This is a genomic window from Flavobacterium sp. FlaQc-47, assembly GCF_044006475.1.
GTDB lineage: Bacteria > Bacteroidota > Bacteroidia > Flavobacteriales > Flavobacteriaceae > Flavobacterium.
On record NZ_JBIPCQ010000005.1, the window covers coordinates 288,358 to 346,028 of the forward strand.

A 57,671-nucleotide genomic window follows, 5' to 3' on the forward strand; every position below is an offset into this window, starting at 1 on the left:
ACAATCGGCGAAGTCGATACATCGGTTTTGCAATTGTAAGCCGTAATGTTTTCGACAGTATTTTTAAGAATCGTTTTACAAGGATCGTCTAATTTTAAAACCGTTTCTTTTAGCAGTTTATTTCGCATAAAATCTTCCGGCGTATTCAAAAGCAAATCATCGCAAAAAAGGTTTTTATTCGAATCAAAATAATTGTCCGTAAACTTAATATATACAAAACGGGTTCTTTTTTTAATATCAAAATAATGATAATCCTCAGGAGAAATTACAAATAAATCGCCTGTTTTATAAGGAAGTAAATTATTATTTAGATGATGAATTCCGCTTCCTTTTTTAATATAAATGATTTCATAATACGTATGTGTGTGCGGAACATGAGGAAAGACGTCATCTTCAAATTCATGAATGACAAGTTTTTCAAACTGATTAAATTTTGTCATAACTTAAATGTACAAGTTTATATCGCAAATATACAACTATTTTCACGTGCTATTGTGTTAAATTTGCAGCATAGAAAGTCTAATCCTTTCTTGTAAAACAAATGAAAAAAAGTCTTATTGCACTCTCATTAGGAGGTTTAACTATCGGTATTACCGAATTTGTTATGATGGGTTTGTTGCCGGATATTGCCTTAGATATGAAAGTTTCAATTCCGGTTGCCGGATATTTAATTTCTGCTTACGCATTAGGCGTAGTTATTGGAGCTCCTTTATTAGTTATTTTAGGCAGGAATCTTGCGCCAAAAAAGATGCTTTTGATTTTAGCCTTGATGCTAACTATTTTTAATGCACTTTCTATTATTGCACCAAACTATAATTTTTTATTCGCTTCCAGATTTCTTTCCGGTTTACCACACGGAGCCTTCTTTGGAGTTGGAGCTGTAGTGGCGAGCCGATTGGCTGATAAAGGCAAGGAAGCCCAGGCGATTTCGATTATGTTTTCGGGTTTAACCCTGGCTAATTTAATAGGAGTTCCCATTGGTACCTATATAGGTCACAATTTTATATGGCGTTATACTTTTATATTAATTGCGATTGTTGGTTTGCTTACATTTTTGTTCATCTCTTTATGGATGCCGAATCTTGAAAAAAGTGGAAACGTAAATATGAAAACCCAATTGCAATTTTTTAAGAAAACAGAAGCCTGGTTAATTATTGGCATTACCGCAATAGGATTTGCAGGGTTATTTGCGTGGATTAGTTATATCGCGCCTTTATTAACCAATGTATCTCAGTTTTCTCCTGAAGATGTTTCATATATTTTAATTCTTGCAGGTTTAGGAATGGTGGTTGGAAATTTTTTAGGTGGCAAACTTGCTGATAAGTATTCTCCTGCACCTACCGTTTTAGCATTGCTTTTTGTGCTGTCAATTGATTTGATTTTAGTTTACCTGTTCTCGTATAATCAATATGTTTCATTATTTCTGACTTTCTTAACCGGAGCAATTTCTTTTTCGGTTATCGCACCCATTCAAATGTTGATGATTCGTACTGCAAAAGATGCTGAAATGATAGCTTCGGCTGCACTTCAGGGAAGTTTTAATATTGGGAATGCTTTAGGCGCTTTTTTAGGAGGTTTACCTTTAGCTGCCGGATATAGTTATGCGTCGCCAAATCTTATTGGTGTTGCAATGGCTGTGATAGGAATGGTTATTACTTTTATTTTAATGCAAAAACATAAAAGTAATTTGCAATTGCAGCGCGCTTAAATGTAGTTTGCTTTAAAATAATTATAGACCCTTAAACAAAATCGTTTAAGGGTTTTTTTATGCCCGTTTGTCATCTATTGTATTTGCAAAGTACTAGTACATAGTAAATAAAGTTTGTATTAGTAAGAATCGCTTTTCTTTCCAGAGTGTAAAGCTTTTCTAAAATAATGAATACAATTAAAAATATGGAGTTTAATTATTACAAAATTCTGCGCTTTTAAATTAATTTAAATGTTAAAAACACATTTATAATACTGCAATCACTCTTAGTGTAATCGATTGTTTTTTTTAGAAAATCGCAACAAATTCACAAATATTAAAAATATATTTAATATTTATAACCAACTTAAATTACACATGTCATATAAAAAAGGGAGTTTATTTTTGATATATTATTTTTTTTAGGAAATTTTTATGAATTTTAATTTTTTATATGAAAAAAATATTTATGTTTGTGTAATCGATTACAACTTTTTAAATGAGGTATAAAACCTACTTTACTTTTTATTTAAATTGACATCAAACCCAAGTTATTGGGGAATAAAATCTCTAACGCCAGAAGAAGAAGTTGAAAAGATTAAATTAAAATGACCACAAAAAACCACAAAACAAGAATCTAATTAATAACTTAAACAATCAACCATGAATTTTAAAGATTTATTTAACAAAGGAGCACATTGTTACTTTGCAGTTGTTTTTTTATTGTGTTTACTCACGAGCAATCAAATGAATGCTCAGACAGGAACACTTGAAGGAACCGTTAAAGATGCTGCAGGGCTAACATTGCCGGGAGTTAATATTTTAGAAAAAGGAACAAAAAATGGAACCTCAACGGATTTTGACGGACGTTATAAACTAAAGCTTTCAAATCCGAAAGCGGTTATAACGTATTCCTTTATTGGTTTTAAAACCAAAGAAGTAGCCGTAGAGGGAAAAACTAAAATTGATGTTGCTTTATCTGAAGATTCTAACAGCCTGAATGAAGTTGTTGTTATTGGATATGGAACGGCTAAAAAGTCTGATTTGACCGGAGCAGTTTCTACTATTTCGGGTAACGATTTGAAAAAAGTGCCGGTAGCAAACGTTGCTGAAGCCTTAACAGGTCGAATTGCCGGTGTTCAGGTAACTTCATCTGAAGGTTCTCCGGATGCAGATATAAAAATTAGAGTTCGTGGAGGTGGTTCTCTTACTCAGGATTCTTCTCCTTTAATTATAGTAGATGGATTTCCAATAAATAGTATGAATGATATTTCATCATCTGATATTGACTCCATGACGGTTTTAAAAGATGCTGCTTCAACTGCAATATATGGATCACGTGGTGCAAACGGGGTAATTATTATTACAACTAAAAGTGGAAAAGATGGTAAAATTGCAGTCAATTTCAATATGTTTTATGGTATGAAAAAGATGGCTAATCAAATTGATGTTTTGTCGCCGGACGATTATACTAAATGGCAATACGAATATGCTATGCTTTCCCAAACAGGTACAAAAGTAGCATCTGATCCATCTTCATATACTAAGTATTTTGGAAATTGGCAAGATCAGGATATGTACAAGGGTTTAAAAGGAGATAATTGGCAAAAGCAAATCTTTGGACGTACAGGTGAGGTTCAAAGCCGTGATTTAGGAATTAGAGGCGGAACGGATAAGCTTAATTATAATTTTAATTATGCTCATTATGATGAAAAGGCTATTATGATAGGTTCAGATTATAAACGTAATAACCTTTCCATGGCTTTAAAAAGCAAACTAAGTGATAAAATTGATGTTAGTTTTACCATGCGTTATTCAGATACTGAAATTGATGGTGGAGGTGTTAATGAACAAAATGAAAAATCTTCAACAGATTCGCGTATGCGTACAATTGTTGGTTATGCGCCACTTCCTGTACCAGGTTTAACTTCAGAAGATGTAACCGGAGATGGTTCAGATGTATTGATAAATCCTTTAATATCTGTTTCTGACAATGATCGTCAGCAGTTTCGTAAAAACTATAATATGTTAGGTAGTTTTGGATGGGAGCTTGCAGAAAATTTAAAATTGAAAGTAGATTTAGGTTTGGATAATTATAACAATCTGGATTATCGTTTTTACGGACAAACTACTTATTATGTGGCTAATGCCCCATTAGGTCCATTACAGGGTATGCCTGCAATGATTATGTCTGATACTAAAGACAGACGTTTTAGAAATGCTAATACACTGAATTATGATTTCAAAAAAATAATGGGTGAAAACCATCATTTGAGCGCTCTTTTAGGAGAAGAAAGTATTTCATATAATTCAAATAGTGTTACCAGTACTATTCATGGATATCCTACATTTTTTGATTTTGATCAGGCAAAAAAATTAACAACTCAGGGAACACCACAATCAGTAGATAATTATTACAGCCCTGATGATAAATTATTATCGTTTTTTGGACGTGCTAATTATGATTACAAAAATCGTTACTTATTAACAGCTACATTTCGTGCAGATGGTTCAAGTAAATTTTTAAAAGAAAATCGTTGGGGATATTTCCCGGCTTTTGCAGCAGGATGGAAAATTTCTGAAGAGAGTTTCCTGAAAGATCAAACCTGGATCAATCTTTTAAAAGTGAGAGCCAGTTATGGTGAAGCAGGAAATAATAACATACCGGTTGGACAGCAAATTCAAATTTTTCAATCTACTCCAACGCCATGGATTAATGGAGTTACGAGTGTTTGGGCGCCGTCAAAAACAATGCCTAATCCTGATTTGAAATGGGAAACAACAGTGACTCAAAATGCTGGTTTGGATTTTGGATTTTTCAAAAATCGCTTAAATGGTAATTTTGATGTTTATAAAAATGTTACCAGTGACTTATTAATTAATTTCCCGGTTCCGGGATCCGGATACGATTATCAATATCGTAATATGGGTGAAACACAAAATACAGGTTTCGAGGCTACTATAAATATTGTTGCAATTGAAAAAGCCAAATACGGGTTGAGTTTTTCATTCAATATGGGAATAAACAAAAACCGTATTAACTCATTAGGTGTTATGAATAATTTTGGACAGGCTACAGGATGGGCTTCTTCACAAATTGGAGATGATTATCTGATAGAAGTAGGTTCTTCATTAGGAACTATGTATGGTTATAAAAACGATGGCAGATACGAAGTTTCAGACTTTGATTATGCTGGAGGAAAATATACTTTAAAAAGTGGTGTAGTTAGTACTGCTGCTACTTTAGTGGGAGACGGAAGCGCTCTTAAACCCGGAGATATGAAATTGAAAGATGTTAACGGAGACGGTAAAGTAGATATAAATGACAAAACAGTTATTGGTAATGTTAATCCTAAAAGTTCCGGTGGTTTTGTAATTAATGGAAATGCTTATGGATTCGATTTAATGGCAGCTTTTAACTGGAGTATTGGCAATGATGTATATAATGCGGATAAAATTGAATTTTCAACGGCTAATGCTTCAGGGCAGTACAAAAATTTAAATTCAACTATGGCTGACGGAAAGAGATGGACGAATTTAGATCCTGTTTCTGGCCAGTTAGTAACAGATCCTGCTGCATTAACAGAACTTAATGCTACTACTACAATGTGGTCTCCATATATGAGAAGCGCAATATTTACTGATTGGGCAGTTGAAGATGCATCGTTTTTAAGATTGAATACTTTAACATTAGGTTATACAGCGCCTGAGATGTTTACATCTAAACTTGGAGTTTCTAAATTGAGATTCTATCTAACAGCAACCAATGTTTTTGTTTGGACTAACTACTCAGGTTCTGATCCGGAAGTTTCAACAAGAAGAAAAAATCCGCTTACACCTGGGGTTGATTCAAGTCCTTATCCAAGAAGCAGACAAATGGTTTTTGGGATGAATCTTAATTTCTAATTTTAAATTACTACAAAATGAAACATAAAATAATAATAGCAGGATTGATTATTTCTGGTTTATTCAGTTCTTGTCAACAATTTGAAGAGGACTATTTAGAGGCACCTGCACAATCAACATTAGATGCTTCTGTAATTTTTTCTACAGCCGGACTTGCAAAAGGAGCTATTGACGGAATAAAAGTACCATTTGCCGAGACTAACTCTTACAGAGGACGTTTCTTACCCTATTATGGATTAAATACTGACGTAGAATGGTATAATGCTTCGCAAACTGCAGGAGATAAGTCGGATTTATGTGTTTACGATACAAAGCCTGGTAATACAGAAATGAATACGACTACCAATGCTTATGCCATGATGTTTTCAGGTATTGAGCGTGCCAATGTTTGTATCAAAGGTTTACGTCAATATGGAAACCCTTTGCCGGGAACAGAAATGGGTCAGTTATTAGGAGAAGCTTTAACATTAAGAGCGATTTACTATGCTGATTTAATCAAAGCGTGGGGAGATGTTCCTGCTCGTTTTGAACCTATTACTTCTGAAACTTTATACTTGCCTAAATCAAGCAGAGATATTCTTTATAAACAATTAATTGCAGACTTGGGAGAAGCATCAACATTAGTTGCTTGGCCTAACGAAACGGCATACACAAATACTGTAGAACATATCAATAAAGCTTTTGTAAAAGCATTCAGAGCACGTTTGGCTTTGGCAGCAAGTGGCTATCAACAATATCCTGATGGAGTAAGAAGAAGCACTGATCCGGAACTTTCAGTTGCTAGTATGTATGCATTGGCATTAAAAGAATCTCGTGAAGTAATTCAAAGTGGTTCTGCTCATTTAGAATCTACTTTTGAAGGATTATGGAGAAAATACAATGAGGAAAATACTACTGCCGGAGGAGAATCTCTTTGGGAAATTCCTTTTGGTGACGGACGTGGCAGAATGCTATTTACTTTTGCTGTAAAACATACTGCGGCTAGCGATCAATTTCAGGCAAATGGAGCGAATCGTGGCGGTGTAGCAGGTCCATTACCATTTGTATTTTATGATTATGATCAGGTTGATACCCGTAGAGATGTTACATGTGTACCTTACAAATATGGTGCAGCAGTCAATAATGTTGCTAAACAAGAATTAAATACGCTGGATACATGGTACTTTGGTAAATACCGTTACGAATGGATGAAACGTTATGTTACTTCAACTAATGACGATGGAGTTAATAAAATGTACATGCGTTATGCTGAGGTGCTACTTATTGCTGCTGAAACAGCTAACGAGTTAGAAGGTCCCGGAGCAGCTGCGCCTTATTTAAAAGAAATTCGCAGAAGAGCATTCGCTACAGTGGCACAAGCTGTTAAAGTAGATGTGTATGTAAATGGCTTGACTAGTAAAGAAGCAATGTTCAATGCTATTGTTGAAGAAAATAAATTTGAGTTTACCGGAGAAATGGAGCGTAAACAAGCACTTATTAGATGGAATTTACTAAAAGTAAAATTAGATCAGGCAAAACAAAAAATGACAAATTTAGCAGCACGTACAGGCGAATATGCTGATGTACCGGCAACTTTGTACTATAAATATAAAGCAGATAATGTATCTCTTGACATCTACGGATTAAACAGAGGTGAAATTACTAATCCTGGTGTGACCTATACTGCAACTCCCTGGACATGGACAGGAACAGCAGCAGATACTAAAATAAATTCATTGTACAAACCAGGTGTTAATCCTGATAGCAGACAATTTTGGCCAATATGGCAAGTATTTATTGATGGAAGCAATAATCAATTAAAAAATGATTACGGTTATTAAGATCTTAGAAAAAATTAATAAAGTTATTACGATGAAAACAAAATATATTTTAAAAGGATTAATAGCCACATTGTTAATGGTATTTGCAGTTTCAGGATGCGACAGTTATAATGAGGAACTGTTAGACGGAATTGGAAATACAAGAGAATTTTCTCCAATTGGGCTTACAGCAAAAGTTAGAAATCAAACAACAGTTGAGTTAAACTGGACCACAAAGGAAGATACAAATGCAGATCATTATGTTGTAGAATTTAGCGCAGATGATGCAGAATTCAAAACAATCTACAAAACCGTTGAGGTAACTCCTGCACAGTTACCCGTTTCAGTAGCATTAGAAGGTGAAACCACTTATTCAATTAGAATAAAATCAGTTAGTGCTTCGGGATTAGCAGATTCTAAATGGTCAGTAACTACAGCAACAACATTATCAGAACAGCTTTTTTTACCTGTACAGCCAGTTGATATTGAGGCTAAACAAGTTACTTTAAGATGGACGCCTAACAGTAATGTAACACAAATTACAGTTGCTCCCGGTGGTATTACACATGCAGTAACTCCGGCAGAAAAAACGGCAGGAGTTGCAATAGTAACAGGATTAACTGCAGAAACTGCTTATACAGCTACTTTGCTTAATGGTGCAAAAAAGAGAGGAGTTGTTACTTTTACAACCGGAATCGATATTGGAACGGGTATTTTAGTTAAAAATACAGATGACTTAATGCAAAAAATTGCTGATGCAGCATCTGGAGCAATATTAGTTTTAGAACCGGGTGATTATACAGCTGCAAATCAAACAGGAGCAATTACACTAAATAAACCAATTACATTAAGAGGTTTACGCAGCTATGATATGCCAAAACTTCATGTAAACTTTGTACTTACAAATGGATCTGCAAATGTTAGTTTAATAGATCTTGACTTAAAAGGAGACAAAGGAGCTGCCGGTGCTGCAGTTTCGGTTATTAAATACAATGATAACAGTGTAACATATGGTGCCCTTTTAATAAGCGGTTGTAATATACATGATTATGGTGTCTCATTAATCAGTGCAAGTTTAGCTGCTGCCAAAATTACTTCAATAATAGTAGATAATAGCATCGTTACAAATGTACTAACAACTGGTGGAGAGTTTATAGATGTAAGAGGTTCTCATGTAGGACAGCTTACACTTAAAAACAGCACTTTTAATAATTGTGCCACAGCAAGATATTTTATCCGTATGGATGCTGGTCTTACAGGATTGACGACAAATATATTAATTGATTCATGTACAATCTCTAACCCAAATATGTTAGGCACTGCTGCTAACTCAATTTTATACACACGTTTTGTTACTAATGTGATAGCGGTTAGAAACACATTGTTTGCAAATACACCAGCACCATATACAAGAGAGGCTGTTACAGCAAATCCAACTTTTGTAAGTAACAATTATTATAATTCGCCAAACCTGATTGGTAATCCTAATGCACTTGCTAATAACAGACCAGATACATCTGGAACTGCATTAGATCCGCAATTTGTGGGTGCGGCAACAGGTAATTTTACAATCAAGAACCAGACATTAATTGATAACAAAGTGGGAGATCCACGTTGGAGACAATAGTTCATTTTTTAAGTTTTTAATTAGAAAAAGGGATGCAATTTTTGCATCCCTTTTTGTTATACATAAGTCACGAACTGAGACTGAAAACCGCAACTGAAAACTTCTCTGACTTATTCAATATCCAAATCAAATTTTTCAAGCAAACCCGCAAGTGCAGCATGCGATACTTTTGTTCCTTTTATTTTATTGTCTGATGGATCAAAAGCGTAATTTCTTGAAGAACGAAAATCAGTTTTCTCTAAAATACAATCCTGAAAAGTGGCATTGGCAAGATCACAATTTTTAAAAAGTGAAAGAGATAAATCAGTATTCGAAAAATCAACATCTTTTAAGGAGCAATCAATGAAGTTTGTTTTCTTTAGTTTTTTATAAATAAAAGTGGAGTAATCAAGAAGGCAATCCTGAAAAGACATTGAAAATAAAAAGCTGTTACTGGCGCTAAAATCAAGTCCCATTAATTTGCAGCCAATAAATTGAATGTTTTTTAATCCTGTACTTTTAAGCGTAGAAAGCGAGAGATTACAATTTTTAAACGTACAATCTAAAAAATCAATATAACTAAAATCACTTTTCGAGAAGTTGCAATTGATAAATTCACAGTTGATAAATTCGTTATCAGATAGTTTTTGATCCGAATAATCTATAGTGTCAAAAGTTTTGTTTTGATGCAATGCAGTATCCATAATAATATGTTGAGGTTGAAAGGAATATTTTAAAAAGCAATTTATTCTAATTCGATACAATCGAAAATTTCATTTTGAAGAGACATTTCGTTTATATCCTCTTCACTTTCAATTCTTAAAATATTATCACAATCCTCAAGATCAAAATTCCAGATGGCATTTGGCAGCACTTTCCCAATTAAGACATTTGCGAACTCTAATTTCGATTTTGAATCAACAGAAGTTTTAAAAACATAAATCATAATTTGCTTTTTTTACGGCACAAATTTCAACAAATGCTTTTGGAGTTACTAGGATTCTTTAATCCATAATTAGGACTTATCAATCAATTTTCGATATTGAACAGGACTAATTCCTTCATGCTTTTTAAAGAAACGACTGAAATACGAATGATCTTCATGCCCAACCTGCATCGCTATTTCACTGATAGAAAGAGTAGTTTGAAACAGTAAATATTTTGCTTCAAGTATAATGGTTTCATCAATCCATTTTGTAGCAGGCTTTCCTGTAGTCGATTTTATAGATTTGTTTAAATGATTAGGAGTAACATTCAACAAAGAGGCATAGTAATTTACCTGATGATTTGTTTTAATATTAGCAAAAATAAGTTCCTTAAACTTCGATGAAAGAACAGCCGAAGCATTTCCTGTTTTAGGAATTTTGACGTTGTTTTTATTCATCTCAAAAAACAAAGCCATCAAATAAGATTGTACAATATTGAAATTGGTAATTCCCGGTTCAATATAGGCAGCTTGTAACCGAATAAAAAGGTTGGTTATAAAAACAGCATTACTTTCAGAAAGGCTAATCTTCGGATTTCCTCCAATCTTCAGGAAATCAAAATCATTCAGCATTTCAGTATTGCCGTATTTTCCAATTAAAACATCAGGATGAAATTGGCAGATAAAACCAACATGTTTTGTATTGATATGTTCTATTGCAAAAATCTGACCTGCAGGCACTATAATCATTTCATTTGCTTTGCTTTGGTATTCTTCAAAGCCTATTTTTATGATATGTGTTCCCGAAGTTAAAAAAAGAATAGTATGACAACTGTGTTTTGAAGGCGGAACAGCATATTGAAGCTGCATCATTTCTTCCATCTTCAAACAAAAAAAATGATCAGAATTTGATTTGAAAAGTAAATGCATAGGGTTTTCCAAACCAAGAAATTTTTCACGAAATCCCTTAGCTTCATATGTTTTTACTTTTTCAATTGTTTTTGCCTTCATGATTAATAATACAATCTAAAATCGAGTAATTGGCATAAGGCATAATGTTTTTGGTACAACTCTTCTACGACTTCTGTAATATTGTCATTATCCTGATAAAGGCTAAAAAAAGCTTTGTCAATTGTGCTGGAACTGGCAATTTTATTATAAGTTGAGCCATAACCGGAAATGGCACGCGCACCGGTAATATCTAAAAAATATTGTGCTTCATCATTGTTTAAATCCAAAACTTTAAGATTGGCAAAATGAATAATTTTCCCTTTCATTTTCCCTTCAAAAAGTTCTGCTATTTCTTCAAGGCTGTAATAATAATCGTGAAGGCAAATATTGTTCGCTTCGCCGGGCATTACCAGATAAATAATTTCATAATCTTTAAAGTTATGATCTTCATAAAGTAATACATTAAGGCTTTCTTCAAGACCTTCGATAGTATCGCAAGTTTTGTAAATACTCGAAATTCCCTGATCAATTGCAATTTCTTCTAAGTTTTTCACCACTAAAGTTGCCCTGTCGTCGTCTACGTCCGGAACACCTTCGAGGCAGAAGATGAATTTTTCGTAATCCATACCATTATATTTTCAGATTGTAGTAAGCCTTTGTTTTTCCTTTCTAACAAAAGTATTTTTTATTGTCGAAAAACAACTATCCTAAAAGTATTTTAACGCATTTTTGACATTAGAGAAATCAACAGTAGTTTTTTGAAATAAAAAATCCACTTTTAGTTTTTTTCTAAAAGTGGATTTTCAAGAATTAATAATTTATAAATTTTTGAAATTTTCAATTCGTTTAGAATATAAATTACTTTCAAAAATTATTATTCAGCTCTGTTTACGACCAATAATTTCTGCCACCATTTTGGTGCCGCCTGTTGTAAAGTATCTGCATAATTAATTATTTTAGATTCTCTTTTATTTCCGCAAGCGGCACAAAAAGAAGCTTTTGGAGTTCTGTAAGGTTTAGAACAACTTTCGCATTCAGAACCGTAAAGTTCGATACGATGATGCATAATTGCATTAGGATTGTTTATTTCAAATCCTGTAAGATCTTTATAATAGTCCAGTAAATCTTTGAAACGTGTTTTTCTGGTCATACTGCATTTACCCTTTTCAAAACCTTCACGATAGAGTTTAGATGCAATTTTATATTCCTCTTCATCAAGCATAGGAACTTCCATTTTACAACGCCAACACCAAAGGTTTTTCATGATTTTAAATTTTCAGGTTTAAATGTAATGATTTGTGATTTTAAGCTTAATGTTCTGCTAAATTATGATACTTTATTAAGAATAGTTTACGGTTTCTCGTAATCTGAAACAAAAATCGTTATTTTAACATTTAAATCACTACGTATAAATACCTGATTTTTTAGAATCAAATTCCAGACCTAAAAAATAAAAGCCGTTGAGGAATAGGCTAATTATTTTAACACATAGAAACTTAGATTATTTAAAACTTAAAAAAGTCGTTTCAGTTTGCAGTAATTTACACAGTTATGTGAAAGAAATGTGTTCTTTTTTCTGTAATATCTATATTTCAATTTGTTTATTAAGCTTTTAAATTATAATCTCAGCAAGCGACTGGCGTAAAATTTCCACGGCATTTTCCATTTCGTTTTCATTCAAATGTCCAAAACCCAAACGTGTAGCAGTAAGATTTTTGGTTTGATATAAAACCGTTTTAGGTAAAAACAAACCATTTACGGCACATTGTTTTTGGAACTTTATTAAATTGAAATTATCGATCCATTCGATCCAAATTGCCAAACCCCGAAGCGGAACCTGAAATTTAATTTTCCCGTCAAGTTTCTCCTTCAGTAACAAAACAAAATAATCCCTGCGCTCTTTGTAAATCTTCTTGTTTTTTTTAGAAAGACGATGTACTTCGCCTTCCTTAATCCATTCAGTTAAAACCTGTTCCTTGATAACATCAATTCCCGGTTCAAGAATATTTTGATGTTTTTCAAGTTCTTTAATAAATGCCGAAGGCGCAGCAATAAAACCATAACCAAAACCCGCCGGCAAAGACCTGCCAAACGAACCTATATAAACCACCCTTTCATTTGAGTCTAAAGCGGCAAGGGGTAATACAGGATTATTGTCATAATGAAAATCAAAATCATAATCATCCTCAATAATCACAAACCCATATTCATTGGCTAATTCCAGAACTTCCATTCGCCTTTTAGCGCTTAAAGAAGTTGTTGTAGGATAATGATAATTTGAAGTAAGATATAAAATCCTGATGTGATGTTGCTCGCAAATTTGTTTAAGATTTTCCGTATTGATTCCGTCCTTATCAACCGGTATTGTGATAATTTGTGCACCACTATCAGATAATGTCATGTTTGAAATATAATAACCCGGAGAAGCAACCACCACTTTATCACCAGATGAAATCAATAATTTGGTCACCAGATACAAACTAATTTCGTGACTATTTGTAGTAAGTAAATTGGATGTTGAAATGCGAATTCCCCTCGTTACATTTAAAAAATTAGAAAATTGGGTTTTAAAATTCAAATGAGATTCGGTTTGAATTTGTTCACCTGTTTTGGTACTTTTTTGGCTTTTAAGTTTTGAAACATAAAGCCTTGCCAAAACATCAGTTTGTACCAAACGCAAATCAGGCAAACCGTCATTAAATTGATAGGGTAAAGTGCTTATTTCCTTTGGATCTTCAAGAATAGTCGAATGTTTAAAAGTAAAAGCAGCACTTTTTGAACTGTTTTTTTCGGTGGAAATATAATCTGTTTTCTTTTTTTCTTTTTTTTCTGATAAGATAAAAGTGCCTTTATTAGGCAATATCTCAATCCAGCCTTGCAGTTCTAAGTCCTGAAAAGCTTTAATCAAAGTGTTTCTGTTAACCGCTAATAATTTACATAAAATACGGGTTCCCGGAAGTTTCGTGCCTTCAGGAAGTAAACCTGTTTGAATTGCTTTGATAAACTCAAAAACAATTTGAAGGTATAATGCAGTTGCATCTTCAGGCTTAAGCTGAATGAAACTTTTAAAAGGAATTTGAACCGGACTATCCATTTTTATAAAACTGGTATACATTAGTAGTACGGCAAGATACTACTTTTGCAAAAAATTAAAAAAAATGACAAAACTTTATTTTGCTATACTGATTCTGTTAAGTCTTGGTTTACAAGCTCAGATTCAAAAAGACACCATTAATATTGATGAAGTAATTATTCATGAAAATAGATTTAGCACGCCAATTTCTAAGAAAAACCGTAACGTTTATGTAATCGATAAAGCAACAATTGCAAAATTACCGGGACGATCTGTTCAGGAAATTCTACAATATGCAAATGGCGTTGATTTAAGACAAAGAGGACCTTTTGGGAGTCAGGCCGATGTAAGTATTGACGGCGGAAGCTTTGAGCAAACCGTGGTCCTTTTAAACGGAAGTAAAATCATCGATTCTCAAACGGCGCACAATATGCTGAACCTTCCTATTCCGGTTGAGGTAATCGAGAGGATTGAGATAATTCGTGGTCCGGCAGCGATGACTTACGGAATCAATAGTTTAACCGGAGCAATTAATATCATTACTAAAAAACCAATGAAATCCGGAATTTTAGTAAATACTTATGCAGGTTCAAACTTTGAAAAAGATACACAAGATACCGGAGATACATTTTACGGCAGCGGAATTCAGGTTGGCGGAGTTTTAAGCAAAGAAAAACAGCAGCATTCGCTTTTTGCATCTCACGATAAAAGCAATGGATATCGTTACAATACGGCTTTTGAAAACAATAAAATATTTTATCAGGGAAATTACCAGTTGAATGATAAAAATGAAATTTTAAGTTCATTTGGTTACATCAATAATGGTTTTGGTGCAAACGGATTTTATGCTGCGCCAGGTGATAAAAACTCAAGCGAAGTTGTGCAGACTACTTTTGCAAATGTGCAATCGAAACATCAATTGTCTGAAAACTGGACGTTAATGCCCAGATTGAGTTACAGATATAATTATGATGATTACCGTTATTACGGAATTGCCAATTTAAAAGCCGGAAGAAGCCAGCATTACACTAATTCGTTTGCTGCCGAAGTAAATACATCTTATAAAATGGAAAACGGCGAACTTGGTTTTGGAGCCGAAGCAAGAAGCGAGGATATAAATTCGTCAAATATTGGCGATCATAATCGGGAGAATTACGGACTTTATATGCAATACAGAACCACTTTTATCGAGAAACTTGATGTGAATTTTGGAGCCTACTTAAATTATAATTCAGATTATAAATGGCAGGTTTATCCGGGATTTGATGCAAGTTATGCCATTACAGATGCTTTTAAAATCATTGGTAATATTGGCACAAGTCAGCGTATTCCGTCGTTTACAGATTTATATTTAAACCAGCGTCCGGGAAACATTGGGAATCCAAATCTTGAAACAGAAAACGCTTTCCAGAGTGAAATAGGTTTCAAATACATCAAAAACAACTTTAATTTTAATGCGAATTATTTCTATAGAAAAATCAATAATTTTATAGACTGGACCAGAAATGTAACCACAGAACCGTATCAAAGTAATAATTACGGAAACCTGAATACAAACGGTTTTAACCTGCGTACTAATTACAGTGCTAATTTATCCAGCGAGTCTAAACTGAATATTAGTCTGGCATATTCGTATTTAGATTTTAAGTTTGAAGATGTTATTCCGGTAGTTTATTCTAAATATCTGGTTTCATCTTTAGAACATCAAATAACGAATACAATCGATTTTCAGCATAAAAATTTCACGGCTTTATTCGCGACTCGTTTCAATCAAAGAGTAACCGGACCATCATATTGGGTGAATGATTTTAGAGTAAGCCAGTCTATTAATAAATTTACAGTTTATGTTGATGCACAAAATATTTTCAATACAACATATTATGAAGTTGGTGCAGTTCCCCTTCCTTCAAGATGGTTTAGTTTAGGAGTGAAATTTGTAACTTTTTAGAGTATAAACCTGAAAGTGCAAAGAATTTAAAAAGCTGGTAATGCATAAAATTATTTATCAGTTTGTTTATTGATAAGCGCTACATCCATAAAAGAATAAAAATACTGTATCAAAAATTAATAATTATATGTAGTCCCTACGGGACAAATTAACTGTGGGGTTATTTCTTTCTACCACTATATAATCTCTACGAGATATACTTTACAGTTAATTGCTTGGAATAAAATAAAGTAATACTTCTTTATAGTTGCATAAATGGTGAAAAACTCTCAATATATAATCTCTACGAAATATAACTGAAACAATAAATATTTGATATAAACAAATGAATACTCAGTTGGGAGTTACATTTTGGTAAAAAAACTACCAATATATATAAACAAAAGAATACTCCGTTAGGAGTTACATGTTGGTAAAAAAACATAAAAACCAGTACAAAAATGTCCCGTAGGGACTACACTACTATAATGTAATTTCTAATAATTAATATAAAGACCTATATAAGTTTTTTACACTCTTAGTTTAAATTCTTCATCATAAAATAAAAAAATGCCTTTAATCAGTTTGAGATTAAAGGCATTTTGTTTTAGAATAATTCTCTAAGTTTGTATGATTTCGTCATTAATCATAATTTCAAAAAGATAAGTTTGAAAATTCCTATTTACAATCAGAGTTCAGAAGCAGTTGGTGGTATTTTTATCGCCGAGTCTTCTACGATGAGAAAAGATTCTGAAGTTATTGATAAACTAGGAACACATCGCGATGATTTTTATATTTTTTTTGTCCTTACAAAAGGAAAAGTCATCATGAAATGTGATATGATCGATGTAAAAATTAATGCTCCGGGAATTGCTATAATTAAACCGTTTCAAATTCATTCGCCTCAATTTGTTTCGCCTGATGCCGCTGGATATTACATTAGCGTAGCTCCGTTTTTAGTGCCTAATAATTGTACTTCGGTTTTTGAGAATTTGAAAATTGTTGATCAGGTAAATAAACTTGATAAACTTCAAAAGAAAGAAATTCTCGAAACAGTTTCAGTATTGTATTATTCCTTTCAAAATACAGCTTCAAACAAAACTCAAATTGTTAATGGACTTTTTAGTGCATTAGTTTATCGTTTTGTAAACATATATTCAGATGTAAACCAATCATCATCAGAGATTAAAAATCAATCAGCATTGATATATTCTAAATTTAAAAAATTAATTGCTGATACCACATTTTTGGAAACGCCTTCTTTTTTTGCCAAAAAATTAAACATCACTACTTCGCATTTGAATTATTGTGTGAATATTTCCACAGGAAAATCAGTTACATATTGGCTTCAAAATGCGATGATTTTAGAGGCGCAACGATTGCTTTATTATACAGAAAATGATGTTAGGGAAATTGCATTTACATTAGGTTTTGAAGATCATACTTACTTTTCGAGATTATTCAAAAAAATAACAGGTGAAACTCCGTTAACGTTTCGGTTAAAATTCCGCGAATAGTCCAATCATCCCTATTTCTTGTTCAATTTACTTTTATTGTTTTAGCTTCAATTTTGCATTGAAATTAAAAAGATAATATTATGAATTCGATGCCCAAGATTATTGGAGATTTTATGGAAATGGCTTTTAGCAGTAAAATCTGCAAAATAAATGTTGCAGCAACCACAATGCTCAGCGATAATGTAAAAATGATCAGGTTCAAAGGTCATTTTCCTCATGTGAAATTTAAAATTGGACAAGCTATAGTGATCAGAATCGACGATACAAATTATCGCAACTATACGCCCAGTAAATGGAATAGCGAGAAAGGCTGGTTTGAAGTCATTTTTCATATTCATAAAAACGGTCCCGGAAGTTATTTTATTGAAAATTTAAAACCAGATGATCAATTAACCGTTGGTTTGCCCAGAGGTTTTGATTTTTTTAAAAAAGAAGAAAAGTACCAGTTCTTTTTTGGAGACGAAACCTGTATCAGCGTTTTTAAAAGTTTTCAGGATGAAATTAATGCCAGTGAAAACAATTATTTAGGAATTATGGAACTGGATGCTGATTCAACTGAAGTACCAAACAAATTAGGATTCGCTGTAGATATCGCGCCAAAATCAACCAATAAAGCGGAGTTTGCCATTGATATTTTAAATAAACTCGACCATAAAATTTGGGAATTATGGAAAGACGGATATTTTTATTTAATGGGAAATGCAAAGTCAATTCAGGCGTTTAGAAAAGCTTTGAAAGAAAAAGGAGTTTCAAATAAAAATATTTACACACAGCCGTATTGGGCAGAAGGCAAAATAGGACTTTAAATTAGTAATCAGTTATTTGTAAGTGAGTTGTTGAAATTTGATACAATTTGGAACAACTAAAACCCATGTTTTTTTGTCTATAAATAGTAGTTTTGACGTTAAACAAATTTAGTTTTTAACCACTAAAAAAACGCAAAAATGGTACAGGAAAGAGTGTTGGAGAAACTTGCAATTTTAGCCGATGCTGCAAAATATGATGTCTCGTGTTCATCGAGCGGCAGCAAGCGTGAAAATAAAGACAAAGGAATTGGGGATGCAAAAGGATATGGCATTTGTCATGCTTATACAGAAGACGGGCGTTGCGTATCTTTATTGAAAATTTTGCTGACCAATCATTGCATTTTTGATTGCGCGTATTGTGTAAGCCGAAAAAGTAATGACATTAAAAGAGCTGCTTTTACCGTGCAGGAAGTGGTGGATCTTACCATTGGTTTTTACAGAAGAAATTATATTGAAGGATTATTTTTAAGTTCTGGCATTTTTGATAATCCTGATTATACGATGGAACGTTTGGTTCGAATTGCCAAAAAATTGCGATTAGAGGAAAACTTTAACGGATATATTCACCTAAAAGCCATTCCCGGTGCAAGTGATGAACTCATGAAACAAGCCGGAATGTATGCAGACCGTTTAAGCGTAAATGTCGAAATGCCAACAGAACAAAGTTTAAAATTACTTGCGCCGGATAAAAACCATATTGATGTAATTAAACCAATGGAATATCTGAAAAATGAAATCGTTGGTCATAAAGAAGAAAAAAAACTAAACTATAAAGCGCCCATTTTTGCTCCTGCAGGTCAAAGTACACAAATGGTTATTGGTGCCACAAAAGAAAGTGATCTTGAAATTCTGGGAATGGCAGATTATTTTTATCAGAAGATGAATATGAAACGTGTTTATTATTCCGGATACGTGCCTATTAGTTATGACAGCAGGCTTCCGGCAATTGGAACTCCGGTTCCTATAATACGCGAAAACCGTCTGTATCAGGCAGATTGGCTCGTTCGTTTTTACGGATTTAATGTAAACGAAATCGTGGGATTCAATCAGCCTAATCTGGATCTTGACATTGACCCGAAATTGGGTTGGGCATTGCGCAACCTGAATCAATTTCCGGTTGATGTTAATACCGCCGACTTAGAACTGATAAAACGTATTCCCGGAATTGGCTATATGAGTGCCAAAAAAATTGTGGCAGCGAGACAATTTAAAAAACTGTTTCCCGATGATTTAAAAAAATTGGGCATTGCTTATACGCGCGCCAAATATTTTCTGGCGTTTGCATCACCATTTTCAATGCAGAAAGATTTGACCTCTATTCAAATCAAGGATCAGATTTTAAATCTCCAGAAAAGTAAATATAAAAATGACTTTTCAAATCAACTTGCTTTATTTTAATTGAAATGATACAGCTAATTTATGACGGTTCGTACGAAGGCTGGCTAACAGCGGTATTTGAAATTTATGAATATAAATTTCAAGACGTTGTTTTTGCTAAAAATGAAGCTTCGGCCGCTCTGCTTTTTTCAACGCATCATTATGTAATGACCGATGAGGAGAAAGCAAACAGGGTTTTAAACGGACTTAAAAAGCGTCTTTCGCCTGGAGGATACTCTGATTTTTACAAAGCATTTTTTTCTGATTTGGAGGAAATAGAACAAATTATGTTTCAATTTGCAAAACATGCCTTAGCAAGTTCAAAAAATATTGAAGGAGATTTTAGTAATAGTGCCGTTTGGGATCTTAGAAAAGCTACAAGACTGACCAGAAGAGAAGCACATCGAATGGAAGCATTTGTGCGGTTCAAACTCACAAAAGATAAATTATATTATGCCATTGTTGAGCCGGATTGTAATGTTTTACCCGTTATCCAAGGTCATTTTAAAAAACGTTACGCAGATCAACGCTGGTTAATATATGATACAAAACGAAAATATGGGATTTATTATGATCTCGAAAATGTAACAACAATTGAATTGCAATTTAATGCGGAATCTAATTCTTCAAAATTTTTAGCAGAAATATGCGATGAACAGGAAGAATTTTTTCAGAATCTTTGGCGTTGTTTTTTTAAAAATGTCAATATTGAATCAAGAAAAAACATGAAACTCCATATTCAGCATATGCCAAAAAGATATTGGAAGAATTTGACAGAAAAGATTCCGACATTGAAATAAGTTCTTCTACACATTTAAAACCTGTTTAAACAAAAAAGCGCAAAATCATTGATATTTTGCCCAACTTTGATAATAATATTTACTAGGATAAAATTTATTTTAAGTTTAATAATTTTTCTAAATATTCGTTTTTATCTTTTTCAGATTGTAATAAACGCTCATAAAGTTTTTTATTTTCATCAACAGATTCCATTAATTTATCTAATGGATGGAAAGTGCAATTATTTGAGTTTGTATTTACAGAACCATTGACACTACTATTGTCGTAAAAAGAATTAAAATAACTAATCATTCCTTCTTCAGAGAAATTTTTAATTGCTTCTATGCTTACGCCGAGTGCTTTTGCTACTTCTAAAAGTCTTTCATCATCAATTGTTTCGCTGTTTTCTATAGCCGAAATAGTTTGCTGAGATATTCCTAAAGCTTGCGCCAAAGCTTCTTGTTTCATGTCTTTCAGTTCACGAATACGGCTAATTTTTCGCCCTATATGATATGGTTTTGTTACTGTGCTCATAGTTCAAAGATATTTAAAATTCTTTAAAATTTTTGGGGTTTGGTAAAACACATTGGTTTATCTGTATGATACAATTAATAAAAAATGTTGTGTTTATTTTACGATTGAACAAAAGTACAATTTTTCTTATAAAATAATTAGATTAAAGGAACTTTATTAAATTCGTGCCAGCTTTTTAGATAAAGCAATAGAATTTTCGTCGATTCCAATAAATTTAGAAGCAATTTCCATTTTGCTATTTCCGAAAGATTCATCTAAAGAATTTCTTTTGTCTTTATTTTCAAAAGAAACGGCTGTCTTTTTTTCGGATTTATTTAAAAGGTTTTTTAATATGTCTTTCATGATGAACTATTTATTTCTCCTCTTCTAAACCATCAACGGCAGAAATCTGATCTAATATATTAGTTTGATTCGGCGAAATGTAGTTTTTTGTTTCGACCGGAGTTTCTTTCTTAAAAAGCATATCTAATGCATTGTATAGTCTTAATAAAACATCTTTGTCTTCTTTTTCAATTTCTAAGGCAGTATTGAAATTAAAAACGTAATTATTCGAATTGCGTACTTCTACTTTTATCGTTTTTGATGTGATTTTAAATTTGACTATATCCATGTTTTAATTACTTAGTGAGTTTGCAAAGTTATCGCAATTATAATTAATTATATAAAATAGATTTGTGGAAAATTTATAATATGATTTGATATTTTAATTAGTAGTTGGTAACGGTCAACCTTTAATTAGAATAATAACTTTCAACGCTATTAGTTTGTATTTGACTCATCATTTATCTATAGATACCATCTCCTACCTTTCCGAAGACAGTCCATTTACCCTTAATTTTTGTCAAAAGTAATATCGAAGTTGTATCAGTATCCTTATAGTCAGTTGTTGTTGATTTAATTGTAAATACAGCGTACTTATTATGCTTATAATAGATTACATTTGAGAATGAAAAAACTTTATAATTTTCTTCAAAATCAAATTTTTCATATTTACCGGGATTAGGAAATTTTTCTTGTTTTATAAAAATAATATTTTGATGTTTGAAATCTTTTAAAGTCCAATAATCTCCTTTTATCCATTGGTCTTTTGTGTATTTGTTTTCATATTTAATTTTCATTTCTTGCCAGTTCTTTTCGTCATATAAAGGCTCCAAAACTCCTTCAACTTTGATGTATTTATTAATTCCAGTATAATAAAACGTTTTGCCTTTAAATATATCAATAGTTACATTATTATTGATTTTTTCCTCAATGAGCATAATCTTATCTGAATCTTTAAAATTTAAACTTGAAATATAATCATTAATAGGAGCATTTGGATCCTTATTTACAGCACAATTAAAAAGAAATTGTGATATGATAAATATGTATAATACTTTTTTCATAATTACGTTAATTACAAGGTTGACCTATTGGAGTTTGTTGTTGTGGAGTACCTTCACCTATTGCATGACCAGTTTGCTCAGCAGCCAGTCTATTATCAATTCTCAACCTTTCTGCAGTTCCAGTTGGAAATTTTTTTTCAAAAATTGGAGCATCCCTCAATCCTCCCCACGCCAGATCTGTATATATTTGATTAGGCGTTGCTCCATTTGCTAAAGAAACTCCTGTCTGAAATTCTTGCAAAGCTGCACCAATAGCTTCTACGTAAATATTAGCCATTTGTTCATGTTGTGCATCTTCTGGACTTCCTGGGTATTTTGTATCTACAAATTTCTGAAAAAGTATTGGGAATTCACTGAATACTGCGGGATCATTTGAACCATAATAATCCTCCGCCAAACTGAGAAAAAAAGCATGTGTTATCTCATGTAATAGGTTAGCAGCTTTATATAATTGAGTAGAAGAAGTATAGTTCGCGTTATTTATAGTTATCTTATAAGTATGAGGCGATACTGGAGTTGTATATGCGGGCTTAATTCCTGCATCTCCAGAAATAATATTAACATTATAGACACTATTAGTATTTAATTTCGTAAATATATTAGCAATATCACAATTTGTAGCATTTTTTAATCTATTTAAAATTGCTTTTGGGCAAGGATCAAGTTGAGTACCGTCAATCTTTTTTTCAAGGGATTCAGCGATCAGCAGATTAGTTGCTGGAATTCCGATCCAAGAGTCTGAACCTTGCTCATACGTATAAAATATGCGGGTATTTGGGTCGTACACTTCTTGATTATTAACAGGGAATTGGTATTCTAAAATACCATAATTATCCCTGTTATTAGCAATTATAATATTAGGAAGTATAACTTGCAAAATTCGCCAAGAATTTGTGATATCGCTAAATATATAGTCGGTACTTACGCCATCAGGATCAGTAAATCTATAAGTCTGATTGGCAACAGGAGATCTAGGGAGATTTGGTTTGTATGAAGTACTAGATGATGCGCCTGATCCGCCCAAAAATATGGTTCCACCATTATCACAATTGCTCATTTTAGAAGCTTCTTCACCACCACCACCACCACCACCGCCACCGCCACCGCCACTGCAATCACAGATAATAAACAAAAGAACCTGACTAATAATTTGTCCTCCATATCTGGTTATATACCAATATTCAACACAGCTTCCTTGCGTTTTGCCAGTTCTCTGACCTTTGCGGGTGGGGCTTAAGGTTGCATTTTCAATTATTTTACCCAGATCATATTTATTATATAGCAGTTTTGTTTTTGAGAGGCTAAAAAAAGTAATTTCACCTGAATAGATAAAATCTTTTTTGTCTGCATTTAATACAGCGCGAATAACATTATCGTAATTACTATTAGCCTGATCACCTTTTAGTGTTACAATATTTGAACGTACTATTTTGTTTTCGTTTAGATAAAAAATAACTTTAGTAATTCCGTCTAACCCCTGTAATAATTTGGCATCTGCAATTAGTAGTTTTTCTGTCGTTCTTAAATCATATATTTTAAACTATTGATATCAATAGCAGCTGATAATTCTTCAATTATAGATAATTGTTCCTCATTAGAGTTTAATTTTAATTGATTCCAATAATCGTTTACTTTGACTTTATGAATTTCTGAGGCTGTATGATTATTTTCATCTATTGGGTCTTCTCTTTCTTGACAATTTGACAAAAATAATACTAGAATTAAGACTGTTGCTTTTGTTAGATAATTTTTTAAAAATAAAGTTTTCCTCATAATTTAAATCTTCTTAGGTGGTTAAAAAAATCTTGTAACGTTCTTGTGCTTTTATAGGTTGTAACTTATAACTAATGTTAACAATAGAAATGCATCCGCTGAATTTATGTTAAATTTAATTTTATTTAAGCGAATATAAGGTATATTTTACTACAATTATTTTTTAAATTGAAAATATAGAACCCAACTATCTCAAAATAAATATTTTTTATTTGATTTCTGTTGAGATAGTTAGAGTCTGTTAGTCGATTCAATATTAAAATACTTTCTTAGTTGTTAATTTGAAATATTGTTATGCTTGAAATAAACACAAAGTATATCATTTTGTAATTTTCCTGCTTTAATTTATAGGATAAAGTGTAATTAAATATAAATAAAGGGTAAATTGGAAATGTGATAGAATAAAAGTTGAAAGAAGTGCGATGAATTATTGGTTTGTATAATAAGATTCAATATAAGGTGATTGAATTGTATAATTATTATAAGTCCAGCCTTTGTAAAACTCAAAAAGTATTTGTTTTGTGTTCCTGTGATAAAGGTTTTGAGAATTTTAGGCATAAAAAAAACGGTTTTAAATTGCTTTAAAACCGTTTAACTTGTTGTTTTTAAAAAACTTAACATTTTGTAGCGAGGACGGGAGTTGAACCCGTGACCTCAGGGTTATGAATCCTGCGCTCTAACCAACTGAGCTACCTCGCCAAGATTGCAAGCGAACCGTGTTCCTCATTGCGGGTGCAAAGATAGAAATATTATTAAAGCTTACAAGAATAAAATGAAGAAAAAAAAATATTTTTAAAAATGCATTGTTTTTGGACATATATTCTTATATTTCGAAAAAATTAAAAGTAGCACATGGATCAAAAAATACGTTACGAAATCGAGTTTCCAATAAATTCTTCGCCGCAATTATTATATCAATATATATCAACGCCGTCAGGTTTGTCTGAATGGTTTGCAGACAATGTAAATTCAAGAGGCGAATTCTTTACTTTTATTTGGAATGACTCGCAGGAAAAAGCGCGTTTGGCTTCTAAAAAAACAGGAGAGAAAGTAAAATTCAAATGGGTTGATGAAAGCAGTAAAGACACGGAGTATTTTTTTGAATTACATATTTTAGTTGATGAACTAACTAAAGATGTATCGCTAATGGTAGTCGATTTCGCTGAAAAAGAAGAAGTAGGAGAAGCTAAACAATTGTGGGAGAATCAGATCTCAGACCTGAAACATCTTATAGGATCTGTTTAGTAAATTTCTATTTTATACCTTATATTTGCCCTGAACAAAATTCAGGGTTTTTTTATGATCAATTTTAACGGAAACATAGTAGTGCAAGAAGAGAATATATTAACTCAAAATCGTGCTTTTTTGTACGGAGACGGGGTTTTTGAAACGCTAAAAATAGTCAATAACAAAATCTTGTTTCTTGAAGATCATTATTTTAGATTGATGGCTTCTATGCGTGTTGTGAGAATGGAGATTCAGATGAACTTTACAATGGAGTTTTTTGAAGAACAGGTTTTAAGCCTTGTAAATCAAGAGGGAATTTCAGCATCGGCAAGAGCCAGAATCACCGTTTTTAGAAACGATGGAGGTTTATATTTGCCTCAAACAAATAATGTGTCGTATTTAATTCATGCAACTTCCTTAGAAAGCGTTTCTTATGCCTTAAATACGGCTGAATATGAAGTTGATTTGTACAAAGACTTCTATGTAACAAAACAGTTGTTATCATCGATTAAAACGACTAATAAATTGATAAATGTTACCGGAAGTATTTTTGCTCATGAAAATGGTCTGGCCAATTGTCTTTTAGTAAATGATACTAAAAATGTGGTTGAAGCATTACAAGGTAATTTATTTATGGTAATGGGCAAGAAATTAATCACACCACCAATATCTGAAGGCTGTCTGAACGGAATTATGCGTAAACAAATACTGGCATTGGCTAAGAAAACAGAAGGCATAGAAGTGCTTGAAGAAATAATTTCGCCATTTGATCTTCAAAAAGCTGACGAATTATTTCTGACAAATGTAATCACAGGGATACAACCGATAACTAAATATCGGAAAAAGGAATTTACAAGTAATCTGGCGCATTTATTAGTGCAGAAACTAAATGAATCCATCTCTGAAAATTAATTCAGATATGGATTTTCAGGTGCATTAGACCATATAACATAATCGCCACCGAGCTCAATAATTTGCTCTTTCCAAAAATGGGTAGTGGATTTGCCGATAATTTTATTTTTATAACTATTATCAGTAATGATCCAGGAGTTTCCCTGCATTTCATTCTCAAGCTGATTTTCGTCCCAACCGGTATAACCCAAGAAAAATCGAATATTGTTTTTACCAATAGATCCGTCGTTTATTAAGTCTTTAGTCGATTCAAAGTCACCTCCCCAATAAATCCCATTTGAAATTTCGACACTGTTAGGTATCAATTCCGGGATATTGTGAATAAAATAAAGATTGTCCTGTTCAACAGGACCTCCATTATATATTTTGAAACTGGCATCAATCTCAGGTATTAAATCATTAATAGTATACTTTAATGGTTTATTAATGATAAAACCTATTGATCCTTCTTTGTTATGGTCTGCTAATAAAATTACCGATCTATTAAAAGATAAATCTCCAATTATAGAAGGTTCGGCAATGAGCAGGTGTCCTTTTTTTAATTTTTCTGAAATCATACGGCTACAATTTTTATTAAATTTAATCATAAAATATTTAAAAACCCAAATAAAATCGTTAAACCGCACAAAAAAACCCTCCAAGAGGAGGGTTTTGAATATATTATAAGTTTAGAGAACTTTCTTACTTAGTTCACTGCACCTTCTAATTCAGCTCCGGCTTTGAATTTTACAACATTCTTAGCAGCGATTTGAATAGTTTTTCCAGTTTGAGGGTTTCTTCCGTCTCTAGCAGCTCTAGCAGATACTGACCAAGATCCAAAACCTACTAAAGAAACTCTACCACCTTTTTTCAAAGTAGCTCCTACGTTTCCTAAAAATGATTCTAAAGCTAATTTTGCCGCAGCTTTTGTAATTCCTGCATCAGCAGCGATAGCATCGATTAATTCTGATTTGTTCATAATAATTAGTTATTAATTGTTGGTTAAAAAAAATTGTTAATACACAAATTTAGTAGGAAATCCGTTCCTTGCAAGTGTTTTCTTTATTTTTAGCAAAAATTGTTAATAACTTGCTTTTTTTGTTCATAACGCTAACTGATTATCAGGCAAAAACAGGTAAAAACCCCTGTTTTACTGACCTTAATAGACTTTTGCAGTATCAGTAAAAGTTATGCCATTTAGTAATTCTGCAACCTGCATTCTTTTTTTTCCCGGTAATTGAAGACTCAAAAGCTGAACAAAGCCATTTTTGATCGCAATTTTGATTTCTTTTTTGCTGCTAATCAAGCTTCCAATCTCATAAGAATGATCTTCTAAAACAAGTTTTGCTTCGTATATTTTGATACTTAATTCTTCATTTTTATCTTTTAGGAAACACCAAGAAGCAGGATAAGGACTTAGACCGCGAATCAAATTATTAATTTCATCACCTGATTTTGTCCAGTCGATCTTACAATTTTCCTTGTTTAATTTGTAGGCAGTTTTAATTTCGGCGTCGTCTTCCTGAATTGTTGTGGTTACATTTCCGTTTTCGATTACTTTCAAAGTATCAATTACAGTTTTACTTCCTAGAAACATTAATCGGTCGTGTAATTGTCCTGCATTTTCTTCCGGTTCAATCGCAATTTCCGAATTTAAGATCATTGCGCCGGTATCAATTTTATCATCAATAAAAAAAGTAGTAACTCCTGTTTTTGTTTCTCCATTAATAATGGCCCAGTTTATAGGTGCAGCTCCACGATAATTAGGTAATAAAGAGGCGTGAAGATTAAATGTTCCAAGAGCTGGCATTTCCCAGACTACTTTTGGCAGCATTCTAAAAGCAACAACAATTTGCAAATTGGCGTTTAGCGCTTTTAATTCGGCAAGAAAACTTTCGTCTTTTAAATTTGTTGGTTGTAATAAAGTAAGGTTGTTGGCCATTGCATATTCCTTAACTGCAGAATATTTTATTTTTTGTCCGCGTCCTGCCGGTTTATCTGCCGCCGTAATAACACCAACAACTTCATAATCGTTTTTGATAATGGTATCCAGAATGCCAACGGCAAATTCCGGAGTTCCCATAAATATAATTCTTAATTTTTCCATTATAATTTTAAAGTGTATTTATTATTCGCCTGAACGGTAATGTAATTGTTTTCCAGTAATTCCTGAAGCGCCACAACAACATCACTAGCGTCTAGTTTTATTTTAGTCTGAATTTCTCTTGATGTCAAAGCTGCCGTTTTCAATTGATGCAGAATTTTATCAGCGATAGAATCGGCTTCGGTTATTTTACCTTTTTGTGTAATACAATAGGAGCAGACGCCGCAATTTTGGGTAGTTTCTTCTCCAAAATAATCCAAAATCAATCGGTTTTTGCAGGTTTTATTGTCCTTTATATAATGCAGTACAGATAAAAGCTGGTCTTTTTTTAGCTGATTTTGCTTTTCCAGGTATTTTGAAACCCTGTTAATCGTCAAATCATCTTCGCGAACTTCATTAAATAATATAGTGGCGTCGTTATTTTTAGATTTGTATTCTATGATATTCTTCTCGTTCAGTTTTTCTAAAACTGCCGAAACCTGTTCTTCGGTATGATTTGATTTTTTAGCAATCAGCGAAATGTTAAAGGGAGTTTTCATTTCGTAAATTCCAGGATATGTTCTCAAGATCGCCAGCATAATTTCTTCGTCATTCGAATTTAAACTCATATAACGAATCACTTCTTTTGATTCCAGTAAAAACTGCATTGTAATTTTTTCAGAAAATTCCTGAGACATGGTGATAATACCCTGCTGATTCAAAAACTGCAATGCATTATAGGTTTTCAGAGTAGGGAAGTCGTATTTCTGGCAAAAATGATTCAGCTTAAACGAAAACGAATCATTTAAACCTTCGCCGTAAGCAATCTGAAAATAATTGCAAAGCTTTATATATATGGTATTCAGAAATTTTTTATCGGGCAGAATGCTTAAAAATTGTTGTTCTGTTTGATTCCCATCTGCCGAATTGGTTAAAACAACCGAAAAAGCTTTTTCACCATTTCGTCCCGCTCTTCCGGATTCCTGATAATAGTTTTCGATATTCTCTGGCAATTGCGTGTGAATTACTGTTTTAACGTTGTCTTTGTCGATTCCCATTCCAAACGCATTTGTGGCAACAATAACCTGCGCTTGTTCAGACATCCACAATTGCATGTTTTTATCTTTTTCTTTAGATGAAAGTCCACCGTGATAATATGTCGCTTTGAATCCTAAAGATTGCAATTGCGTTGACATATTCAGGCACGATTTTCTGTTCCGTACATATATAATAGAAGGCTGTGGGTTTTTCTTTAAAATTTGTTCCGTGCGATATAGCTTGTCTTCGACTTCAAAAACCATATATGCAATATTTTTTCTCTCAAAAGATTGCTGAAAAAGTATCGGATCTTTCAATCCTAATTCGGTTTTAATATCTTCGATAACTCGCGGAGTTGCCGTTGCAGTTAAAGCCAAAAACGGAATTTTAGGGAAGTGTTTTTTAAGTTCTGAAATCTTCAAATAAGCCGGACGAAAGTCATGTCCCCATTGCGAAACACAATGCGCTTCATCAATGGCAATTAAATTGATTGGGAGATTTTTAATGCGTTCTAATATCCAGTCTGACTGAAGTCGTTCCGGAGAAAGATAGAGGAATTTATAATTTCCGTATTGGCAATTGTCCAGAAGATCAATGATTTCCTCAGTATGAATTCCGCCGGTAAGCGCAATGGCTTTAATGTTTCGCTTTTGCAAATTCGCTACCTGATCTTTCATTAACGCGACCAAAGGCGAAACAACAAGACAAATACCTTCCTGCATCATTGCCGGAACCTGAAAACAAATCGACTTTCCGCCTCCGGTTGGGAGCAGTGCAAAAGTATCCTGACCCTCTAAAACCGAATCAATAATTTCCTTTTGCAACGGTCTAAAACTGTCGTGTTTCCAGTATTTTAAAAGAATTTCCTGTGCTTCTGGCATTGGTCTCGTTTTAAAGTTAAAAAATTTAGAAATCAGTTTCTAGTTTTGCAACTTTAAAACGGGACTAAATTTTATCTAAGATATAAAGAATTCTGTTCTCTACGGTATCTTTCGGTACTTCAATTAAGTCGTAGCCGTATTTCTTGTAGGTTTCAACAAGGTGTTTTTGTATTGTCAAAGCTTGTTCAAAATTCTCGTAGCGTTCCGTGTCGCATTCGTAAATTTCTTCCCAAGGTGGTAAAATAAAAGTTTTGGTGTATTTAAAATCCTCACAAGCCTTTGTAAAATGCTCAGGATAATCATCACCAATATAATCCATATAAGCCACAACATCAGGAATTCCGCGATCTATAAATACTACATTATCAGGTTCCTGACCAGCATCTTGAAATTGTTTAATGCGGCCTTCCAGCAACATTTCGCTAAATAATAAAGGCTGTTCCAGAAACAATTGATCAATACCTCGCTGCTGAGCTTCGAGTGTAACTTGTCTGGAAATTTCCGGATAACAACAGTAGCCACGAGCTACCAATTCGTTGATAAGAGTAGATTTTCCCGTTCCCGGGCCACCAATGAGAACTATGATTTGTTTTTGCACTTTCTAAAAATAAAGCGCAAATTTACCTAAACTTATTGATATTTAAAAAGTTTATTTCGTCTTAAGCGAATGATTTCGCAATTTTAGGTAATATCGTTGCTGTTGTTGCTTGAAATATTATCGCAACTGGACTGAAGTCCAGCTCTACAAAATAGATTGTTCCTCTGGAACTAAGTTAGAAAGCGTCTTAGACTTGGCAAATATTGTAGGGCTGGACTTTAGTTTTTGGGTTGTTTATTTCTTTTTGATGTTGCTATAAATAAGGCAAAAAAAATATTACTTGAAATATTATCGCAACTGGACTAAAGTCCAGCTCTACAAAATAGACTGTTCCTCTGGAACTAAGTTAGAAAGCGTCTTAGACTTGGCAAATATTGTAGGGCTGGACTTTAGTTTTTGGGATTATTATTGCTTTTGTGATCTTGCTATAAATAAGGCAAAAAAATATTACTTGAAAATATGTCGCAACTGGACTAAAGTCCAGCTCTACAAAATAGATTGTTCCTCTGGAACTAAGTTGGAAAGCTTCTTAGACTTGGCAAATATTTTAGGGCTGGACTTTGGTTTTTGTGATTATTTTTTCTTATTGATGTTGCTATAGAATAAAATCAAAAAAATATTACTTGAAAATATGTCGCAACTGGACTAAAGTCCAGCTCTACAAAATAAATTGTTTCTCTAGAACTAAGTTGGAAAGCTTCTTAGACTTGGCAAATGTTTTAGGGCTGGACTTTGGTTTTTGTGATTATTATTTCTTTTTGATGTTGCTATAGAATAAAAAAAAATATTACTTGAAAATATGTCGCAACTGGACTAAAGTCCAGCTCTACAAAATAAATTGTTTCTCTAGAATTAAGACAGAAAGAGTCGTAGACTCGGCAAATATTGTAGGGCTGGACTTTAGTCCAGTTTACATCGAAATATATAAGGTGTAATGTCGCATATATATTGTAGAAAATTATAGGATTTTGGCTTTAGCCGAAATTATTCGTGTCATTCACAAAATAAATATTTCCCAGAATTCGCATTCTTTTTCGCCGAAGGAATAATAATATGCGATTCAAATTTTTTTCCTTTCGAAACATCATTTACAAAATCCAGAACATATTGTTGACCCTGATGAAAAAGATAACCCGAGAATTCATGTCCGCCACCACAAAACGTAATCAGCTCAATATCTTTATGTAGATCATTCATATGATTGTAAACCGCATAAGACCCAAACAGAATCAGCCAGCCCGAAGCATTTGTTGGACAGGAGCGATGCGAACCAGCTGCATATGGAACTGTATCATCATTATTTCCGTGTGCCAATAACATCGGAATTGCTTTTTCTTTCGTAATTAAATTAATATCCTGAATAGCGCCCGAGCCACCAATGAAACCTTTGTATTTGAAATTTTCCGGAAGATTGTTTTTATATAAATTCATCAGTTTGTAATCCCAGAAAGAGGCATGGAAACCAATTTCGGCTCCGGCACTAATTCCCGAAATAAAGATTTTTGAAGTATCAAGATTGTATTTATTAGCATTTTCGATCAAATAAGAAGTTGCCTGCCACATATCGCTAACGCCAATTTGGATTGCTTTTATCTTTTCGGTTAGTGTGCCTTTGCATCCAAAATCTTTTCCTTTCATATATAAACTGTAAGAAATACTCGCAACTGCGTAACCGTTTTTCGCCATAAACACTCCAAATTCTTTTTCGCTGGTGCGTTCTCCTCCAGAAAATCCTCCACCGAAAGCAAAAATAATTAATGGAATTTTTTCGGTGGTTTTTTTCTGAGGTAAATACAAATCTAAGTCCAGTTTGATAGTGTCATTCTGGAAGTAGGTCATTGTTTTAATTTCCTGGGCGTGAATATTATTGAATGTGATTGCTATAAAAAGTAAAAGAATTTTTTTCATTGTGATGTGTTTTAATCGCGCAAGTGAAAATATTCAAAAGCTTAGAAACATTGCGCCTTCGTTAATTTACGAGCAAATTTCTAAGCAATGTTTTTCTCAAATATAAGAGGAAATTTTACAAAGAAATAAAGTTATAAAGTTTTTTTCTTTGCACCTTTGCGCCTCTGTAACTTTGCCCCTTTTTCGAAAGAAAAAAATCTAAAATCTAAACTCAAAACCGTATATTTGCCTTTATTTTTAATTACGAATGGAAAACGATAAAGAAAAAGAAACCGCTGAATTTTACGAAAGATTAAAGGTAGAGTTGGATAACTCAAATACTTGGCCTGCAGAATATTTGTATAAATTTATTATGCCGTCGGTAAATGATAATGTCGAGCGAGTTGAAAAAGCTTTTGACAATTTGGGAGCGGTTATTAAAACAACAAAATCTAAAACAGGTAAATTTACCAGTGTTTCTGTAGATGTTACAATGCATAGTGCTGAACAAGTGATTAGCAAATACAAAGAAGTCTCTACAATAGAAGGTATAGTTTCATTATAACTTATGGTCGAAAAATATAAAAAAGAAGTCGCGAATGACGTTGTTTTTAATTTAGAATATAATTCTGAAAGACAGCGTTTACTTATTCCGGAATATGGTCGTCATTTGCAAAAACTGATCGATCAGGCCACTATTATTGAAGATGCTGAAACGCGCAACAAAGCTGCGAAATACATCATTCAGGTAATGGGAAGTCTGAACCCGCATTTGCGTGACGTACCGGATTTTCAACATAAATTATGGGATCAGCTTTTCATTATGTCTGATTTTAGATTAAATGTAGATTCACCATATCCAATTCCGTCACGAGATGTATTGCAGTTAAAACCAGATGTTTTACAATATCCGCAAAATTTCCCGAAATACAGGTTTTACGGTAACAATATCAAATATATGATTGATGTTGCCAATAAATGGGAAGATGGCGAGATGAAAAATGCATTAGTATTGGTAATTGCCAATCACATGAAAAAATCATATTTAAGCTGGAACAAAGACACCGTAAAAGATGATGTGATTTTTGAACATTTATTTGAATTGTCTGAAGGGAAAATCAATTTGTTGCAAAGTACAGAAGAACTTTTGAATACAACAGATTTGTTGCGTACCAATAAACGTATGTCTAATAAGATTACGCCTCTGGGACAGCCAAAAATCCAAAGCAATAAAAACATTAAAGGAACAGGGAAACCAAAGCCTTTTCAGAAAAATAATCAAAAGTAAAAAAAGGGACTAAGTTTCTAAGGATGCTAAGGGGCTAATTTTTTTTAGTTTAATAACTTAGAATTTCATTAACTCACAACTTAATTACAAAACAATCAGAAATAAAAAAAGGGACTAAGAACTAAGTGACTATGTCTCTAAGTTTTTTAAAACTCAGAATGTTAGAATCTCAGAATCTTAGCAACTTTAAAAGAAGAACCTTAAAAAAAGAATATGGGAATTTTTAAAATCGAGGGAGGAATTCCTTTAAAAGGAGACATCACTCCGCAAGGAGCAAAAAATGAGGCATTACAAATTTTATGTGCCGTGCTTCTAACTGGCGAAAAAGTTAAAATTAATAATATTCCCGATATTATTGACATCAATAAATTAATCACATTGTTGGGTAATTTAGGGGTGAAAATTCAAAGAAATGAACCAAGTTCGATTACGTTTCAGGCCGATGAGGTTAATGTTGGATACTTAGAAACCGAAGCTTTCAAAAAAGAAGGCGGAGCGCTTCGTGGTTCTATTATGATTGTTGGACCACTTTTGGCACGTTTCGGAAAAGGATATATTCCTAAACCGGGTGGAGATAAAATTGGTCGTCGCAGATTAGATACACACTTTGAAGGGTTTATCAATCTTGGAGCAAAATTCAGATACAATAGAGAAGATCACTTTTACGGAGTAGAAACTCCCGAAGAAGGATTACAAGGAACAGATATGTTACTTGACGAAGCATCAGTAACAGGAACAGCAAATATTGTGATGGCCGCAGTTTTAGCAAAGGGTAGAACTACAGTTTACAACGCAGCTTGTGAACCTTATTTGCAACAATTGTGTAAAATGTTAAACTCAATGGGAGCTAACATTACAGGAGTTGGATCTAACTTATTGACAATTGAAGGTGTTGAAAGCCTTGGCGGATGTGAGCATACTATCCTTCCGGATATGATCGAAATTGGTTCCTGGATTGGTCTTGCTGCTATGACAAAAAGCGAAATCACGATCAAAAATGTAAGCTGGGAGAATTTAGGTTTAATCCCGAATACTTTTAGAAAACTAGGAATTACTATTGAAAGACGTGGAGATGATATTTACATTCCTGCTCATAAAGATGGGTACGAAGTAAAAACAGATATCGACGGTTCTATTTTAACCATTGCAGATGCGCCATGGCCAGGATTTACACCTGATTTATTGAGCATTGTTTTGGTTGTGGCAACACAAGCAAAAGGAGATGTTTTAATTCACCAGAAAATGTTCGAAAGCCGTTTGTTTTTCGTTGATAAACTAATCGATATGGGAGCAAAAATTATGTTATGTGATCCACACAGAGCAGTGGTTATGGGACATAATTTCGAATCTCAATTAAAAGCTACAACAATGTCCTCTCCTGATATTCGTGCGGGAATTTCATTATTAATTGCAGCTCTTTCAGCAAAAGGAACAAGTACAATTCAAAATATCGAACAAATTGATCGTGGATACGAGCGTATCGACGAACGTTTAAGAGCAATTGGAGCAAAAATTGTTAGAGCATAAAAGATAATATTTAGCAAATAAATATTCTAAAAATACCATTAAGAGATTAAGATAAATTAAGATTACAATAGCTTAATGAATCTTAATATCTTAATGGTTTTTATATCTTAAAACTTATTTAATCTGTTAAAAGGCGCAAATGACAAATGAACAAACAGCTATAAAAGCTACTGTATTTAGTATAGTTGGGAATACGTGCTTAGCCGTTATAAAAGGCTTTGCAGGTTTTTTTGGCAATTCTTATGCCTTAATTGCAGATGCAATTGAGTCGACTGCCGATATATTTTCGTCCTGTTTGGTTTTATTTGGAATCAAATATTCTAATAAACCAGCCGATGAAAATCATCCATACGGACACGGACGCGCCGAGCCTCTAATTACTTTTTTGGTAGTAGGATTTTTGATCACTTCGGCAACAATTATTGGTTACGAAAGTATTGCCAATATTCAGGAACCGCATGGTTTGCCAAAATCATGGACGTTGTATATACTAGGAGCTATTATTATCTGGAAAGAATATTCTTTTCGTTTAGTTATGAAGCGAAGTAAAGAAACCAATAGTTCTTCTCTTGCAGCTGATGCGTGGCACCATCGCAGTGATGCCATTACATCTGTAGCGGCATTTATAGGAATTTCGATTGCACTAATTATGGGCAAAGGTTATGAATCTGCAGATGACTGGGCGGCGCTTTTTGCTGCTTTTTTTATCTTATATAACAGCTATAAAATTTTCAGACCCGCACTTGGCGAAATTATGGACGAAAACATGAATGATGATTTAGTCGAGGAAATTCGTTTAAAATCTTTAAAAGTAGAAGGGATTCTGGGAACTGAAAAATGCTTTATTCGTAAAGCCGGCATGAAATACCATGTTGATCTTCATGCCATTGTATCGGCTAAAATTTCGGTAAAAGAAGGGCATGACTTATCACACAAACTGCAGGATACTTTAAAAGAAAAAATTCCGCAATTAGGAAATGTTCTAATTCATATTGAACCTGATGATTATCATTCCTGAGTTTCAAAGTTAGAAAGATGCTGAGGTTCTAAGTTTTAAAAACTTTGTCCCTTTGTTCCTTTGATCCTGTGGACCTAATTTAGGACATTCAAAATCTTCAACCCAAATACAACACCATTTTGCTGAATTCCGCCTTGATACGAGTGAACATAATCCAATCTGAATAATTTAAACTTTCCAAAACCTAAATTGTCTAAACCAACAGTAAATTCTGTATAAGGTTTTCTATCCGGAATTGCCAGAGAATGAAATCCTAAGTTCAGTGTAGATTTTAATAAATTCAATAACGGAATTTTATTCATGATAAATCCAGTATCATTATGTTCTAAATGCATTTCAAAATAACTGTCATTTGTACTATTGGCGTAATATGGCATTAAGTTGAAAACGTTCAAATAGCGATCGCTTGTTCCTATATGTGTTTGGTTTCCGTTAAAATGTCGGTAATCGATAAACGAAATATTTTCGGCATTAAAGAATTTTCCAGCTCTTAAATTCACTCCCAGAATTCCTTTGTTTCCTAACGACAAATCATATTGTACAGAAGCTCCAATTCGTTCAAATTCATATTTTTTTTCATTTGCTGCAAATGCTTTTTCTAAGCTTAAAAAAACGGTTGGATATTTATCATTTTTGAAATTATATCTTCCGTCCGGTCTTGAAATATATTTATTTCCAAAGTTAATTTGGGCATTTAGCGAGGCTTTAAATAAATGATGCGGATCAAAAGCCGGAGTTGTAAAATCATTTGGCGCCAATGGATTATTTGAGGAATAAAGATCATCCCTTTTAAAAAAAGAATAATCAGTAGTATTAAAAAGAGGTTTTCGTTGCTCGTAAGCCACTTTTCCTATCAAATTCACACCATTTAAAACATTTTGTGAATAGTTAATTTGGGCAAATTCAAGATTGTACAACTTCATATAATTGTCTTTAAAAAATAAAGAACTTATTGAATTAACCAGTTTACTAATGGGTTGTGCACTGTTAAATTGTGCCACTTTAGTTCCTCCTGAAGCCGAAATTGTTGCATAATTTATATTGTTGAATTTATGACTGAATTCACCAATAACACGAAAACGTTCATCAGAAAAGCCATAATTAAAAGTCGTACTTATTGAAATGCTTTTTCCTTGCTCTTCATTCCAGTTTTTAAATGAAAAACCAGAATCTAAATTGAATCCCTGAACTGTATTAAAACTCAATGAAGTTAGATTTAATAAGCCTTTGTAATCAAATGAATATTTTTTGAAAGTATTTTTATGATCGTAACCCATTAAGATATCTGTAATTTTAAACTTATTATTTTTGGCATCTATTGAGTCCGTATATTTCTGAGATTTTCGAATAATTTGCAAACTGTCTTTCTTCGTATAATCTGTACTTTCTTCTAACGTGAGCGGAATTGGACGAATTTCATTCCAGAAAGCATCATCTTTTTTATTGGCATTAATTTCAAAAGCAACAACTTCGTTTCCAAAAGTTTTCTTTTCAAAAGAATTAGGAAACTCATAATTAGAATAGACATAATTAAATTTTCCGGAGAATTTTATTCCAAAAATGCCAGCAGTAAAATCAAGCGTTTGTGCATTTTTTGTCCAGATTTTATTTTTTGCATTATAACTAAAGCTTTGTTTTAAATTCATTACTTCGGTAAATTCATTTTTCATGCGATATCCTTTTATATCTAAATCAATCGCATAAATCGCAAAACTGTCATCAACAATATAAATGTAACCTTCAAAAACAGGTTCTTTATCGCGTTTTGGGATTACTTTAATTTTATAGATTTGTTGGTTATTATCATCATAAAAAGTGCCTTCAAGTTTGTATTTATAATAACTGAAAGCATTATCTGCGATAGGAGAGATGAGCTTTATATCGAAATCTAAATTGTTGTCGTAAAAATCATAAGTCGACAAAGAAGCGGTGTTGTAGCTATATCCTTTATTGTTTCCGGAGATTTTAGAAGCAATAATCTTCTCTTTTAATTTATTAGGCTTTTCAAAAGTAATCTTCGAAATAGTTTCGGATAAATATAAAATTCCTGTTCCTGTCGAATCCAGATTTGATGACATATCATCGCCAAGATCTACTTTTTTGCCAAGGATTTTTTTAGGTAAATCTTTGACTTTGAACATTCCTTTTGAATAAAAATCAGCGGTAAATCGTGCAGTTTTATCAGAATTATCTTTTTTATTCGCGATTGCGTTTTTTATAATCGCATCCGCAGGATTATTTTTTGGATCAATTACAACTTCATTTAATGCAAAACTTTCTTCAAGCATTTTTACATCAAGAATTATTGTTTTTGAATCAGCAGTGACGGTTATTTTTTGGGTTTTGAATCCCAGATATTGAAAAGTGATTTTGTTTTTACCAATTTCTTTGACGTTCAGTTGGTATTTTCCCTGTTCGTTAGAAGTTGTTCCGCTATAAGTATTCTCTTCAAATACGGAAACAAAAGGCAACGGATTACCCTTTTCGTCGGAAATTGTTCCCTTTATTTGGGCGAAATTGGAAATCGAAAAAAATAAAAAGGCGAGTAAAATAGCGTTTTTCATGAAAATGGTTTCTCTAACAAAAATAGAATAAGTTAAAAATGCGCTTATTAAAAATTTGTTAAATTGCTGTCTGCCTGATCGAAGTCGACGCTTATAAAAAAGATTGAATTGCCAATTCATAGCTTTTTAATCCAAAACCTAAAATAACACCTTTAGCATTTCCGGACAAATAGGATTGATGTCTGAAACTTTCGCGCGCATAAGTATTCGAGATATGAACTTCGATAATGGGAGTTGTAACGGCTTTCATTGCATCGCCCAAACCTATTGAAGTATGCGTATAAGCGCCGGCATTCAGAATAATTCCGTCAAAAGAAAACCCAACTTCCTGAATTTTACCAATCAATTCACCTTCAATATTGCTTTGGTAATAAGAAAGTTCAATGTCCGGAAATTTCGTTTGCAACGTTTCAAAATAATCTTCAAAAGTTTGACTTCCGTAAACTTCAGGTTCTCTTTTTCCTAATAGATTCAAATTAGGTCCGTTGATAATGCAGATTTTCATATTTTAAGGTATATTTTGCGAATTAAAACATTTAGATTTTTAAAACATATAAGTGATATAAGTTCAATTAAGCTAAATTGATACTTCAAATGACATTGCTTTGATTCTGTAATTGACATATTGAACTCGACATTGACATTACTGTGATTTTGTAAATGAAATTGCCATTGAAGTTGAAATTGACATTGACATTGAACTTGCCATTGATTTTTACATTTGCCATTGAACTTGGTAAAAATAAAAAAACCGTTCTAATTAATAGAACGGTTTTTATAAAAGTATGTGATATATTTTTTAGAACATGAATCCAGCTGATAATTGGAATACAGAGTTCTTAACATCTGCATCTTTAGAAGCTTCTGTTAATCCTAAACCATAACGTCCTTGAACAAAAATACTTTCAGTAATTTTAAATCCTAATCCAGCGTTTACACCAAATTCGAAAGTTTCACCGTTTTTAACATCAAAATCATTTCTTTCGCTTAATAAAAACGAAGCTTGTGGTCCAAGTTCTAAGCTAAAAGATTTAGATAAATAAAATTTAGCCATTACCGGAATAGATAAATAACCCAATTCATTTTTAAACTCTTCTCCGGCACTTTTATAAGTTGCTCCTTGAGTAGAGTATAAAAGCTCTGGCTGAATAGAGAATTTCTCTAATAATTTTATCTCTGCTACAAGACCTGCATGGTAGCTTGTAATACCTTCTTTATCTACCGAGATTCCGTCAAAAGCGGCATCTCCTGTTTGGTTAGCAAAGTTAACCCCTGCTTTAACTCCAATTTTTAATAATTGTGCCTGAATTGTAGCTGATGTTGCCATGAACAAAACAGCTGCTAAAATTATTTTTTTCATAAAAGTGTTTTTTAAAATTTGGTATTTTTAAATGTATCTATTAGTCAAAACTACATTATTTTGATTTTATTGTTTTATTAATCGGATTAAATAATTTATAAAATTAACATCTATTTGTGATTTTTCGACCTCTAATTTTATGATTTCATTTTTAATGTGCTGAAATTCAGTTTGTTGTTTGTAATTAAATTCTGTCTTATTTTAATACTTCTCTGGCTTATAGCGGACTTTTTTTAACAAGTATTAGATTAGTTTTATAAGATAGTAACAAACAAAAAACGCAACCATGAAAAAAATTATTTTAGCTGCGATTGCAGTAATGACAGTTAGTTTTGCTAATGCACAAGAGCAAACTAAAAAAGGAAAGTACCTTATCGAAGGAAATACTTCTTTTGGACCAACCGGAACAGGAAACACGGGTTTTGCATTAAGTTCTGAGGATGGAACAACTTCCTGGAATATTGGTGCTGAAGGTGGATATTTTGTAATGGATAATTTAGCTGTAAAAGCGGGATTAGGTTATGGAGATAATGGTCTGGATTATGCAAGTTCTATTTTTTCTTATAAAGTAGGAGCAAAGTATTATGTCATCAATAAAATTCCTGTTGAGCTTTCCTATACCGGAGCAAGTATTAAAGATGCTAAAGAAAATCCTTCTTATTTAGGGATTCAGGGAGGTTATGCATGGTTTATAGGAAAAAATGTTTCTGTTGAGCCGGGACTTCGTTATAACATAACTTTAAACGAAGATTATGGTAAAGATGTTTTACAATTCAACATTGGTTTTGCATTACATTTCTAATATTTAATGAATTAATATCTTAGAAACCTTCCAGATATCTGGAAGGTTTTTAGTTTTTATTTGTTTGAGATGTAACAAATAACAACACGCAAGTTTGCTTTTAGTAGGATTTAGTCTCTAGTTACCACTTTTTTTGTTAAAATACAAGTTCTTTTTTGGGAAGTATATTTTTATATTTGATTATTAAATTTAATCAAAACTTATAAAAATGAAAAAAATAATTTTATCTGCACTTGCAGTAATGGCATTTGGATTTACAAATGCACAATCAACAAGATTTGGAGTTAAAGGAGGATTGAATCTTTCTAATATAGTAGGAGGAGATGTTGAAGACAGTAAATCCCTAGTAGGTTTTCATGTTGGTGGTTTTGCCGAAATCAAAATAGCTGACAAGTTTGCTATCCAGCCAGAAATCTTATATTCTGCACAAGGAAGTACATTTGATGGAGGACCTTTATTTGGAGACGTTGATCTAAAATTGAATTATTTGAATATTCCTGTTTTAGCTAAGTATTATATTGTTCCAAAATTTAGTGTTGAAGCAGGTCCTCAACTGGGGGTTTTATTATCTGCAAAATCTGAAGGTGAAGATGTTAAGGACGGATTTAAATCTGTTGATTTCGGATTTAATGTAGGAGCTGGATTCCACTTTACTGAAGATCTTTCTATCAATCTTCGTTACACAATTGGTATATCACCAATCGCTGAAAATTCAGATGTTGATAATGAACAGGAGTATTATGACAGTGCTAAAAATAGCAACCTTGCATTATCTTTAGCTTACAAATTCTAAAATATTTAGTTTATAAAAATTAAGCCTTCCAAATATGGGAGGCTTTTTTTATTATCCTCATATATTAACAATAAATTTATTTTAACATAATTATATTCAATTATAAAATTATTTGTTAAAAAAAATCCTTTTTCCTTTTCTATAGTTTTATATTTGCGCCATTAATTTTAACCATAAACAAATAAAATGAAGAAAGTTATTTTATGTGCTATTGCAATAATGGCATTCGGGTTTGCAAATGCCCAAAAAACTAGATTTGGAGTAAAAGGAGGTCTTAATATTGCCACGATAGGTGGTGCTGATGAGTCAAATGCATTGGTAGGCTTTCAATTAGGTGGTTTTGCTGAAATCAATATTTGGAAAAAATTATACATTCAGCCAGAGCTTTTATTTTCTGCTCAGGGAGCTAAATTTGATGGATACAATGGTCAACGTGATTATACCGTAAATTTAAACTATATCAATGTTCCTGTATTGGCTAAATATTATATCACAAAACAATTTAGTGTTGAAGCCGGACCACAACTTGGATTATTAGTTTCCAGTAAAAATATTGAAGATGAAAAATCAGTTGATGTTGCCTTTAATTTGGGAGCAGGATATAATTTCACAGATAATTTCTCTGTAGGTATTCGTTATACTATTGGTTTATCTAATGTTTATGATTACAACGATCGTTATGATGGTTATTATTATGATAATAGATATACAAACAATGTTTTGGCATTAACTGCTGCATATAAATTCTAATCTATACATTTAGATATTTGAAAAACCTTCCCTAATCAGGAAGGTTTTTTTATGCCTAAAAAAATGTTTTACTTTGTGACTATGAATTGGAACAGATATATAAAAGATTATCAGTCGTATTTGCGGATAGAAAGAGGTTTGTCGAAAAACACAATCGAAAACTATGGTTTTGATATTGAGCGCTTATGTCTGTTTTTAGAAACCAATCAAATTGAAGTTTCGCCTTTAAAGATTACTGATGAAACTTTACAGCAATTTATTTATGCAGTTGCTAAAGAAGTAAATCCGCGTTCGCAAGCCAGGATTATTTCTGGATTAAAAAGCTTTTTTGGGTATTTGATTTTTGAAGATTATAGAAATGATAATCCTTTAGAATTAATTGAAACACCTAAGACAGGTCGGAAATTACCGGATACTTTATCCGTTAAGGAAATTGATTCGCTTATTGCTGCTATTGATTTGAGTTCTAATGAAGGCGAACGAAATCGGGCTATGTTAGAAACACTTTATGGTTGCGGACTTCGGGTGTCGGAATTAGTTTCACTGAAAATTTCAGATTTATTTTTTGATGAAGGATTTATAAAAATTACAGGAAAAGGAAATAAAGAACGTTTTGTCCCCATTGGAAAACTGACTCAAAAATACATGCAGATTTATCAAAAAGAAGTTCGCATAAATCTCAATATAAAAAAAGGCTGTGAAGATACTTTGTTTTTAAATCGAAGAGGGAGTCAGCTTACGCGTGCGATGATTTTTACTATTATTAAAAACCTGGCTGTAAAAACAGGCCTGAATAAAAATATAAGTCCGCATACTTTACGGCATTCTTTTGCAACACATTTACTTGAAAATGGCGCCGACTTAAGATCGATTCAGTTAATGCTTGGTCATGAATCAATTACAACTACAGAAATATATGTTCACTTAGATCGAAGTTTCTTAAAAGAAGTCATGCATTCCTATCATCCACGAAAATAATATTTTTCGTAAAACGCTGATTAGTTCACAAAGCCAGGTTAACACAAAGCTTTGTGAACTTTGTGTTTGTCAATACACTCTACTGTAAAAAACTTTGCGTTAAAAGTCATCAGTATATAAATGCACTCTCCTAAAATATCTTTTATGTTTTTTTACAACATTTAGTCCTTTTGTTGATTTTTTAAAAGCAACGAAATATTTGAAAGTTAATATAAACAATAAAGGCTATCCGTTAAGATAGCCTTTATTATTTTATAGATAGGAAGATTATTTAGCGATATTCACCGCTCTTGTTTCTCTAATTACTGTAACTTTTACCTGACCCGGATAAGTCATTTCGGTTTGTATTTTTTGTGAAATTTCAAAAGATAAGTTTGCTGCATTATCATCAGAAACTTTTTCGCTTTCTACAATTACACGAAGTTCTCTACCGGCCTGGATTGCGTATGCATTTTTTACACCGCTAAATCCGTAAGCAACTTCTTCAAGATCTTTTAAACGTTGAATGTATGAATCTAAAACCTGACGTCTTGCGCCTGGTCTTGCGCCTGAAATTGCATCACAAACCTGAACGATTGGAGAAAGTAATGATTTCATTTCGATCTCGTCGTGGTGAGCTCCAATTGCATTACAAACTTCTTCTTTTTCACCATATTTTTCCGCCCATTGCATTCCTAATAATGCGTGAGGTAAATCACTTTCAGTATCCGGAACTTTACCAATATCGTGAAGTAAACCTGCTCTTTTAGCCAGTTTTACATTCAGGCCTAATTCGGCAGCCATGATACCACAAAGTTTAGAAACCTCTCTGGAGTGTTGTAATAAGTTTTGTCCGTATGATGAACGGTATTTCATTCTACCTACAACTTTAATCAATTCCGGGTGTAAACCGTGAATTCCTAAGTCTATAACAGTACGTTTACCAACTTCAATAATTTCGTCGTCGATTTGTTTCGCTGTTTTAGCAACCACTTCTTCGATTCTCGCAGGGTGGATACGTCCGTCAGTTACTAATTTGTGCAAAGACAAACGCGCAATTTCTCTACGAACCGGATCAAAACAAGAAAGTATAATAGCTTCCGGTGTATCATCAACAATGATTTCAACTCCTGTTGCAGCTTCAAGAGCTCTAATGTTACGACCCTCACGACCAATAATTCTACCTTTTACATCATCAGATTCAATGTTGAAAACCGAAACGCAATTCTCAACTGCTTCTTCCGTTCCAACTCTTTGAATAGTGTTGATGATAATTTTCTTAGCTTCTTGCTGTGCAGTAAGTTTTGCCTCTTCAATAGTATCCTGAATATGAGACATCGCTTTACTTTTAGCTTCGGCTTTTAAACCTTCCACTAATTGTTCTTTTGCTTCTTCGGCAGAAAGTCCTGAAATTACTTCAAGCTGTTGTAATTGACTTTTATGTAATTTGTCAACTTCAGCTTGTTTTTTATCTAAAACTTCAATTTTGTTGTTGTATTCTAAAGTTTTAGCTTCAAAATCGTCGTTTACTTTTTTAGCTTTTGAAAGCTCATTTGAAATTTGAGATTCTTTGTCACGTACTCTTTTTTCTACTTCTGCTACTTTTTTATCTCTTGATAAGATAACTTGTTCGTGCTCAGATTTTAATTCGATGAATTTTTCTTTTGCCTGAAGGATTTTATCTTTTTTAATATTTTCAGCTTCTAAATTCGCGTCTTTTAATATGGAAGAAGCTTCTTTTTTTGCGTTTTTGATTAGGTTAGAAATATTGCTTTTTTCGATAATTTTAGCGATTGCAAAACCTGCCGCAATCCCTACAATACCTGAAATAATGATCGTTATGATGTCCATGTTTGTTAAAATTTATATATAAAAAAAGCCTACATTAATTGCTTGAATAAACTCGTAAAGACAAGTTTTGAGCTAACTCACTGTTCAAGTTTCCGTGCCGGAGCATGGCATACTATAGTAGCGAAGATTCACTCACTTTAATTTGTTAGTGTTGAGTTTACCAATTGTGAACTAATGTAGGCAGTATCTTAGTTTCTGTAAAGAACGTTTAATTTTCGAGATATTGATCTAATAGCAAATTTAATCTTTTAATTCTTTCAATGGTTTCTTCGCCATCGATTGCGTTATCAATTTGTTTTTGTTCTACTTGTGATGCAAATTGCAAAGCACACATAGCCAGAACATCTTGTTTATCACGAACCGCGTAACTTTCTTCGAATTGCTTGATCATAGCATCAATTTTTTTAGAAGCACTTCTAAGTCCTTCTTCCTGAACAGGTTCAACCGTTAACGGGTAAACTCGATCTGCAACTGATATTTTAATTCTAAGCTTTCCGTCCATGTTTTTCTAATCTGATAGTTGTGCTATACAGTAATCAATTTCGCGAATTAATGAATTTATTTTAAGCTTTGTCTCTCTCTTGTTATTGTCGCTGCCAAGCAACGAATTGGCTATTTTAAGTGTATCATATTGCTTTTTCAAAGCTTCCATTTCTTCAGATTGTTTCTGGATAATTTGCGCAGCTTTGGCTAATTCTAATCGTAAAACCTGATTGTTCTTCTCCAGACCTTTTGATTTCTCAAAAAGCTTTTCGACTTTATATTCAAGAGTATCAATTATTTCTGCAATTACACTCATTGTAAATCCTATTCATTACTTAATCATACAAAGTTAGTATTCCTTTTTATTAATGCAATTTTTTATCGATTTTTTTACATTAAAAATAACCAATTAAATGAAATTCAATCAATTGTATTTTTGTAGCTTTATACTCGGTTTTCGGCTCATATTTTTTTATCTTAGCAAAAATGTTGCTTATGAAACTGACTTTACTTTCCGTGTTTTTTTCTTCCTTTATATTTGCTCAAACCCAATATCCAAAGGGAGATTTTAGTCCGCCGCTTGATATCCCTATGCAATTATCCGGTAATTTTGGCGAGCTAAGACCCAATCATTTCCATGCAGGTTTCGATTTGAAAACAAATCAAAGAGAAGGACTAAATGTGTATGCAATTGGTGACGGTTACGTTTCAAGAATCAAAATTTCAACATACGGAAACGGTAAATGTATCTACATTACGCATCCAAATGGGTACACTTCGGTTTACGGACATTTGCAAACGCCTGTTGGAGAAATTCAGAATTATGTTACAAAAACGCATTATAAAGAACAGGCATATGAAATTGAAATGTTCCTTAAACCGAATGAATTACCGGTTACAAAAGGGCAGATAATTGGGCTTTCAGGAAATACAGGTTCATCAGAAGGACCGCATTTGCATTTTGAAATCCGTGATTCTAAAACCGAATTTGTTATTAATCCGATTTTTTTCGGGTTTGATAAGAATATAAAAGACACTAAAAAGCCAAGTATTTCAAGTGTATATGTTTATCCATTAGATAATTCGACGGTCAATCAGTCCAAGCAGCCTTTATTGCTGAATCTTGTGCTTCAAAAAGACGGAACTTATTTAGCAAGTAAAGTAAAAGCAAACGGAAAAATTGGTTTTGGAGTTTCTGCTGTAGATTTTGATGATGTTTCATTTAATAAAAATGGCGTTTTTAATGTTTCTACATTTTTTAACGGAAATCAAAATTATAATTATCAGTTCAATACTTATTCATTTGATGAAATGCGCTACATAAATGCATTCATAGATTATTCAAAATATAAAAAATCAGGACAGCGCGTTCAAAAACTTTTCATGAAAACGCCTTTTGCCCTGAGTATTATTAAAACAGATTCTCTTCGCGGAATTATTCCGGTCGAGCCGAATTTAGCTTCAACCTATAGAATTGAAGTGTCAGATTACTTTGGAAATTTAAATTCAGTTACAATTCCGATTGAATATGATTCGGCAACTCCAATTGTTTCAGCCGAACCTGTAATGTCAAAATATTTCATTAAATCCAATAAAGATGCGATTTTTGAAAAAGAGAATATGTCCGTATTTTTTCCGGCGGGAATTTTTTATGATGATTTTAATTTAAATTTTGACGTAAAAAATAATCGCATTTACATTCATGATGATACTGTTCCTGTTCATTCAAACTTTACAATTACAATAAAAGATGATTCTTATCCGGAAAATTTAAGAGATAAACTTTTCATTGGAAGATTTAGCGGAAATAGCGCCAGCCATAATGGTACACTTAGAAAAGGTGATGTTTTTACAGCCAAAGCAAAAATACTCGGACAATATGGATTAGTTTTAGATACTATTGCGCCAAAGATCACTATAGCTAAACCTATTGAAGGCAAATGGATCAGTGATGTTAAAAAAATACAGTTCACCATTAGCGACAGTTCATCAGGAATTAAGTCCTACAACGGATACTTAAACGGAAAATGGATTTTGTTTGAATATGAAAATAAAACCAAAAAAATCACGCACACTTTTGATGATACAATTGTTGCCGAAGGTGCAAATGATTTAAAAATAGAAGTGATTGATAATGTGGGTAATTCTGCTATCTTTGAAACTCATTTTTTTAGAAGCCAACAAAAATAAAACTAAAACCTTTGAACCTAAATAAGCAATTATTCGTATTTATTTTTTTCTGCATTACCAGTATTTCATTTGCTCAAAATGCTCATGTTAAAGGTATTATTTTAGACAATCAAAATCGTCCGGTTGCCGATGTTAATATTACTTCTTTAGGTAATACGAAACAATCAGACGCAAATGGTTTTTTTGAAATTGATGTTCCTTCAGATAAAAAAATATCCTTGATTTTTACTCACATTTCCTTAAAAATGATGAGTCTTACGGTGAGTTTGAAGCCAAATGAAGTTTTTGTTTTTAATCCTGTAATGAATAATTCCGAGGAACAAATGGGAGAGGTTTTCGTTTCTTCTAAAAACAAAAAACGAGTTCAGGGAATTACAACTGTTGATGCCGCTACGATTAAAAAAATTCCAGGCGCAAATGCCGGAATCGAAAATATTCTAAAAACACTACCGGGCGTAAATTCAAACAATGAATTGAGTACACAATATGCAGTTCGTGGCGGAAATTATGATGAAAATTTAGTTTACGTAAATGAAGTCGAAGTCTATCGTCCGTTTTTAATTCGTTCAGGACAACAGGAAGGTTTGAGTTTTACAAATACAGATTTAGTTCAGAATGTGGATTTTTCGGCAGGAGGATTTCAGGCTAAGTTTGGAGATAAATTATCCTCTGTTTTAGATATTACTTATAGAAAACCAACGGAGTTTGGAGCTTCCTTAGAAGCCAGTTTATTGGGCGGAAGCATTTCAGTTGATGCCGTTTCCAAAAATAAAAAATGGTCGGCAGTAACCGGAGTTCGCTATCGCAATAATAGTTTATTGGTAAATAGTCAGGATACACAAACTAATTATACACCCACTTTTGCAGATATTCAGACAAATGTTAATTATGATATTTCGGATAAATGGCAAATTAGTTTTTTAGGCAATATTTCTCAAAATAAATATTTGTATCAGCCTTTAACACGCGAAACAAAATTTGGAACTATAGATCAGCCAATGTCGCTTGCGGTGTATTATGAAGGTAAAGAACGAGATCAGTATGACACTTATTTTGGTGCTTTTAAAACCACTTATAAAGTTTCGCCAAGTTTGACCCTGAAATTTATAGGTTCTTTATTCCATACTATGGAGGAGGAGCATTTTGATATTTTGGCACAATATCGTTTAGGAAATGTGGGCGAAGACGGATCTACAGATGTTGATTTTACCCGCGGAATTGGTTCACAACTCAATCATGCCCGAAATGATTTAGATGCTTTGATTGCAAATGCAGAGATTAAAGGATTTAAGGAATGGAAAAATGACAGTCAATTAGAGTTTGGTTTAAAATACACCAGAGAATCAATTCGTGACAGAATTGTAGAGTGGGAAATGATAGATTCTGTTGGATTTTCTATAAATCCTCCAATTGTAGTTTTGCCAAAAAACAATCAGCCTTACGAACCTTATACCGGACCACTTTTGCCGTATCAGGACGTTAGTGCTACAAACTTTAACAACATTAATAGGTTTTCAGGTTATGCGCAATACAATAAAAAAGCAGAATTAGGATCGAATCAAATATGGTATAATATTGGTGCGCGTTTCCAGAGTTGGAATGTTTCCGGAGCGACTGTTGAAGGAAAAAATCAAATTGTTGTTAGTCCGCGTGCTCAGTTTGCCATAAAACCGGATTGGGATATGGATATGGTTTTCAGGCTTTCGGGAGGATTATATTATCAGCCGCCTTTTTACAGGGAACTTCGTGATTTGGATGGTGTTGTAAACCCGAACGTAAAAGCGCAGGAATCGGTACATATTGTTTTGAGCAACGATTATAATTTTAAAATGTGGAACCGTACTTTTAAATGGGTTACGGAAGTATATTATAAATCACTTTCAGATGTAAATGTATATTCGATAGATAATGTCAGGATTCGTTATATCGCCAATAATAATGCAACTGCCTATGCGCAAGGTCTTGATTTTAGATTAAATGGTGAATTTGTTCCGGGAACAGAATCGTGGATTAGCTTTGGTTATTTAAAAACCGAAGAAAATTATGCCGATAAGGGATTTATTGCCAGACCAACAGATCAGCGTTTGAAATTTGCCATGTTGTTTCAGGATTATATGCCAAGTATTCCAAGTGTGAAATTGTATCTTAATTTAGTTTACAATACTGGTTTGCCCGGTGGATCTCCATCATATTCTGATCCTTATTTATATCAAAGCCGTTTAAATGATTATCGCAGGGCAGATGTTGGTTTTGCCAAAGTTTTTGTAGATAACAGTACCAAAGTTGCAAAGGCAAAATGGTTGAAAAACTTCAAGGAATTATCTGTGGGATTAGAGATTTTTAATCTTTTCAACAATCAAAACGCAATAACCAATACGTGGGTTCGCGATGTGTACTCTAAAAACCAATATGCGATTCCAAATTATATGACTTCAAGAGTTTTTAACGTAAAGCTGAATGCGAGGTTATAAAAACTGATTTAGTTCTTCTGCAATAATATAAGAATTATCTACGTTGAAAATAAGCGGATTGTTTTGTCTTAGTAAAATTCAATAAAACTAGATAATACAATCAAAAATACTATATTTGATATCCTAATATAATTTAGCATACATGAAAAACTCCTTAAAATATATAGCCTTAGCAATCATCGGAACATTAGTGAGTTGTAAAGACGAAGTTCAGAAACCAAAAGTAATTTATGATGCTGCCAACAAATCAAATGTTGTTTCAAAAACCGATTCGACACAAATTGAAATAGCTGATTTGCCGATTCAGATGGAAGGAACTGATTATTTAATTCATCCTGTTGGAGATTTGCGCGTTTTTGAACGAGGTACAAAATCCCGCTACGGATCGTCGAGTGTGAATGATGTGAGTTTTACCATTTCTAATTTAGGAGAATATGAAATTACAGGATATTTGCAAAACCTGAAATTTCAAAAAGTAGATTCAGATTCTATCCGACCTTTGACAGATAAACCTGCTTTGATCTTAACGGCTACTTATTTGAAAGCTGTTGCAGATAAAACTCAAAACCAAATTATGGTGTATACTTTGGCCGATTCTGACACCAATAAAGACGGTAAAATTGATTCAGGCGATATTAAAACATTGTATCTAAGTAGCATTAGCGGTGAAAATTTCACTAAAATCTCAGAAGATTTTCAGGAATTAATAGACTGGAGTTTAGTAGAATCTAAAAACCGTCTGTATTTCAGAACAATCGAAGACACAAACCAAAACGGACAATTCGATAAAAATGATGTTCTACATTATAACTACGTTGATTTAACTGCCAAAAAATGGGAAGTTAAAAGTTATAAACCAATTTGATTCTGACTAAAAATATTTCTTAATGTATTCTGAGGCAGAACTGAAAGATCAAGAAAACAAAGTTAAAAGTGTGCTATGGTACATTTTTATGCCAATATTGTTTTTATCATTAATTGGAGGATACTTTCAGACTAATTCAATAGGCTATATTGAACGGGAGTATAAAGAAGCTAATGAATATAGTTTTTCCGGTATTGTTTATGAAAAAAAGGTTGAAGGAGGTGATGGATATCGTTTTCCTCATTGTTTGTTTTTAAAAACAGGAATAAGATGGGTTGTTAGTAATTCGCTGTATGATAAAATTCAAATAGGAGATTCTGTTGTGAAGAAAAACAAATCTGATTCAGTTTTTTATTATATCAGGAAGAATAATCAAACAATAATAGAAGACGAAAATCTTTATCTACGAGAAAAATATTTGGACAAGCTAAAACAAAAATAATCTAAATTAATATTTCACTTTCTTATATAAATTTTAGATTTAAAATTTTGACCTTGATCAAACAAAAAACCATTTGAAAATTAATTTTCAAATGGTTTTTTGTTTTTTAATTTGATTAAAAAAGAGCCGCTAGGCTCAATCAATATTGTAGAGCTGGACTTCAGTCCAGTTTAGAATAACGGTTAAAAATTACCACGATCTAAATCAAGATATCGCTTTCAAGATCGGATTTCTCAATTTCAAATCCAAATCCCAAACGCTCGACCAATTCAATTACCAGTTTTTTATACCAGTTTTCTGATTTTGGATGAATATATATCTTCTCGATTAATTGTTTAAGATCCACATTGATTTTTAAACCATCATTCAGTTTCGAAATACTTTTTGAAGTATCAGTAATAATGCGGACTTCGCGCTCGTATTGAAAACTTTTTCGTTTAAATAAAAACGGGAAAAACAAGTCATCAAACGGAATATATTCCTTTTTGTAGTCAATATAATTTACTTCGCCAATATACTGATCAAAATTATTCTCCGGATTCAATGCTTTTTGCAATCTTCCTATAGTTGACTGAATCGCTAATCCTTCGCTGTTTTGCGTAAAAATCTGCCACATAGCAAACGATTCATATTCGTTAATATGCCAGCTGCTTATGGCAACTTGCTCGCGATGTGTTTTGTAGTAATTTAAAAAGTCAGGATTATCAATCGCCAGTTTTTTAATCTCTTCAAAAGTAGGTTCGCTGAAAGTACCTTCGTACTGATCTTCGAATTTATCAGATCGGGACATGAATAATTTTTTGGACAGTAATAAATCCAGAAATTTAGACAAGTCTAAGTATTTCCAAACAATAGTATCTGGATCATCAGGAAGCTTTATGTTTGGATTGTTAAGATACATTTTTTCTGTTTAAAAGGTTCTTAGGCTCAAAAGTTCAAAGCATCAAAGGTTTTAAAGCTTAGAGAGTAATAAACTACGACTCAAAAGACTGCATCATAATTAACTTATTGTAAGTTCCGTTATGTGCGATCAATTCATCATGAGTTCCTTGCTCCACTATTTTTCCCTTTTGCATTACGACGATTAAATCTGCTTTCTGAATAGTCGAAAGTCGGTGTGCAATTACGATAGAAGTTCTGTTTTGCATCATATTCTCTAAAGCCTCCTGAACAAATTTCTCACTTTCCGTATCTAATGCTGATGTAGCTTCATCCAAGATCATAATTGGAGGATTTTTCAATACCGCACGTGCAATTGATAAACGTTGCTTTTGACCGCCGGAAATATTATTCCCGCTGTCTCCAATATTGGTGTAAATTCCTAATGGTAAGTCTTTTACAAACTCAAAGGCATTGGCGATTTTTAGCGCTGCGATAATTTCATCATCAGTTGCATCAAGTTTCCCTAATAAAATATTTGCTTTTATGGTATCATTAAACAAGATGCTATCCTGAGTAACTAATCCCATCAATCCCCGAAGCGATTGCAAATTAAGGTCTTTAATATTGATTCCATCAATAGAAATTGTTCCGTCATTTACATCATAAAAACGAGTCAGCAAGTTTGCAATCGTACTTTTTCCACTTCCGGACTGACCAACAAGTGCAACAGTCTGACCTTTTTTAATTTGAAGCGAAAAGTCTTTTAAAACCGTTTCGTCTTTATATTTAAAGTTGATATTCTGAACACTTATAACGTCATCAAAAGTTGTTTTTTCGATTGCTTTATCTTTTGATGTTATTGTATTTTCCTGTTCTAAAATTTCAAGAACGCGTTCTGCTGCTGCATTTCCTCTTTTTACTCCGTAAGAAGCTTTAGAAATTGCTTTTGCAGGAGTAAGGATATTATACGCTAATCCCATGTAAGCTATAAATGAAGGGCCACTTAAAGTCTTGTCAATCAAAACCATTTGACCTCCGTACCACAATAAAATAGCAATAACCGTAATTCCCATAAACTCACTCGCAGGCGAAGCTAAATTCTGGCGATTGCCTATAGTATTTGATAAATTGAAAAAACGTTCCGTTGAATTTTGAAAAACAGTATTGAAATAGTTTTCAGAATTATATCCTTTTACCACTTTCAATCCACCAATAGTTTCTTCGATTGTCGATAAAAAAGTACCTTGTTCTTCTTGCGCTTTTGTCGATTGTTTTTTAAGTTGTTTTCCAATTAATGAAATAATGTAACCTGAAATCGGAATAAAAATAAAAACAAATAACGTTAGTTTGGTGCTGATAATCAGCATTGTTGTTATCGTAAAAATTATTGTTAAAGGTTCTTTTACAATAAGTTCCAATATTGCTAAAAATGAGTTTTGAACCTCATTTACATCTGCAGAAATTCTGGAAATCACGTCTCCTTTTCTTTTCTCAGAATAGAAAGCTAACGGAAGTTCCAGTGTTTTTTTATACATAGCATTTCGCATGTCTTTTAAAACACCATTTCGTAAAAAAGTAATAAAAAACATAGCTAAATAATCTGCTAAGTTTTTTAATAAGAAGATCGAGATTATAATAGTTACCATTATAGCTAAAATATAACCCGGATCATGATCACCTTTTGTTGTGGTGATGTAATAGCTTAAGTAATCTTCACCATATTGCTGAAGTTTTAAAATTCCCTGATATACCGGTTTTATTTTTCTCGCCTTTGTCTGGTCAAATAATACCTGAAGCATTGGTATTAAAGCGACAAAGGAAAGTGTACTGAAAAGTGCATATAAAACATTGAAAAAAATGTTTAAGAATGCGTATTTTTTATACGGATATATAAAAGGGACTATTTTTTTGAAAGTACTCATTTATTTGTGGATGTTATTTTCTGCTATGGCAATCGCTCTTTCGAGTTTTTCCAGCAATAATTTTTTTTCTGGTAATTGGGTTAAATAAGCTGAAACTTTGATTTGTTCATCGTTATCAAGCATTAAATAATTGATTTGTTCAGGAGATTTTTCACTGCACAAAATTAATCCAATTGGTTTGTTTTCACCTTCTTTTTGTTCGTTTTTCTCTAACCAACGTAAATAAAGTTCCATTTGGCCTTTATAACCTGCTTTAAATTTTCCTAGTTTTAAGTCAATTGCAACCAATCGGCGTAAGCCTCGATGATAAAAAAGTAAATCGATATAGAAATCTTCATCGTCGATTGTTATTCTTTTTTGGCGGGCAAGAAAAGCAAATTCGCTTCCCATTTCGGTAATGAAATTTTGTAATTGAGCTAAGATTGAACTTTCTAAATCTTTCTCAGAATAACTATCATGTAATCCTAGAAAGTCAAGGAAATAAGGATCGCGAAAAGTTAAATCAGGACTAATTTGTTTTTCGTTTTTTAATGACGCTAAGTCATTAAGGATAGTTTGTTCGGGCTTTTTACTAATAGCGGTTCTTTCAAAAAGCATACTGTCAATACGTTCCTGCAAAGTCCTTACGCTCCATCTTTCATGAACGCTCATTTGAATGTAAAACTCCCGTTTTATATTGTTTTCAATATATATTAAAGTTCTAATATGAGACCAACTCAATTGTGCACACACTGTGTGCACAATTGTAAAGTCTTGAAAAACAGTATTTAACTTGATGAAACTGTGTATGTTTCTTTTGTTGAACCCGGTTCCATATCTTATAGAAAGTTTCTCACTTAAATTTTTAATAAGTTTCTTTCCATAATCTGCTCTATCGTTTTTTAGAATCTCTTCATTTATGGTTTTTCCAATTTTCCAATATAATAAGGTCAATTCCTGATTCACCGTTTTGGCAACAAAATGACGCGTCTGATCTATTAATCCAATGATTGAATTTAATAGTTCGGGCTGATCATTTGTTTCCGGTTTGTCACTCATTTTTTTATTTCAAATGCATTCCTGCAATGATATTTTGTATTTTTTCGTCTAAGAAACTTTCTGCGGCGTCAAAATTAGTGACCGAATCTAATTCTGCATTAACACTAATGTAGAATTTAATTTTAGGTTCAGTTCCGCTTGGTCTTGCACAAATTTTAGAACCATCTTCTGTATAATAAATCAATACGTTCGATTTCGGAATATCCATTGTGGATTCTTCACCAGTCAATAAATTCAAAGCAATTGATGATTGATAATCCTCTACCATAATTACTCTTTGTCCGCTAATTTCTTTCAAAGGATTTTCACGTAAATCAATCATCATCTGAGTGATTTCCTGTAAACCTTCAATTCCTTTTTTAGTTAATGAAACCAGGTACTCTTTATAAAAACCATTTTCAACATACAATTGTAAAAGTTCTTTGTAAACACTGCTTCCTGCTGCTTTTGCCTGAGCTGCAACTTCGCAGATTAATAAAGTAGCGGCAACAGCATCTTTGTCTCTTACGGCGTCACCAACCATAAAACCAAAGCTTTCCTCGCCACCTCCAATAAATTCGAGTTCCGGAAAATCCTTAATCATTTTGGCAATCCATTTAAAACCGGTCAAACCCACTTTGCATTCAACGCCATAGCTGGATGCTAATTCCATCATCATAGGAGTGGAAACAATTGTAGAACCTACGAATTGTTTACCGTTAATTTTACCTGCTTTTTTCCATTGTTTCAATAAAAAAGAAGTCATCAAAATCATGGTTTGATTTCCGTTAAGCAAAATCATTTTACCATCATTATTTCTCACCGCAACACCAAGACGATCACAGTCAGGATCAGTTCCCACTACAATGTCAGAATTTGTTTTATCGGCAAGAGCCAAAGCCATAGTCAGAGCTTCAGGTTCTTCAGGATTTGGAGATTTTACTGTTGGAAAATTCCCGTCCGGAACAGCTTGTTCCGGTACAATATGAACATTTTTGTAACCTGCCTGCGATAAAGTATCAGGAATAGATTTTATTGACGTTCCGTGTAACGAAGTAAAAACAATCTGAAGATTATCTTTGGCTTCAGCCGGAGTATTAAAACTTGCGTTTTCTATAGATGATTTTATAAAAGCTTTATCAATTTCAGTATCAATATATTGAATCAGGCTTTCGTTAGCGTTGAATTTAATTTTGTCGTAATCAAGATTCTCGATTACATTAATAATCGCTGCATCTTCCGGAGGAACAATTTGTCCGCCATCTTCCCAGTATACTTTATAACCGTTATATTCCGGTGGATTATGTGAAGCTGTTAAAACAATTCCGCATTGACAGCCTAAATATTTAAGCGCAAAAGACAATTCAGGAGTAGGACGTAAATCAGAAAATAAATAAACCTGAATTCCGTTAGCCGAGAAAACATCAGCCACAACTTTTGCAAGCGTGTTACTGTTGTGACGACAATCGTAAGCAATAACAACCTTTAAAGGTTTGTTAGGGAAAACCTGGTGTAAATAATCAGATAATCCCTGAGTATTTTTTCCAAGCGTATATTTGTTAATTCTGTTGTTTCCAACGCCCATGACACCGCGCATTCCGCCAGTTCCAAATTCCAGATTTTTATAAAAACTTTCCTCAAGTTCTTTTGGCGATGTAGTCATTAATTTCTTAACGGCAGCTTGTGTATCATTATCAAATGTAGGGGTCAGCCATTCGTTTACAGCATTCAAAATATTAGGTGCTATATTCATCATTCGTATATTTTTATGTTTATAATAATTTTCAGGAGCTATTTCCTGCTGTCATTCCAATCTTTTTTATCCGCCAAAGCAGATA

At 32.9% G+C, this 57,671-nt stretch carries 52 protein-coding genes and 1 tRNA gene (1 of these 53 running past the window's edge); 23 read left to right on the top strand and 30 right to left on the bottom strand.

What is annotated here, in order from left to right:
• Positions 1-440, bottom strand: the 5' portion of a protein-coding gene (locus ACHRVX_RS17795; RefSeq protein WP_395334594.1) for an AraC family transcriptional regulator. 394 nt of this gene lie to the left of the window's left edge; the window shows 440 of its 834 coding nt (coding positions 1-440); its start codon is at positions 438-440; its stop codon lies off the left edge, out of view.
• A gap of 101 nt (positions 441-541) precedes the next feature.
• Here ACHRVX_RS17795 and ACHRVX_RS17800 point away from each other — a divergent pair, with 101 nt between their 5' ends.
• The 4 genes from ACHRVX_RS17800 to ACHRVX_RS17815 all read left to right on the top strand — a co-directional run bounded on the left by ACHRVX_RS17800 (position 542) and on the right by ACHRVX_RS17815 (position 9,019).
• A complete protein-coding gene (locus ACHRVX_RS17800) occupies positions 542-1,708 on the top strand; it encodes an MFS transporter (protein ID WP_395334596.1) in 1,167 nt (388 codons plus the stop codon).
• Positions 1,709-2,350: 642 nt separating this feature from the next.
• On the top strand, positions 2,351-5,593 hold the full coding sequence (locus tag ACHRVX_RS17805; protein ID WP_395334598.1) for a SusC/RagA family TonB-linked outer membrane protein: 3,243 nt from the start codon (positions 2,351-2,353) through the stop codon (positions 5,591-5,593).
• A gap of 17 nt (positions 5,594-5,610) precedes the next feature.
• Positions 5,611-7,413 (top strand): RagB/SusD family nutrient uptake outer membrane protein, encoded by a 1,803-nt coding sequence (locus ACHRVX_RS17810; protein ID WP_395334599.1) that lies wholly within the window; start codon positions 5,611-5,613, stop codon positions 7,411-7,413.
• A 31-nt stretch (positions 7,414-7,444) separates the two neighbouring features.
• Entirely contained in the window at positions 7,445-9,019 is a 1,575-nt protein-coding gene (locus tag ACHRVX_RS17815) for a DUF4957 domain-containing protein (protein ID WP_395334601.1), read from the top strand.
• A gap of 110 nt (positions 9,020-9,129) precedes the next feature.
• Here ACHRVX_RS17815 and ACHRVX_RS17820 read toward each other — a convergent pair whose 3' ends face one another.
• The 6 genes from ACHRVX_RS17820 to ACHRVX_RS17845 all read right to left on the bottom strand — a co-directional run bounded on the left by ACHRVX_RS17820 (position 9,130) and on the right by ACHRVX_RS17845 (position 13,968).
• The gene (locus ACHRVX_RS17820) at positions 9,130-9,702 is read right to left on the bottom strand and encodes a pentapeptide repeat-containing protein (protein WP_395334603.1); all 573 of its coding nucleotides are present in this window, start codon (positions 9,700-9,702) and stop codon (positions 9,130-9,132) included.
• A 41-nt stretch (positions 9,703-9,743) separates the two neighbouring features.
• Entirely contained in the window at positions 9,744-9,944 is a 201-nt protein-coding gene (locus tag ACHRVX_RS17825) for a hypothetical protein (RefSeq protein WP_395334605.1), read from the bottom strand.
• 69 nt (positions 9,945-10,013) lie between these two features.
• Positions 10,014-10,934, bottom strand: a complete 921-nt coding sequence (locus ACHRVX_RS17830) for a helix-turn-helix domain-containing protein (protein ID WP_395334607.1) — start codon at positions 10,932-10,934, stop codon at positions 10,014-10,016.
• Positions 10,935-10,936: 2 nt separating this feature from the next.
• Positions 10,937-11,500, bottom strand: coding sequence for a DUF6642 family protein (locus ACHRVX_RS17835; RefSeq protein ID WP_395334610.1), 564 nt, complete (start codon positions 11,498-11,500; stop codon positions 10,937-10,939).
• Positions 11,501-11,748: 248 nt separating this feature from the next.
• Entirely contained in the window at positions 11,749-12,138 is a 390-nt protein-coding gene (locus ACHRVX_RS17840; RefSeq protein ID WP_395334613.1) for a hypothetical protein, read from the bottom strand.
• Between the two features lie 348 nt (positions 12,139-12,486).
• Complete coding sequence (locus ACHRVX_RS17845) at positions 12,487-13,968, bottom strand: PLP-dependent aminotransferase family protein (RefSeq protein WP_395334616.1); 1,482 nt, start codon at positions 13,966-13,968, stop codon at positions 12,487-12,489.
• A 64-nt stretch (positions 13,969-14,032) separates the two neighbouring features.
• On the opposite strand from ACHRVX_RS17845, the gene ACHRVX_RS17850 reads away from it, so the two are divergent.
• From ACHRVX_RS17850 to ACHRVX_RS17870, 5 genes are all read left to right on the top strand, one after another.
• Positions 14,033-15,895 carry a TonB-dependent receptor plug domain-containing protein gene (locus tag ACHRVX_RS17850; protein ID WP_395334619.1) on the top strand — a complete coding sequence of 621 codons (1,863 nt, stop codon included), beginning with the start codon at positions 14,033-14,035 and terminating at the stop codon, positions 15,893-15,895.
• 647 nt (positions 15,896-16,542) lie between these two features.
• A complete protein-coding gene (locus tag ACHRVX_RS17855) occupies positions 16,543-17,391 on the top strand; it encodes a helix-turn-helix domain-containing protein (RefSeq protein WP_395334621.1) in 849 nt (282 codons plus the stop codon).
• Positions 17,392-17,471: 80 nt separating this feature from the next.
• The gene (locus ACHRVX_RS17860) at positions 17,472-18,197 is read left to right on the top strand and encodes a siderophore-interacting protein (RefSeq protein WP_395334623.1); all 726 of its coding nucleotides are present in this window, start codon (positions 17,472-17,474) and stop codon (positions 18,195-18,197) included.
• A gap of 138 nt (positions 18,198-18,335) precedes the next feature.
• Positions 18,336-19,595 carry a putative DNA modification/repair radical SAM protein gene (locus ACHRVX_RS17865; RefSeq protein WP_395334626.1) on the top strand — a complete coding sequence of 420 codons (1,260 nt, stop codon included), beginning with the start codon at positions 18,336-18,338 and terminating at the stop codon, positions 19,593-19,595.
• A gap of 5 nt (positions 19,596-19,600) precedes the next feature.
• Positions 19,601-20,374, top strand: a complete 774-nt coding sequence (locus ACHRVX_RS17870) for a TIGR03915 family putative DNA repair protein (protein ID WP_395334628.1) — start codon at positions 19,601-19,603, stop codon at positions 20,372-20,374.
• A 94-nt stretch (positions 20,375-20,468) separates the two neighbouring features.
• Here the strand turns inward: ACHRVX_RS17870 and ACHRVX_RS17875 are convergent, their stop codons facing one another.
• The 7 genes from ACHRVX_RS17875 to ACHRVX_RS17905 all read right to left on the bottom strand — a co-directional run bounded on the left by ACHRVX_RS17875 (position 20,469) and on the right by ACHRVX_RS17905 (position 24,745).
• Complete coding sequence (locus tag ACHRVX_RS17875; protein WP_395334630.1) at positions 20,469-20,888, bottom strand: helix-turn-helix domain-containing protein; 420 nt, start codon at positions 20,886-20,888, stop codon at positions 20,469-20,471.
• Between the two features lie 156 nt (positions 20,889-21,044).
• On the bottom strand, positions 21,045-21,230 hold the full coding sequence (locus tag ACHRVX_RS17880; RefSeq protein ID WP_395334632.1) for a hypothetical protein: 186 nt from the start codon (positions 21,228-21,230) through the stop codon (positions 21,045-21,047).
• 10 nt (positions 21,231-21,240) lie between these two features.
• The gene (locus tag ACHRVX_RS17885) at positions 21,241-21,498 is read right to left on the bottom strand and encodes a hypothetical protein (RefSeq protein WP_395334634.1); all 258 of its coding nucleotides are present in this window, start codon (positions 21,496-21,498) and stop codon (positions 21,241-21,243) included.
• Between the two features lie 172 nt (positions 21,499-21,670).
• Positions 21,671-22,273: a hypothetical protein gene (locus ACHRVX_RS17890; protein ID WP_395334636.1), complete on the bottom strand. Its 603-nt coding sequence runs from the start codon at positions 22,271-22,273 to the stop codon at positions 21,671-21,673.
• A 7-nt stretch (positions 22,274-22,280) separates the two neighbouring features.
• Entirely contained in the window at positions 22,281-23,405 is a 1,125-nt protein-coding gene (locus ACHRVX_RS17895; protein WP_395334638.1) for a hypothetical protein, read from the bottom strand.
• A 389-nt stretch (positions 23,406-23,794) separates the two neighbouring features.
• Positions 23,795-24,046 carry a hypothetical protein gene (locus ACHRVX_RS17900; RefSeq protein WP_395334640.1) on the bottom strand — a complete coding sequence of 84 codons (252 nt, stop codon included), beginning with the start codon at positions 24,044-24,046 and terminating at the stop codon, positions 23,795-23,797.
• 625 nt (positions 24,047-24,671) lie between these two features.
• Positions 24,672-24,745: transfer RNA gene (locus ACHRVX_RS17905), tRNA-Met, on the bottom strand.
• A 153-nt stretch (positions 24,746-24,898) separates the two neighbouring features.
• On the opposite strand from ACHRVX_RS17905, the gene ACHRVX_RS17910 reads away from it, so the two are divergent.
• Together ACHRVX_RS17910 and ACHRVX_RS17915 are read left to right on the top strand one after the other, a co-directional pair.
• A complete protein-coding gene (locus tag ACHRVX_RS17910) occupies positions 24,899-25,291 on the top strand; it encodes an START-like domain-containing protein (RefSeq protein ID WP_213259043.1) in 393 nt (130 codons plus the stop codon).
• Between the two features lie 54 nt (positions 25,292-25,345).
• Positions 25,346-26,185, top strand: coding sequence for an aminotransferase class IV (locus ACHRVX_RS17915; protein WP_395334642.1), 840 nt, complete (start codon positions 25,346-25,348; stop codon positions 26,183-26,185).
• Here ACHRVX_RS17915 and ACHRVX_RS17920 read toward each other — a convergent pair.
• The 6 genes from ACHRVX_RS17920 to ACHRVX_RS17945 form a co-directional block, all read right to left on the bottom strand.
• A complete protein-coding gene (locus tag ACHRVX_RS17920; RefSeq protein WP_213301895.1) occupies positions 26,182-26,742 on the bottom strand; it encodes a YqgE/AlgH family protein in 561 nt (186 codons plus the stop codon). The two genes, ACHRVX_RS17915 and ACHRVX_RS17920, sit on opposite strands and share 4 nt — an antisense overlap.
• A 128-nt stretch (positions 26,743-26,870) precedes the next feature.
• Positions 26,871-27,143, bottom strand: a complete 273-nt coding sequence (locus ACHRVX_RS17925) for an HU family DNA-binding protein (RefSeq protein ID WP_017498096.1) — start codon at positions 27,141-27,143, stop codon at positions 26,871-26,873.
• A gap of 180 nt (positions 27,144-27,323) precedes the next feature.
• On the bottom strand, positions 27,324-28,271 hold the full coding sequence (gene fmt / locus ACHRVX_RS17930; RefSeq protein WP_395334646.1) for a methionyl-tRNA formyltransferase: 948 nt from the start codon (positions 28,269-28,271) through the stop codon (positions 27,324-27,326).
• Entirely contained in the window at positions 28,271-30,166 is a 1,896-nt protein-coding gene (locus ACHRVX_RS17935) for an ATP-dependent DNA helicase RecQ (protein ID WP_395334648.1), read from the bottom strand. The genes fmt and ACHRVX_RS17935 overlap by 1 nt, the downstream gene beginning before the upstream one ends.
• Before the next feature lie 64 nt (positions 30,167-30,230).
• Positions 30,231-30,764, bottom strand: a complete 534-nt coding sequence (locus ACHRVX_RS17940; protein ID WP_395334651.1) for an AAA family ATPase — start codon at positions 30,762-30,764, stop codon at positions 30,231-30,233.
• Between the two features lie 993 nt (positions 30,765-31,757).
• Positions 31,758-32,672: an alpha/beta hydrolase fold domain-containing protein gene (locus ACHRVX_RS17945; RefSeq protein ID WP_395334654.1), complete on the bottom strand. Its 915-nt coding sequence runs from the start codon at positions 32,670-32,672 to the stop codon at positions 31,758-31,760.
• Between the two features lie 247 nt (positions 32,673-32,919).
• On the opposite strand from ACHRVX_RS17945, the gene ACHRVX_RS17950 reads away from it, so the two are divergent.
• From ACHRVX_RS17950 to ACHRVX_RS17965, 4 genes are all read left to right on the top strand, one after another.
• The gene (locus ACHRVX_RS17950) at positions 32,920-33,216 is read left to right on the top strand and encodes a DUF493 family protein (protein WP_213301880.1); all 297 of its coding nucleotides are present in this window, start codon (positions 32,920-32,922) and stop codon (positions 33,214-33,216) included.
• Between the two features lie 3 nt (positions 33,217-33,219).
• Entirely contained in the window at positions 33,220-33,939 is a 720-nt protein-coding gene (locus tag ACHRVX_RS17955; RefSeq protein WP_395334657.1) for a DUF4290 domain-containing protein, read from the top strand.
• Positions 33,940-34,152: 213 nt separating this feature from the next.
• Positions 34,153-35,466, top strand: a complete 1,314-nt coding sequence (gene murA / locus ACHRVX_RS17960) for a UDP-N-acetylglucosamine 1-carboxyvinyltransferase (RefSeq protein WP_395334659.1) — start codon at positions 34,153-34,155, stop codon at positions 35,464-35,466.
• Positions 35,467-35,605: 139 nt separating this feature from the next.
• Positions 35,606-36,484, top strand: coding sequence for a cation diffusion facilitator family transporter (locus ACHRVX_RS17965; protein ID WP_395334662.1), 879 nt, complete (start codon positions 35,606-35,608; stop codon positions 36,482-36,484).
• Between the two features lie 74 nt (positions 36,485-36,558).
• Here ACHRVX_RS17965 and ACHRVX_RS17970 read toward each other — a convergent pair whose 3' ends face one another.
• The 3 genes from ACHRVX_RS17970 to ACHRVX_RS17980 all read right to left on the bottom strand — a co-directional run bounded on the left by ACHRVX_RS17970 (position 36,559) and on the right by ACHRVX_RS17980 (position 40,408).
• Positions 36,559-39,048 (bottom strand): DUF5686 and carboxypeptidase regulatory-like domain-containing protein, encoded by a 2,490-nt coding sequence (locus ACHRVX_RS17970; protein WP_395334664.1) that lies wholly within the window; start codon positions 39,046-39,048, stop codon positions 36,559-36,561.
• Between the two features lie 91 nt (positions 39,049-39,139).
• Entirely contained in the window at positions 39,140-39,553 is a 414-nt protein-coding gene (gene aroQ / locus ACHRVX_RS17975) for a type II 3-dehydroquinate dehydratase (protein WP_395334667.1), read from the bottom strand.
• A gap of 294 nt (positions 39,554-39,847) precedes the next feature.
• Positions 39,848-40,408, bottom strand: a complete 561-nt coding sequence (locus ACHRVX_RS17980; RefSeq protein WP_395334670.1) for a porin family protein — start codon at positions 40,406-40,408, stop codon at positions 39,848-39,850.
• Positions 40,409-40,694: 286 nt separating this feature from the next.
• On the opposite strand from ACHRVX_RS17980, the gene ACHRVX_RS17985 reads away from it, so the two are divergent.
• The 4 genes from ACHRVX_RS17985 (at position 40,695) to xerD (ending at position 43,731) form a co-directional block, all read left to right on the top strand.
• Positions 40,695-41,210 carry a hypothetical protein gene (locus tag ACHRVX_RS17985; RefSeq protein WP_395334672.1) on the top strand — a complete coding sequence of 172 codons (516 nt, stop codon included), beginning with the start codon at positions 40,695-40,697 and terminating at the stop codon, positions 41,208-41,210.
• Positions 41,211-41,418: 208 nt separating this feature from the next.
• A complete protein-coding gene (locus ACHRVX_RS17990) occupies positions 41,419-42,003 on the top strand; it encodes a porin family protein (RefSeq protein WP_395334675.1) in 585 nt (194 codons plus the stop codon).
• A 186-nt stretch (positions 42,004-42,189) separates the two neighbouring features.
• Positions 42,190-42,753 carry a porin family protein gene (locus tag ACHRVX_RS17995; protein WP_395334677.1) on the top strand — a complete coding sequence of 188 codons (564 nt, stop codon included), beginning with the start codon at positions 42,190-42,192 and terminating at the stop codon, positions 42,751-42,753.
• 81 nt (positions 42,754-42,834) lie between these two features.
• Positions 42,835-43,731, top strand: a complete 897-nt coding sequence (gene xerD, locus ACHRVX_RS18000) for a site-specific tyrosine recombinase XerD (RefSeq protein ID WP_395334679.1) — start codon at positions 42,835-42,837, stop codon at positions 43,729-43,731.
• Between the two features lie 267 nt (positions 43,732-43,998).
• On the opposite strand, the gene rny is transcribed toward xerD, so the two are convergent.
• From rny to ACHRVX_RS18015, 3 genes are all read right to left on the bottom strand, one after another.
• Positions 43,999-45,561 (bottom strand): ribonuclease Y, encoded by a 1,563-nt coding sequence (rny, locus tag ACHRVX_RS18005; protein ID WP_395334681.1) that lies wholly within the window; start codon positions 45,559-45,561, stop codon positions 43,999-44,001.
• A 208-nt stretch (positions 45,562-45,769) separates the two neighbouring features.
• The gene (locus tag ACHRVX_RS18010) at positions 45,770-46,063 is read right to left on the bottom strand and encodes a cell division protein ZapA (RefSeq protein ID WP_395334683.1); all 294 of its coding nucleotides are present in this window, start codon (positions 46,061-46,063) and stop codon (positions 45,770-45,772) included.
• A 6-nt stretch (positions 46,064-46,069) separates the two neighbouring features.
• On the bottom strand, positions 46,070-46,360 hold the full coding sequence (locus tag ACHRVX_RS18015) for a hypothetical protein (RefSeq protein ID WP_055091878.1): 291 nt from the start codon (positions 46,358-46,360) through the stop codon (positions 46,070-46,072).
• Positions 46,361-46,539: 179 nt separating this feature from the next.
• Between ACHRVX_RS18015 and ACHRVX_RS18020 the strand changes: the two genes are divergently transcribed.
• From ACHRVX_RS18020 to ACHRVX_RS18035, 4 genes are all read left to right on the top strand, one after another.
• Complete coding sequence (locus tag ACHRVX_RS18020; RefSeq protein WP_395334685.1) at positions 46,540-48,234, top strand: M23 family metallopeptidase; 1,695 nt, start codon at positions 46,540-46,542, stop codon at positions 48,232-48,234.
• An 11-nt stretch (positions 48,235-48,245) separates the two neighbouring features.
• Positions 48,246-50,705 (top strand): TonB-dependent receptor plug domain-containing protein, encoded by a 2,460-nt coding sequence (locus ACHRVX_RS18025; RefSeq protein WP_395334687.1) that lies wholly within the window; start codon positions 48,246-48,248, stop codon positions 50,703-50,705.
• A gap of 142 nt (positions 50,706-50,847) precedes the next feature.
• On the top strand, positions 50,848-51,570 hold the full coding sequence (locus ACHRVX_RS18030; protein WP_395334690.1) for a hypothetical protein: 723 nt from the start codon (positions 50,848-50,850) through the stop codon (positions 51,568-51,570).
• Positions 51,571-51,592: 22 nt separating this feature from the next.
• Positions 51,593-52,012: a hypothetical protein gene (locus tag ACHRVX_RS18035; protein WP_395334693.1), complete on the top strand. Its 420-nt coding sequence runs from the start codon at positions 51,593-51,595 to the stop codon at positions 52,010-52,012.
• A gap of 199 nt (positions 52,013-52,211) precedes the next feature.
• On the opposite strand, the gene ACHRVX_RS18040 is transcribed toward ACHRVX_RS18035, so the two are convergent.
• The 4 genes from ACHRVX_RS18040 to ACHRVX_RS18055 all read right to left on the bottom strand — a co-directional run bounded on the left by ACHRVX_RS18040 (position 52,212) and on the right by ACHRVX_RS18055 (position 57,586).
• The gene (locus ACHRVX_RS18040; protein WP_395334696.1) at positions 52,212-52,913 is read right to left on the bottom strand and encodes a DUF2971 domain-containing protein; all 702 of its coding nucleotides are present in this window, start codon (positions 52,911-52,913) and stop codon (positions 52,212-52,214) included.
• A gap of 73 nt (positions 52,914-52,986) precedes the next feature.
• Positions 52,987-54,816, bottom strand: a complete 1,830-nt coding sequence (locus ACHRVX_RS18045) for an ABC transporter ATP-binding protein (RefSeq protein WP_395334699.1) — start codon at positions 54,814-54,816, stop codon at positions 52,987-52,989.
• The gene (locus tag ACHRVX_RS18050; protein WP_395334701.1) at positions 54,817-55,854 is read right to left on the bottom strand and encodes a YhcG family protein; all 1,038 of its coding nucleotides are present in this window, start codon (positions 55,852-55,854) and stop codon (positions 54,817-54,819) included.
• Positions 55,855-55,858: 4 nt separating this feature from the next.
• Positions 55,859-57,586 (bottom strand): phospho-sugar mutase, encoded by a 1,728-nt coding sequence (locus ACHRVX_RS18055; protein WP_395334876.1) that lies wholly within the window; start codon positions 57,584-57,586, stop codon positions 55,859-55,861.
• Positions 57,587-57,671 lie beyond the last annotated feature (85 nt).

Coding starts and splice junctions, on each gene's coding strand:
- ACHRVX_RS17800 (WP_395334596.1), top strand. CDS start 542: ATGAAAAAAAGTCTTATTGCACTCTCATTAGGAGGTTTAACTATCGGT.
- ACHRVX_RS17805 (WP_395334598.1), top strand. CDS start 2,351: ATGAATTTTAAAGATTTATTTAACAAAGGAGCACATTGTTACTTTGCA.
- ACHRVX_RS17810 (WP_395334599.1), top strand. CDS start 5,611: ATGAAACATAAAATAATAATAGCAGGATTGATTATTTCTGGTTTATTC.
- ACHRVX_RS17815 (WP_395334601.1), top strand. CDS start 7,445: ATGAAAACAAAATATATTTTAAAAGGATTAATAGCCACATTGTTAATG.
- ACHRVX_RS17820 (WP_395334603.1), bottom strand. CDS start 9,702: ATGGATACTGCATTGCATCAAAACAAAACTTTTGACACTATAGATTAT.
- ACHRVX_RS17825 (WP_395334605.1), bottom strand. CDS start 9,944: ATGATTTATGTTTTTAAAACTTCTGTTGATTCAAAATCGAAATTAGAG.
- ACHRVX_RS17830 (WP_395334607.1), bottom strand. CDS start 10,934: ATGAAGGCAAAAACAATTGAAAAAGTAAAAACATATGAAGCTAAGGGA.
- ACHRVX_RS17835 (WP_395334610.1), bottom strand. CDS start 11,500: ATGGATTACGAAAAATTCATCTTCTGCCTCGAAGGTGTTCCGGACGTA.
- ACHRVX_RS17840 (WP_395334613.1), bottom strand. CDS start 12,138: ATGAAAAACCTTTGGTGTTGGCGTTGTAAAATGGAAGTTCCTATGCTT.
- ACHRVX_RS17845 (WP_395334616.1), bottom strand. CDS start 13,968: ATGGATAGTCCGGTTCAAATTCCTTTTAAAAGTTTCATTCAGCTTAAG.
- ACHRVX_RS17850 (WP_395334619.1), top strand. CDS start 14,033: ATGACAAAACTTTATTTTGCTATACTGATTCTGTTAAGTCTTGGTTTA.
- ACHRVX_RS17860 (WP_395334623.1), top strand. CDS start 17,472: ATGAATTCGATGCCCAAGATTATTGGAGATTTTATGGAAATGGCTTTT.
- ACHRVX_RS17865 (WP_395334626.1), top strand. CDS start 18,336: ATGGTACAGGAAAGAGTGTTGGAGAAACTTGCAATTTTAGCCGATGCT.
- ACHRVX_RS17870 (WP_395334628.1), top strand. CDS start 19,601: ATGATACAGCTAATTTATGACGGTTCGTACGAAGGCTGGCTAACAGCG.
- ACHRVX_RS17875 (WP_395334630.1), bottom strand. CDS start 20,888: ATGAGCACAGTAACAAAACCATATCATATAGGGCGAAAAATTAGCCGT.
- ACHRVX_RS17880 (WP_395334632.1), bottom strand. CDS start 21,230: ATGAAAGACATATTAAAAAACCTTTTAAATAAATCCGAAAAAAAGACA.
- ACHRVX_RS17885 (WP_395334634.1), bottom strand. CDS start 21,498: ATGGATATAGTCAAATTTAAAATCACATCAAAAACGATAAAAGTAGAA.
- ACHRVX_RS17890 (WP_395334636.1), bottom strand. CDS start 22,273: ATGAAAAAAGTATTATACATATTTATCATATCACAATTTCTTTTTAAT.
- ACHRVX_RS17900 (WP_395334640.1), bottom strand. CDS start 24,046: ATGAGGAAAACTTTATTTTTAAAAAATTATCTAACAAAAGCAACAGTC.
- ACHRVX_RS17910 (WP_213259043.1), top strand. CDS start 24,899: ATGGATCAAAAAATACGTTACGAAATCGAGTTTCCAATAAATTCTTCG.
- ACHRVX_RS17915 (WP_395334642.1), top strand. CDS start 25,346: ATGATCAATTTTAACGGAAACATAGTAGTGCAAGAAGAGAATATATTA.
- ACHRVX_RS17920 (WP_213301895.1), bottom strand. CDS start 26,742: ATGATTTCAGAAAAATTAAAAAAAGGACACCTGCTCATTGCCGAACCT.
- ACHRVX_RS17925 (WP_017498096.1), bottom strand. CDS start 27,143: ATGAACAAATCAGAATTAATCGATGCTATCGCTGCTGATGCAGGAATT.
- fmt (WP_395334646.1), bottom strand. CDS start 28,271: ATGGAAAAATTAAGAATTATATTTATGGGAACTCCGGAATTTGCCGTT.
- ACHRVX_RS17935 (WP_395334648.1), bottom strand. CDS start 30,166: ATGCCAGAAGCACAGGAAATTCTTTTAAAATACTGGAAACACGACAGT.
- ACHRVX_RS17945 (WP_395334654.1), bottom strand. CDS start 32,672: ATGAAAAAAATTCTTTTACTTTTTATAGCAATCACATTCAATAATATT.
- ACHRVX_RS17950 (WP_213301880.1), top strand. CDS start 32,920: ATGGAAAACGATAAAGAAAAAGAAACCGCTGAATTTTACGAAAGATTA.
- ACHRVX_RS17955 (WP_395334657.1), top strand. CDS start 33,220: ATGGTCGAAAAATATAAAAAAGAAGTCGCGAATGACGTTGTTTTTAAT.
- murA (WP_395334659.1), top strand. CDS start 34,153: ATGGGAATTTTTAAAATCGAGGGAGGAATTCCTTTAAAAGGAGACATC.
- ACHRVX_RS17965 (WP_395334662.1), top strand. CDS start 35,606: ATGACAAATGAACAAACAGCTATAAAAGCTACTGTATTTAGTATAGTT.
- ACHRVX_RS17970 (WP_395334664.1), bottom strand. CDS start 39,048: ATGAAAAACGCTATTTTACTCGCCTTTTTATTTTTTTCGATTTCCAAT.
- aroQ (WP_395334667.1), bottom strand. CDS start 39,553: ATGAAAATCTGCATTATCAACGGACCTAATTTGAATCTATTAGGAAAA.
- ACHRVX_RS17980 (WP_395334670.1), bottom strand. CDS start 40,408: ATGAAAAAAATAATTTTAGCAGCTGTTTTGTTCATGGCAACATCAGCT.
- ACHRVX_RS17985 (WP_395334672.1), top strand. CDS start 40,695: ATGAAAAAAATTATTTTAGCTGCGATTGCAGTAATGACAGTTAGTTTT.
- ACHRVX_RS17990 (WP_395334675.1), top strand. CDS start 41,419: ATGAAAAAAATAATTTTATCTGCACTTGCAGTAATGGCATTTGGATTT.
- ACHRVX_RS17995 (WP_395334677.1), top strand. CDS start 42,190: ATGAAGAAAGTTATTTTATGTGCTATTGCAATAATGGCATTCGGGTTT.
- xerD (WP_395334679.1), top strand. CDS start 42,835: ATGAATTGGAACAGATATATAAAAGATTATCAGTCGTATTTGCGGATA.
- rny (WP_395334681.1), bottom strand. CDS start 45,561: ATGGACATCATAACGATCATTATTTCAGGTATTGTAGGGATTGCGGCA.
- ACHRVX_RS18010 (WP_395334683.1), bottom strand. CDS start 46,063: ATGGACGGAAAGCTTAGAATTAAAATATCAGTTGCAGATCGAGTTTAC.
- ACHRVX_RS18015 (WP_055091878.1), bottom strand. CDS start 46,360: ATGAGTGTAATTGCAGAAATAATTGATACTCTTGAATATAAAGTCGAA.
- ACHRVX_RS18020 (WP_395334685.1), top strand. CDS start 46,540: ATGAAACTGACTTTACTTTCCGTGTTTTTTTCTTCCTTTATATTTGCT.
- ACHRVX_RS18030 (WP_395334690.1), top strand. CDS start 50,848: ATGAAAAACTCCTTAAAATATATAGCCTTAGCAATCATCGGAACATTA.
- ACHRVX_RS18035 (WP_395334693.1), top strand. CDS start 51,593: ATGTATTCTGAGGCAGAACTGAAAGATCAAGAAAACAAAGTTAAAAGT.
- ACHRVX_RS18040 (WP_395334696.1), bottom strand. CDS start 52,913: ATGTATCTTAACAATCCAAACATAAAGCTTCCTGATGATCCAGATACT.
- ACHRVX_RS18045 (WP_395334699.1), bottom strand. CDS start 54,816: ATGAGTACTTTCAAAAAAATAGTCCCTTTTATATATCCGTATAAAAAA.
- ACHRVX_RS18050 (WP_395334701.1), bottom strand. CDS start 55,854: ATGAGTGACAAACCGGAAACAAATGATCAGCCCGAACTATTAAATTCA.
- ACHRVX_RS18055 (WP_395334876.1), bottom strand. CDS start 57,586: ATGAATATAGCACCTAATATTTTGAATGCTGTAAACGAATGGCTGACC.